The 53,435-nt window shown below is 73.1% G+C and carries 46 protein-coding genes and 1 pseudogene; 37 read left to right on the plus strand and 10 right to left on the minus strand.

Annotated elements, in window-relative coordinates:
* Positions 1-150 precede the first annotated feature (150 nt).
* The 7 genes from ACWEMJ_RS20915 (at position 151) to ACWEMJ_RS20945 (ending at position 9,195) form a co-directional block, all read left to right on the plus strand.
* Positions 151-1,809 carry an ABC-F family ATP-binding cassette domain-containing protein gene (locus tag ACWEMJ_RS20915; protein WP_452138578.1) on the plus strand — a complete coding sequence of 553 codons (1,659 nt, stop codon included), beginning with the start codon at positions 151-153 and terminating at the stop codon, positions 1,807-1,809.
* A 223-nt stretch (positions 1,810-2,032) separates the two neighbouring features.
* Entirely contained in the window at positions 2,033-2,476 is a 444-nt protein-coding gene (rplM, locus tag ACWEMJ_RS20920; RefSeq protein ID WP_035863497.1) for a 50S ribosomal protein L13, read from the plus strand.
* 47 nt (positions 2,477-2,523) lie between these two features.
* Positions 2,524-3,030, plus strand: coding sequence for a 30S ribosomal protein S9 (gene rpsI / locus ACWEMJ_RS20925; RefSeq protein ID WP_452138579.1), 507 nt, complete (start codon positions 2,524-2,526; stop codon positions 3,028-3,030).
* 137 nt (positions 3,031-3,167) lie between these two features.
* The gene (gene glmM, locus ACWEMJ_RS20930) at positions 3,168-4,532 is read left to right on the plus strand and encodes a phosphoglucosamine mutase (protein ID WP_452138580.1); all 1,365 of its coding nucleotides are present in this window, start codon (positions 3,168-3,170) and stop codon (positions 4,530-4,532) included.
* Positions 4,533-4,658: 126 nt separating this feature from the next.
* Positions 4,659-5,762, plus strand: a complete 1,104-nt coding sequence (locus ACWEMJ_RS20935) for a hypothetical protein (RefSeq protein ID WP_452138581.1) — start codon at positions 4,659-4,661, stop codon at positions 5,760-5,762.
* A gap of 19 nt (positions 5,763-5,781) precedes the next feature.
* The gene (locus ACWEMJ_RS20940) at positions 5,782-6,906 is read left to right on the plus strand and encodes a glycoside hydrolase family 26 protein (protein ID WP_452138582.1); all 1,125 of its coding nucleotides are present in this window, start codon (positions 5,782-5,784) and stop codon (positions 6,904-6,906) included.
* A 135-nt stretch (positions 6,907-7,041) separates the two neighbouring features.
* On the plus strand, positions 7,042-9,195 hold the full coding sequence (locus tag ACWEMJ_RS20945) for an acyltransferase family protein (protein WP_452138583.1): 2,154 nt from the start codon (positions 7,042-7,044) through the stop codon (positions 9,193-9,195).
* A gap of 57 nt (positions 9,196-9,252) precedes the next feature.
* Here ACWEMJ_RS20945 and ACWEMJ_RS20950 read toward each other — a convergent pair whose 3' ends face one another.
* From ACWEMJ_RS20950 to coaA, 3 genes are all read right to left on the minus strand, one after another.
* Complete coding sequence (locus tag ACWEMJ_RS20950) at positions 9,253-10,449, minus strand: glycoside hydrolase family 26 protein (RefSeq protein WP_452138584.1); 1,197 nt, start codon at positions 10,447-10,449, stop codon at positions 9,253-9,255.
* Positions 10,442-11,761: a glycosyltransferase family 2 protein gene (locus ACWEMJ_RS20955; RefSeq protein ID WP_452138585.1), complete on the minus strand. Its 1,320-nt coding sequence runs from the start codon at positions 11,759-11,761 to the stop codon at positions 10,442-10,444. The genes ACWEMJ_RS20950 and ACWEMJ_RS20955 overlap by 8 nt, the downstream gene beginning before the upstream one ends.
* Before the next feature lie 188 nt (positions 11,762-11,949).
* Entirely contained in the window at positions 11,950-12,942 is a 993-nt protein-coding gene (gene coaA / locus ACWEMJ_RS20960) for a type I pantothenate kinase (RefSeq protein WP_452138586.1), read from the minus strand.
* A gap of 99 nt (positions 12,943-13,041) precedes the next feature.
* Between coaA and glmS the strand changes: the two genes are divergently transcribed.
* From glmS to ACWEMJ_RS20995, 7 genes are all read left to right on the plus strand, one after another.
* The gene (glmS, locus tag ACWEMJ_RS20965; RefSeq protein WP_452138587.1) at positions 13,042-14,898 is read left to right on the plus strand and encodes a glutamine--fructose-6-phosphate transaminase (isomerizing); all 1,857 of its coding nucleotides are present in this window, start codon (positions 13,042-13,044) and stop codon (positions 14,896-14,898) included.
* Between the two features lie 58 nt (positions 14,899-14,956).
* Positions 14,957-15,325, plus strand: coding sequence for a holo-ACP synthase (locus ACWEMJ_RS20970; RefSeq protein ID WP_452138588.1), 369 nt, complete (start codon positions 14,957-14,959; stop codon positions 15,323-15,325).
* Between the two features lie 150 nt (positions 15,326-15,475).
* Positions 15,476-16,915, plus strand: a complete 1,440-nt coding sequence (locus tag ACWEMJ_RS20975; protein WP_452138589.1) for an NAD(P)H-hydrate dehydratase — start codon at positions 15,476-15,478, stop codon at positions 16,913-16,915.
* A 142-nt stretch (positions 16,916-17,057) separates the two neighbouring features.
* The gene (alr, locus tag ACWEMJ_RS20980; RefSeq protein ID WP_452138590.1) at positions 17,058-18,248 is read left to right on the plus strand and encodes an alanine racemase; all 1,191 of its coding nucleotides are present in this window, start codon (positions 17,058-17,060) and stop codon (positions 18,246-18,248) included.
* Positions 18,241-19,383, plus strand: a complete 1,143-nt coding sequence (locus ACWEMJ_RS20985) for an alpha/beta fold hydrolase (protein ID WP_452138591.1) — start codon at positions 18,241-18,243, stop codon at positions 19,381-19,383. The genes alr and ACWEMJ_RS20985 overlap by 8 nt, the downstream gene beginning before the upstream one ends.
* A 61-nt stretch (positions 19,384-19,444) precedes the next feature.
* Positions 19,445-19,954, plus strand: coding sequence for a tRNA (adenosine(37)-N6)-threonylcarbamoyltransferase complex ATPase subunit type 1 TsaE (gene tsaE, locus ACWEMJ_RS20990; protein ID WP_452138592.1), 510 nt, complete (start codon positions 19,445-19,447; stop codon positions 19,952-19,954).
* 102 nt (positions 19,955-20,056) lie between these two features.
* Positions 20,057-20,233, plus strand: a complete 177-nt coding sequence (locus ACWEMJ_RS20995; protein WP_452138593.1) for a hypothetical protein — start codon at positions 20,057-20,059, stop codon at positions 20,231-20,233.
* 14 nt (positions 20,234-20,247) lie between these two features.
* Here ACWEMJ_RS20995 and ACWEMJ_RS21000 read toward each other — a convergent pair whose 3' ends face one another.
* Positions 20,248-20,820, minus strand: a complete 573-nt coding sequence (locus tag ACWEMJ_RS21000; RefSeq protein ID WP_452138594.1) for a hypothetical protein — start codon at positions 20,818-20,820, stop codon at positions 20,248-20,250.
* Positions 20,821-20,952: 132 nt separating this feature from the next.
* Here ACWEMJ_RS21000 and tsaB point away from each other — a divergent pair, with 132 nt between their 5' ends.
* From tsaB to ACWEMJ_RS21025, 5 genes are all read left to right on the plus strand, one after another.
* Entirely contained in the window at positions 20,953-21,600 is a 648-nt protein-coding gene (tsaB, locus tag ACWEMJ_RS21005) for a tRNA (adenosine(37)-N6)-threonylcarbamoyltransferase complex dimerization subunit type 1 TsaB (RefSeq protein WP_452138595.1), read from the plus strand.
* 21 nt (positions 21,601-21,621) lie between these two features.
* Positions 21,622-22,125, plus strand: a complete 504-nt coding sequence (gene rimI / locus ACWEMJ_RS21010; RefSeq protein WP_452138596.1) for a ribosomal protein S18-alanine N-acetyltransferase — start codon at positions 21,622-21,624, stop codon at positions 22,123-22,125.
* On the plus strand, positions 22,118-23,197 hold the full coding sequence (gene tsaD / locus ACWEMJ_RS21015) for a tRNA (adenosine(37)-N6)-threonylcarbamoyltransferase complex transferase subunit TsaD (RefSeq protein ID WP_452138597.1): 1,080 nt from the start codon (positions 22,118-22,120) through the stop codon (positions 23,195-23,197). Before rimI ends, tsaD begins: the two co-directional genes overlap by 8 nt.
* Before the next feature lie 11 nt (positions 23,198-23,208).
* Complete coding sequence (locus ACWEMJ_RS21020) at positions 23,209-23,454, plus strand: hypothetical protein (RefSeq protein ID WP_452138598.1); 246 nt, start codon at positions 23,209-23,211, stop codon at positions 23,452-23,454.
* 71 nt (positions 23,455-23,525) lie between these two features.
* Entirely contained in the window at positions 23,526-24,413 is an 888-nt protein-coding gene (locus ACWEMJ_RS21025) for a polysaccharide deacetylase family protein (RefSeq protein ID WP_452138599.1), read from the plus strand.
* Here the strand turns inward: ACWEMJ_RS21025 and ACWEMJ_RS21030 are convergent.
* Positions 24,389-25,567: a class I SAM-dependent methyltransferase gene (locus ACWEMJ_RS21030; RefSeq protein WP_452138600.1), complete on the minus strand. Its 1,179-nt coding sequence runs from the start codon at positions 25,565-25,567 to the stop codon at positions 24,389-24,391. The genes ACWEMJ_RS21025 and ACWEMJ_RS21030 overlap by 25 nt on opposite strands.
* Before the next feature lie 21 nt (positions 25,568-25,588).
* On the minus strand, positions 25,589-25,966 hold the full coding sequence (locus ACWEMJ_RS21035; protein ID WP_452138601.1) for a DUF6234 family protein: 378 nt from the start codon (positions 25,964-25,966) through the stop codon (positions 25,589-25,591).
* A 436-nt stretch (positions 25,967-26,402) separates the two neighbouring features.
* Here ACWEMJ_RS21035 and groES point away from each other — a divergent pair, with 436 nt between their 5' ends.
* From groES to ACWEMJ_RS21050, 3 genes are all read left to right on the plus strand, one after another.
* The gene (gene groES / locus ACWEMJ_RS21040; RefSeq protein WP_014136232.1) at positions 26,403-26,708 is read left to right on the plus strand and encodes a co-chaperone GroES; all 306 of its coding nucleotides are present in this window, start codon (positions 26,403-26,405) and stop codon (positions 26,706-26,708) included.
* A 100-nt stretch (positions 26,709-26,808) separates the two neighbouring features.
* Positions 26,809-28,443, plus strand: a complete 1,635-nt coding sequence (gene groL, locus ACWEMJ_RS21045) for a chaperonin GroEL (RefSeq protein WP_452138602.1) — start codon at positions 26,809-26,811, stop codon at positions 28,441-28,443.
* A 260-nt stretch (positions 28,444-28,703) separates the two neighbouring features.
* Positions 28,704-29,705: a LysR family transcriptional regulator gene (locus tag ACWEMJ_RS21050; RefSeq protein ID WP_452138603.1), complete on the plus strand. Its 1,002-nt coding sequence runs from the start codon at positions 28,704-28,706 to the stop codon at positions 29,703-29,705.
* A 64-nt stretch (positions 29,706-29,769) separates the two neighbouring features.
* On the opposite strand, the gene ACWEMJ_RS21055 is transcribed toward ACWEMJ_RS21050, so the two are convergent.
* A complete protein-coding gene (locus ACWEMJ_RS21055) occupies positions 29,770-30,096 on the minus strand; it encodes a WhiB family transcriptional regulator (RefSeq protein ID WP_452138604.1) in 327 nt (108 codons plus the stop codon).
* A 541-nt stretch (positions 30,097-30,637) separates the two neighbouring features.
* Between ACWEMJ_RS21055 and ACWEMJ_RS21060 the strand changes: the two genes are divergently transcribed.
* The 4 genes from ACWEMJ_RS21060 to ACWEMJ_RS21075 all read left to right on the plus strand — a co-directional run bounded on the left by ACWEMJ_RS21060 (position 30,638) and on the right by ACWEMJ_RS21075 (position 35,185).
* Positions 30,638-31,249: a response regulator transcription factor gene (locus ACWEMJ_RS21060; protein ID WP_014136228.1), complete on the plus strand. Its 612-nt coding sequence runs from the start codon at positions 30,638-30,640 to the stop codon at positions 31,247-31,249.
* Positions 31,250-31,447: 198 nt separating this feature from the next.
* On the plus strand, positions 31,448-32,167 hold the full coding sequence (gene shbA, locus ACWEMJ_RS21065) for an RNA polymerase sigma factor ShbA (protein ID WP_452138605.1): 720 nt from the start codon (positions 31,448-31,450) through the stop codon (positions 32,165-32,167).
* A 234-nt stretch (positions 32,168-32,401) separates the two neighbouring features.
* Positions 32,402-33,904, plus strand: coding sequence for an IMP dehydrogenase (guaB, locus tag ACWEMJ_RS21070; RefSeq protein ID WP_452138606.1), 1,503 nt, complete (start codon positions 32,402-32,404; stop codon positions 33,902-33,904).
* A gap of 162 nt (positions 33,905-34,066) precedes the next feature.
* Entirely contained in the window at positions 34,067-35,185 is a 1,119-nt protein-coding gene (locus ACWEMJ_RS21075; RefSeq protein ID WP_452138607.1) for a GuaB3 family IMP dehydrogenase-related protein, read from the plus strand.
* 59 nt (positions 35,186-35,244) lie between these two features.
* Here the strand turns inward: ACWEMJ_RS21075 and ACWEMJ_RS21080 are convergent, their stop codons facing one another.
* Positions 35,245-35,880, minus strand: a complete 636-nt coding sequence (locus ACWEMJ_RS21080) for a hypothetical protein (protein ID WP_452138608.1) — start codon at positions 35,878-35,880, stop codon at positions 35,245-35,247.
* 323 nt (positions 35,881-36,203) lie between these two features.
* Between ACWEMJ_RS21080 and ACWEMJ_RS21085 the strand changes: the two genes are divergently transcribed.
* The 9 genes and pseudogenes from ACWEMJ_RS21085 to ACWEMJ_RS21125 all read left to right on the plus strand — a co-directional run bounded on the left by ACWEMJ_RS21085 (position 36,204) and on the right by ACWEMJ_RS21125 (position 49,448).
* Positions 36,204-37,871: a serine/threonine-protein kinase gene (locus ACWEMJ_RS21085; protein ID WP_452138609.1), complete on the plus strand. Its 1,668-nt coding sequence runs from the start codon at positions 36,204-36,206 to the stop codon at positions 37,869-37,871.
* A 114-nt stretch (positions 37,872-37,985) separates the two neighbouring features.
* Entirely contained in the window at positions 37,986-39,080 is a 1,095-nt protein-coding gene (locus ACWEMJ_RS21090) for a protein kinase (protein ID WP_452138610.1), read from the plus strand.
* A 157-nt stretch (positions 39,081-39,237) separates the two neighbouring features.
* Positions 39,238-40,857 (plus strand): serine/threonine-protein kinase, encoded by a 1,620-nt coding sequence (locus ACWEMJ_RS21095; protein ID WP_452138611.1) that lies wholly within the window; start codon positions 39,238-39,240, stop codon positions 40,855-40,857.
* Positions 40,858-41,012: 155 nt separating this feature from the next.
* Positions 41,013-42,620: a succinic semialdehyde dehydrogenase gene (locus ACWEMJ_RS21100; RefSeq protein ID WP_452138612.1), complete on the plus strand. Its 1,608-nt coding sequence runs from the start codon at positions 41,013-41,015 to the stop codon at positions 42,618-42,620.
* Positions 42,621-42,645: 25 nt separating this feature from the next.
* The gene (locus ACWEMJ_RS21105; protein ID WP_452138613.1) at positions 42,646-44,397 is read left to right on the plus strand and encodes a GMC oxidoreductase; all 1,752 of its coding nucleotides are present in this window, start codon (positions 42,646-42,648) and stop codon (positions 44,395-44,397) included.
* 85 nt (positions 44,398-44,482) lie between these two features.
* Positions 44,483-45,970, plus strand: coding sequence for a hypothetical protein (locus tag ACWEMJ_RS21110; protein ID WP_452138614.1), 1,488 nt, complete (start codon positions 44,483-44,485; stop codon positions 45,968-45,970).
* A gap of 738 nt (positions 45,971-46,708) precedes the next feature.
* A complete protein-coding gene (guaA, locus tag ACWEMJ_RS21115; protein WP_452138615.1) occupies positions 46,709-48,295 on the plus strand; it encodes a glutamine-hydrolyzing GMP synthase in 1,587 nt (528 codons plus the stop codon).
* A gap of 139 nt (positions 48,296-48,434) precedes the next feature.
* Positions 48,435-48,962 (plus strand): annotated as a pseudogene (locus tag ACWEMJ_RS21120) (DoxX family membrane protein); the annotation flags it as partial.
* Positions 48,963-48,983: 21 nt separating this feature from the next.
* On the plus strand, positions 48,984-49,448 hold the full coding sequence (locus tag ACWEMJ_RS21125) for a QcrA and Rieske domain-containing protein (protein ID WP_452138620.1): 465 nt from the start codon (positions 48,984-48,986) through the stop codon (positions 49,446-49,448).
* Here ACWEMJ_RS21125 and ACWEMJ_RS21130 read toward each other — a convergent pair whose 3' ends face one another.
* Complete coding sequence (locus ACWEMJ_RS21130; protein ID WP_452138616.1) at positions 49,449-49,676, minus strand: hypothetical protein; 228 nt, start codon at positions 49,674-49,676, stop codon at positions 49,449-49,451.
* Positions 49,676-51,211, minus strand: a complete 1,536-nt coding sequence (locus ACWEMJ_RS21135) for a PspC domain-containing protein (RefSeq protein WP_452138617.1) — start codon at positions 51,209-51,211, stop codon at positions 49,676-49,678. The genes ACWEMJ_RS21130 and ACWEMJ_RS21135 overlap by 1 nt, the downstream gene beginning before the upstream one ends.
* 134 nt (positions 51,212-51,345) lie before the next feature.
* Here ACWEMJ_RS21135 and ACWEMJ_RS21140 point away from each other — a divergent pair, with 134 nt between their 5' ends.
* On the plus strand, positions 51,346-52,740 hold the full coding sequence (locus ACWEMJ_RS21140) for a PspC domain-containing protein (RefSeq protein ID WP_452138618.1): 1,395 nt from the start codon (positions 51,346-51,348) through the stop codon (positions 52,738-52,740).
* A complete protein-coding gene (locus ACWEMJ_RS21145) occupies positions 52,733-53,401 on the plus strand; it encodes a LuxR C-terminal-related transcriptional regulator (protein ID WP_452138619.1) in 669 nt (222 codons plus the stop codon). The genes ACWEMJ_RS21140 and ACWEMJ_RS21145 overlap by 8 nt, the downstream gene beginning before the upstream one ends.
* Positions 53,402-53,435 lie beyond the last annotated feature (34 nt).

The raw sequence follows: 53,435 nt of genomic DNA on the forward strand, positions 1-53,435 counted from the left end.
AGTTCCCCGCGCCCCTGCGGGGCGCGGGGGCGCGGGGAACTGCAGGCCGGGGCGCGGGGCGGCTTTGCTGTGGGGGTGCTCGGGTGGGTGGGCGGGGCGGGCGGGTAATCCGTTTTGTCGCCCGGCGGGGGCTTGGCACAATCCACAGGCATGGGACATGTCGAAATCTCGCACCTGGAGTACTACCTGCCGGACGGGCGGGTGCTGTTCGACGACGCGTCCTTCCGCGTCGGTGAGGGCGCGGCGGTCGCGCTGGTCGGCGCGAACGGCGCGGGGAAGACCACGCTGCTGCGCATGATCGCGGGGGACGTGCAGCCGCACGGCGGTTCGGTGACGGTGAGCGGCGGGCTGGGCGTGATGCGCCAGTTCGTCGGCACCACCGGCCGGGAGGACGCGAAGGACGTCCCCGGCGCGCTGGCCCCGGACGCCTCGGTGCGGGACCTGCTGGTCTCGGTGGCCCCGAAGCGGATCGCCGACGCCGCCCGCACGGTGGACGCCGCCGAGCTGGCGATGATCGCGCAGGACGACGAGAAGTCGCAGATGGCGTACGCCCAGGCGCTCTCCGACTGGTCGGACGCCGGCGGCTACGAGTACGAGGCGGACTGGGACGTCTGCACCATGGCGGCGCTCGGCATGCCGTTCGAGCGCGCGCAGTGGCGCGGCCTGAACACGCTGTCCGGCGGCGAGCAGAAGCGCCTGGTGCTGGAGGCGCTGCTGCGCGGCCCGGACGAGGTGCTGCTGCTGGACGAGCCGGACAACTACCTGGACGTCCCGGGCAAGCGCTGGCTGGAGGAGGCGATCCGGGCCACCAGCAAGACGGTGCTGTACATCTCGCACGACCGGGAGCTGCTGTCCCGCACCGCCGAGAAGATCGTCGCGGTGGAGTCCGGCGCGTCCGGCTCCAGCGTGTGGGTGCACGGCGGCGGCTTCGACACCTTCCACGAGGCCCGCAAGGCCCGCTTCGAGCGCTTCGAGGAGCTGCGCCGCCGCTGGGACGAGGAGCACGCCAAGCTGAAGAAGCTGGTGGTCACGCTGCGGCAGGCGGCGGCGGTCAGCCACGAGATGGCGTCCCGGTACGCGGCCGCGCAGACCAGGCTGAAGAAGTTCGAGGACGCCGGCCCGCCGGAGGCCCCGCCGCGCGAGCAGTCGATCAGCATGCGGCTCAAGGGCGGCCGGACGGGCGTGCGGGCGTTCACCATGCAGGGCCTGGAGCTCACCGGCCTGATGAAGCCGTTCGACCTGGAGGTCTTCTACGGCGAGCGGGTCGGGGTGCTGGGCTCGAACGGCTCCGGCAAGTCGCACTTCCTGCGGCTGCTGGCCGGCGACGAGACGGTGAAGCACGGCGGCACCTGGAAGCTCGGCGCCCGGGTGGTGCCCGGGCACTTCCGGCAGACGCACGCCCACCCGGAGCTGCTGGGCCGCACGGTGCGCTCGATCGTCGAGGAGGAGCACGCGCTGTCCCGGGGCGCGGCGATGTCCGCGCTGCGCCGCTACGAGCTGGACCGGCAGGAGGAGCAGAAGTTCGAGTCGCTGTCCGGCGGGCAGCAGGCCCGGCTGATGATCCTCAAGCTGGAGCTGTCCGGTGTGACGGCGCTGCTGCTGGACGAGCCGACCGACAACCTGGACCTGGAGAGCGCGGAGGCGCTCCAGCAGGGCCTGGAGGCGTTCGACGGCACGGTGCTGTGCGTCACCCACGACCGCTGGTTCGCGCGGACCTTCGACCGCTTCCTGGTGTTCGGCTCGGACGGCCGGGTCTACGAGTCGCCGGAGCCGGTCTGGGACGAGTCCCGGGTGGTCCGCGACCGCTGACCTCGCCGGGCCGGTTTGGAGTCAGCGCCCCGGGCCCGGTATTGTTGGCTGCTGTTGTGCGTATTGGCTCGCTCTATCTCACGTGAGAGGTCGGTACGCCGGAGACACCACAGGCCGAACTCCAGCGGCCAACGCCCGAATTGCGTCCGGGACGGTCGGCTGGAGGCCCCGGGTCTGTGTGCTCCTGTCAGGACCCACTCACTGAAAAGCGAAGGCTACGACCGTGCGTACGTACAGCCCCAAGCCCGGCGACGTCCAGCGTCAGTGGCACGTCATCGACGCGACCGACGTCGTGCTCGGCCGCCTGGCCTCCCAGGCCGCCAACCTCCTGCGGGGCAAGCACAAGGCGATCTACGCGCCGCACGTTGACACTGGTGACTTCGTCATCATCATCAACGCCGACAAGGTGCACCTCTCGGGCAACAAGAAGACCCAGAAGCTCGCCTACCGTCACAGCGGCTTCCCGGGCGGTCTCCGCTCGGTCCGTTACGACGACCTGCTGGCGAACAACCCGGAGAAGGCCGTCGAGAAGGCCATCAAGGGCATGGTTCCGAAGAACAGCCTCGGCCGTCAGATGCTCTCGAAGCTGAAGGTCTACTCGGGCGACCAGCACCCGCACGCTGCGCAGCAGCCGGTGCCGTTCGAGATCTCCCAGGTCGCGCAGTAATTCCGGCCACCCACACCCCAACTGACGTAGAAGAGCTGAGGAACACCGTGGCCGAGACTGCCATCGAGAGCACCCTCGAGGTCGACTTCGACGACGAGAACGTCGACGAGTACACCTCCGAGTCCGAGTACACCACCGAGTCGCTGGCCGGCCGCTTCGGCGAGGCCGTCCCCGGCGCCGGCCTCGGCCGCCGCAAGGAGGCGATCGCCCGCGTGCGCATCGTCCCCGGCACCGGCGTGTGGAAGATCAACGGTCGCACCCTGGAGAACTACTTCCCCAACAAGGTGCACCAGCAGACCGTGAACGAGCCCTTCAAGCTCCTTGAGCTGGACGGCCGTTACGACGTCATCGCCCGCATCGCGGGTGGCGGCGTCTCCGGTCAGGCCTACGCGCTGCGCCTCGGCGTGGCCCGTGCGCTGAACGAGGCGGACGTGGACAACAACCGCGGCCCGCTGAAGAAGGCCGGCTTCCTGACCCGTGACGCCCGCGCCGTCGAGCGCAAGAAGGCCGGTCTGAAGAAGGCCCGCAAGGCGCCGCAGTACAGCAAGCGCTAATCGCACCCCGCATGCGATCCTCGCCCCGGAGCACACTTCGTGCTCCGGGGCGTTGTGCCTCCCGGACTCGTGCGGGGTCCGCGGGGGCTGGTACCAACCGAGCCGACAGGCGCTGACAGGACGGGACGAACGCGAACATGGCACGACTCTTCGGTACGGACGGGGTGCGCGGCGTGGCCAATGTGGGCCTCACCGCGGAACTGGCGCTGGGCCTGTCAGTGGCCGCCGCCCATGTGCTCGGCGACGCGAACGCGTTCGAGGGGCACCGGCCGGTCGCCGTGGTCGGCCGCGACCCCCGGGCGTCCGGAGAGTTCCTGGAGGCCGCCGTGATCGCCGGCCTGGCCAGCGCCGGCGTCGACGTGCTGCGGGTCGGCGTGCTGCCCACCCCGGCGGTGGCGTACCTGACCGGCGCGCTCGGCGCGGACTTCGGCGTGATGCTGTCCGCCAGCCACAACGCGATGCCCGACAACGGCATCAAGTTCCTCGCCCGCGGCGGCCACAAGCTGGACGACGCCATCGAGGACGCGATCGAGGCGCACTACCGCCGCTACGGCGTCGGCGACGAGACCTGGCAGCGCCCGACCGGCGCCGCGGTGGGCCGGGTCCGCAGCTACAACGAGGGCTTCGACCGGTACGTGGCGCACCTGGTCGCCGTGCTGCCGAACCGCCTGGACGGCGTGAAGGTCGTCATCGACGGCGCGCACGGCGCGGCCGCCCGGGTCGCCCCGGAGGCGTTCGCCCGGGCCGGTGCCGAGGTGGTGTACACCCTGGGCACCGAGCCGACCGGCCTGAACATCAACGACGGCGTCGGCTCCACCCACCTGGACAAGCTCCGCGTCGCGATGAAGGAGCACAAGGCCGACCTGGGCATCGCGCTGGACGGCGACGCCGACCGCTGCCTGGCTGCCGACGCCGAGGGCAACGAGGTCGACGGCGACCAGATCCTCGCGATCCTCGCCGTGGCCATGAAGGAAGCGGGCACCCTGCGCCGCAACACCGCGGTGGCCACCGTGATGTCCAACCTGGGCTTCAAGCTGGCGATGGAGCGCGAGGGCATCGAGCTGGTGCAGACCGCGGTCGGCGACCGGTACGTGCTGGAGGAGATGAAGCAGCACGGCTACGCGCTCGGCGGCGAGCAGTCCGGCCACGTGATCCTGCTCGACCACGCCACCACCGGCGACGGCACCCTGACCGGCCTGATGCTGGGCGCCCGGCTGGCCGCCACCAAGCAGCCGCTGGCCGACCTGGCCACCGTGATGACCCGCCTGCCGCAGGTGCTGATCAACGTCAAGGGCGTCGACAAGGACCGGGTCGAGTCCTGCCTGGAACTGCAGGCCGCGGTCGCCGAGGCGGTGGCCGAACTCGGCACCACCGGACGGGTGTTGCTGCGCAAGTCGGGCACCGAACCGCTGGTCAGGGTGATGGTGGAGGCGGTCGGCCACGAGCAGGCCCAGGAGGTCTGCGAGCGCCTTGCCGAATCGGTTCGCCTGCACCTGGGGTGACGGTTCGTCGGCCCCGGCCTTGATGACGGATCAGCAACGCTTTACCGGGCCTCCGGACAGGCTGTCGAGGCACGGAGCACTACCGATAGCATGCGGGACTGTGATCGAAGCGTGGAGGGGGCGTTGATGTCCGAGGATCAGCAGCAGCCGCAGCCGCCGGCATCGGGGCCGGGGGTCCCGCCGCAGCAGGCGGGCGTGCCGGGCATGCCGGGAGCACCGGGCGGGCCCGGCGCGCCGCAGCCCGCGTACGGCTACCCGCAGCAGGCGCCGCCGCCCGGCTACCCGCAGCCGCAGCAGCCGGGGCCGGCGTTCCCGCCGCAGCAGGGCGGCTACGCCTACCCGCCGCCGTCGCCGCAGGCGTACGGCCAGGGCTACCAGCCGCCGGGCCAGCCGCAGTTCGAGGGCCGCTACGGCGCCTCGACGTTCCAGGGCGACGCGGAGTCGCCCGACTGGTCGGCGATGGCCAGTCAGCACGAGGACGAGCGCCGCAAGCGCAAGCGCAACATGGTGGTGCTCAGCGCGCTGGGCGGTCTGCTGCTGGTCGGCGGCATCGTCACCGGCGCGGTGATGCTCACCTCGAAGGACAAGACGGACGACCCGATCGTGGCGAGCCCGACGTCGAGCTCCTCGGCGTCCACGTCCGCCTCGCCGTCGGCCGGGGCGTCGAGCTCCTCGTCGGCCGGCGCGAAGCCGACCACCGCCGAGGGCGCGCTGAGCCGGGGCTCCACCGACAAGGCGCCGATCTCGGTGGACTCGCTGTTCCCGAACGCGACCCTGACCGTCGACGGTCAGACGCTGAACAAGGTGGCGACGGAGCACGGCGACCAGTGCGCCTCGGGCACCGTCAACGGCCTGGGCGGCGTGCTGGAGAAGGAGAACTGCAAGGACATCTACCTCGCGACCTACCTCTCCGACAAGGCGGCGGTGACGGTCGGCGTGGTGCTGTTCGACTCCAAGCAGCAGGTCGACCGGGCGCAGCCCAAGGTCGTCGGCAACATCAAGCCGCTGCGCAGCGACAAGACCCCGCGGTTCTGCCCGGACCTGGCGCAGTGCACGTTCTCGAACAGCGGCTTCGGCCGGTACATGGTGTTCACCACGGCGGGCAACGCCGACACCACCCCGGTGACCGGCTCGACGCCGGCGCCCAAGGCGGCCGCGGCGGGCATCGCCAAGCAGGTGCTGGACGACCTGAAGGCCCGTGGCCAGGCCGCCCTGTCGAATGCCGGGTAACGGTCCAGGGAGTTTCCGTGTGCTGTCGCGCCGGTTCCGGCCGGCGCGGCTGCACGCGTTCCTGATAGCCCGGCTGTGGCGGAACTTCCCGCCGCTGGGCCGGGCGGTGCTGGCGGTGGTGCTGGTGCTGGGCTGCACCGCGCTGCTGCTGAACGACGGCTCGCCGGACCGGGCGTCCGCCTCGACCGGATCGCCCACCGCGGCCGCCCCGGCCGGCGCGGGCCCCGCCGAGGCCTCCGACGAGCCCGGCACCCCCGCCCGGCTGGACCAGCTGACCAGCCCGCCGGGGACGCTGTTCGGCGTAGCGACGCCGAGCGCGCCGGACGCCGGGGACGCCGCCGAGCTGGAGCGGACGGTCGGCGCGCGGCCGACCGTCCAGGAGTACTTCCTGAAGTGGAACCAGGAGTTCGACCAGGAGGCGTTCGACGAGTCCTACCGGCTGGGCGGGGTGCCGCTGCTCACCTGGGAGCCGTGGGCGGGCGGCGACAAGGCGGTCGACCAGCCGCAGTACGCGCTGTCGAAGATCGCCTCGGGGGCGCACGACGAGTACATCAAGCGCTTCGCGAAGGCCGTGAAGAAGGCCGGCCGGCCCGTGGTGCTGCGTTTCGCGCACGAGATGAACGAGCCCTGGTACACCTGGTCGGAGTCCCGCAACGGCAACCGGCGGGGTGACTACATCGCGGCCTGGCGGCACGTCCACGACGTGTTCGAGTGGCAGGACGTGACCAACGTGATCTGGTTCTGGTGCCCGGACCTGCAGAGCCCGGACAAGGCCCCGCTGTCCCGGTACTTCCCCGGGGACGAGTACGTGGACTGGATCGGCACGGAGGCGTACAGCAACGCCGGGGAGACCACCGCCGAGCAGCTGCTGGGCGCGACCTACCGCGAGCTGACCGCGCTGTCGGACAAGCCGATCTTCATAGGGGAGGCCGGAGTTCGGCCGTCGGACATCAAACCGGCGATGATCCGGGACTTCTTCGCCTGGCTGTCGAAGCACCCGCGGGTGGTCGGCTTCGTCTGGTTCCAGTTCTCCGACGCCGACGGCTCCCGCTACGACTGGCGGTTCACCACCTCGCCGGAGGCGGAGCGGGCGTTCCGCGAAGGTCTGTCCTCGCTGCTGCTGGTGCCGGGCCCGATGCGCTGACGGGCAACCGGGCGGCCGGCCTGCGCATCGTGCACGTCGCACCCATATGATCTGGACCCAATCGGTCGTCAGTGGAGAACTTTCGGCGGCTCGGCGAACTGCTTCGTTCGAGAACCGGGGGGAGAAAGAGGGTTCATGAGCAGTCATCACCAGCCCGCCCGGGGCCACGTCGCCACGGCGCCGCGGTCCGGGCCCGGGGCGCCGGCCCCCGAGCCGTCCCCCGGCGGCCGAAGAGGCAGCCGGCGCAGGGAGGGCGGCAAGAGCGCGTTCCGCCCGGACATCGAGGGCCTGCGCGCCGTCGCGGTCCTGCTGGTGCTCGTCTTCCATGCCGCGCCGACCCTGCTGCCCGGCGGTTTCGTCGGAGTCGACGTCTTCTTCGTCATCTCCGGATTCCTCATCACCTCGCTGCTGGTGCACGAGATAAGCAGGTCGGGCCGGATCTCGCTGGGGGCCTTCTACGCCCGCCGCGCGAAGCGGCTGCTGCCCGCCGCCTGTCTCACGCTGCTCGCCGCGGCGGCGCTCACCTACGTCTTCCTGCCGATCACCCAGCGCTCCACCTTCGGCGGCGACATCCTGGCCGCGGCGCTCTACTTCGTGAACTGGCGGCTCGCCGACCGCTCCGTGGACTACCTGGCCGCGGACGTCATGCCCTCGCCCGTGCAGCACTTCTGGTCGCTGGCGGTGGAGGAGCAGTTCTACCTGATCTGGCCGGTGCTCATCGTGCTGGCGCTGTGGATCGCGCCGAAGATCAAGGTGCAGCTGCCCCGGCTGCTGGCCGTCGCGATCTCGCTGGTGGCCGCCGTGTCGCTGGCCTGGTCGGTGGTGGCCACCACCAACTCCCCGGAGGCGGCGTTCTTCGTCACCCCGACCCGCCTGTGGGAGCTGGGCGTCGGTGCGATCATGGCGCTGGCCGCGCCGCACCTGGACGTGTTCACCCGGGGCACCCGCGCGGTGGTCACCACGCTCGGCCTGCTGATGGTCCTGGGCGGCGGCTACTTCCTGGACGGCACCTTCGCCTGGCCCGGCTACTGGGCGCTGGTGCCCACGCTGGGCGCGGCCGCCGTGCTGGCCGGCGGGATCGGCGGCCCGGCCGGCGCCGGGCAGCTGCTCGCCCTCAAGCCGCTGGTGTGGATCGGCGGCATCAGCTACTCGCTGTACCTGTGGCACTGGCCGCTGCTGGTCGCCGCGCAGGCCGAGTGGGGCACCGGGACGAAGGTCGGCGTGGCCGCGGTGGCGGTGTCCGTCGTCCCGGCGTGGCTGTCGCACAAGCTGGTGGAGAACCCGATCCGGTTCTCCGCCGCGTTCGCCCGCCCGCTCAAGGCGGCCTGGGCGGTCGGCCTGCCGTTCACCGCGATCGCCGTCGCCTGCGGCGTGCTGCTCGCCACCATCGCCACCGGCAGCGACGAGAAGGGCGGCCCGGTGGCCGGCGCCGCCATGCTGAGCGGGATGAGCGACCAGCAGCAGGGCGACCTGTGGAAGGTCAACCGGTACCCGAGCGTCCAGCCGGACCCGCTGAAGGCGCTCGCGGACATCCCGGAGGCCTATCCGAAGAAGTGCCAGGCCAACCAGGACACCCCCAACGTGGCCAGCTGCGACTTCGGCGACACCTCGGCCCCGACGGTGGTCGTGATGGCGGGCGACTCGAAGATCCTGCAGTGGGAGCCGGCCCTCGACGCCATCGGCAAGGAACACGGCATCCACATCGTCACCGTGACCAAGTCCAGCTGCGCGTTCTCCGACACCGTCGCGGTGCTGAACGACCGCGCCTACAAGAGCTGCGTGGACTGGAACAAGAAGGCGATGGCCAAGATCCTGGAGCTGCACCCGGCGCTGGTGCTGACCTCGCAGAACTCGGCCCGGGCGCTGAGCGACGCGGCCGGGACGGGCCTGGGCGAGATCCCGCCGATGCGGGACGGCATGGAGCGGCACTGGACCACGCTGCAGAAGGCCGGCATCCCGGTGACGGTGGTGCTGAACAACGTCAACGGCGTGCCCTCGCCGGTCTACGAGTGCGTGGCGAAGAACAAGTCCAAACTGTCCAAGTGCGCGTTCGACTCGAACTACGAGACCGCGGACCTGCAGACCGAGCTGGCCAAGAAGCTCAACGTCGGCGTCATCGACCTCAACCCGATGATCTGCCCGGGCGGCAAGTGCCCGGCGGTGATCGGCTCGGCCCTGGTCTACCGCGACGGCTCGCACGTCACCGCGACCTACGTGAAGACCCTGGTGCCGGCCCTCCAGGACCAGCTGAAGCGGGAGTTCGAGCGCAACAAGCTCACCTGGAAGTAGCGGTACGCGAACGGGCCCGGAGGGGATGTCCCTCCGGGCCCGTTCGGCGTTCCGGCGTCAGTGCGGCAGTCCGTCGGCGAGTTTGACGGTGGCGATGCCCTGGGAGAACGCGCGCAGCGTGTCGGCGTTCTCCTGGAAGCGCCAGTCCGTCTGCGCGCCGTGGTCGGTGTCGCGTTCGAACCAGATGAAGCCGATCACGTCGGCCTGCTGGTTGAGCCAGTTGAAGAAGTCGGTGGTCCACTTCTCCTTGAGCCCGGCCTCGTTGGGCGCTCGGCCGGTCTCGGTGATCAGGATCGGCTTCTTGGTCATCCTGCGGAGGATGTCGAGGGTCGGCCCGAAGGTGTCGGTGGCGGTGGCCTCCTTCTGGGTGCCGTAGCCGGTCAGGCCGATCCAGTCCACGTAGTCGTCGCCCGGGTAGAGCGGGGGCAGCTCGACCTTCGGCACCGGGCGGACGATGTTGGCGCTCCATATCCAGATCGCGTTGTCCGCCCCGGCCTCCTTGAAGAGGTCGTGGATGTGCTTCCAGGCCTGGACGTACTCGCCCTTCTGGTTGCCGTTCTCGGCCTCCGACCAGGGGTACCAGACGCCGTTCATCTCGTGCGCGAAGCGGATCGCCACCGGCCACTTCTGGGCGGCGACGCCCTCGGCGAAGCGCCGGATGTAGTCGTCGTGGGCGCCGGAGATGATGGTCGACAGGGCGAACGTCGGCTGGTCGGTGTGCCCGGCCTCCTCGCCGTCCCAGGGCTCCCAGGACAGCACCGGGAGGGTGCCGTGGGCGTACGCGCGGGCGACCGCCTTGGGGTCGAACTCGGCGGTCCAGCGCACGAAGTACTCGGTCATGGTGGGGCGGACGCCGGTCTTGTCGGCGATCGAGTCGAGCTCGCCGGAGGACCAGGGCGCCTCGGGGGTCGCCACGCCGAAGTACTTGCCGTTCGGCTCGCCGAAGACCGACTTGTCGGGCACCGGCGGCGGCGCCGGGTTGATCAGCTGCTTTATCCCCGGCGCGCCGACCGGGTGGCCGAGCCCGGCGTACCGGGGGCCCATGCTGTCCAGGTTCAGCGCGGCCATGACGCCCCAGCACAGGACGCCCAGCAGCACCACGTTGACGGTCATCCAGACCCGCAGCCGGATGCCGCTGCCGCGCGACCACCAGTGCATCTTCTTGCGGCGGCGCGCGGCCTTCGGCTCGCCCTCGGCGGAACCGGCCTGCCTGGGTACCGACTTGGCCCGCGTCTCGGACGCTGTCTCAGACACTCATCATCACCGACCCGATCAACATGGCGCTGCCCAGCAGATAGGGAATGACCACCTTGACGCTGCGGGCCTTCTCGCCCGCGAAACTGTCCTTGCGGGTGCCCCACGAGGCGTTGTGGCCCATCCGGAAGAAGCCCAGCAGCCGGACCGGCAACAGGATGAAGGTGTTGATCACCATGAACACCGGCAGGAACACCAAGTCCTGTGCCCGGTAGGCGAAGTGGCGACCGAACCGGACTGCCAGCGACAGTACCGACATCACCGCGGCCAGCACCAGGATCGTGCCGATGGCCTTCCAGTGGACGGCCGGCAACGGCAGCTCCATGTACAGGCTGGGGCCGGTGTGCTGCCACAGCGCCCGGCCCCAGGAGGCGAAGGACCCGAGCAGGACGAACGGCACCAGGATGTCCACCAGGTAGAACAGCGCCAGCATCTTCGCCCGGCGCAGCATCCACGGCAGCATCCGCAGCGTGTTGTACTGCGAGCCGCGGGCCCAGCGGTACTGCTGCTTGGTGAGCTTGCCGAGCTTCAGCGGGGCGTCCGTGTAGACCAGCGAGGTGGACTGGTAGACCGTCCGGTAGCCCTGCTTGAGGGTGTAGTTGGTCAGCGTGCGGTCGTCGCTGACCTCCAGGAAGACCCCGAGGAACTTCTCCGACAGGAAGTCGTCCATGCACTCCAGCAGGATCTTCCGGCGGAAGGCGATGGTCCGGCCCGGCAGGCAGCCGACGGTGCCGAGGACGCTCATCGCGGGCAGCGAGTACTGGCAGCGGACGCTCTCCAGCCAGTCCGCCCAGCGGGTGAGCACCGAACGGCCGGGCTCCAGGATCCGCTGACGGGTGGTCACCCCACCGACCTTCTCGTCGCGGAACGGCTTGACCAGCTCGGACAGCGTGGTGGGCGTCCACACGGTGTCGGAGTCGACCAGCACCGCGATGTCGCCGGTGCAGGCGTCCAGGCCGACCTTGAGGGCGTTGCGCTTGCCGGGGGTCTCGGTCCACAGCCAGTAGACGCCGAGCTGGTCGCAGACCTGCTCCAGCGTCTCGTTGCGCTTGCCGTTGATCACCACCACCATCTCGGTGGGCTGCTGGTCGATGATCCGGTCCAGCACGGAGTGGAAGAGGTCGGCGGGCTCGTCCACCACCGGGATGATCACGGAGGTGGTGCCGCTGTACGGCCGCTTCCACGGGCGGTAGCGGCGGGCCAGGGCGAGTCGGACGAACCACAGGATCCACACGCCGCTCATGAAGACCGCGAACGGGTAGACGGCGCCGACAGTCCACCACTGGCGGAGCTGGAGCAGGAAAGCGAGCATGGCCCCCGAAACCGTCTCGTGTCACGTGCTTGCGGACTCGTCAAGTGAGCACACTTGAACCAGGCCGTCCTGATGATAGACGGCCCGGCAAGGTGTTATTCACGCCGAAAACGGGCACACCGGTCGCGGCTGAGACGGGCGTCACTCCAATCGCAACCGACTCGTGACGACCCATGACGCCGAACGGGTCAGAGTTTGCGCAGCAGTGCCCGGCGGACCTTGTGGTCCGAGCCCTTCTGCAGGATCAGGGTGGCCCGGCCCCGGGTGGGCAGGACGTTCTCCAGCAGATTCGGCCGGTTGATGGTGCGCCAGACCTGCCGGCCGTAGTCCATCGCCTCCTCCTCGGGCACCTCGGTGAAGCGCCGGAAGTAGGAGTTCGGGTCCTGGAAGGCGGTCTCGCGCAGCTTGCGGAAGCGGTCCAGGTACCAGGCCTCGATGTCGTCGGTGCGGGCGTCGACGTAGATCGAGAAGTCGAAGTAGTCGGCGACCGCCATCCGGGTCCGCCCGTCGGTGCCGGGCAGCGCCGGCTGCAGCACGTTCAGGCCCTCGACGATCAGGATGTCGGGGCGCTCCACCACCAGCTGCTCGCCCTGGACGATGTCGTACACCAGGTGCGAGTAGACGGGGGCGGTGACGCGCTCCTTGCCGGCCTTCACGTCCGCGACGAAGCGCATCAGCGCCCGCCGGTCGTACGACTCCGGGAAGCCCTTGCGGGCCATCAGGCCGCGCCGGCGCAGTTCCGCGTTGGGCAGCAGGAAGCCGTCGGTGGTGACCAGTTCGACCCGGGGGTGCTCGGGCCAGCGGGCCAGCAGCGCCTGCAGCAGGCGGGCCGTGGTGGACTTGCCGACCGCCACCGAGCCGGCCACGCCGATGATGAACGGGGTCCGCACCCGCTCGGTGTCCGGGGTGTCCAGGAACGTGCCGAGCGCGCCGCGCAGTTCGTGCGTGGCGTGGATGTAGAGGTTCAGCAGGCGCGACAGCGGCAGGTAGACGTCGCGGACCTCGTCCAGGTCCAGCGCGGTGCCGAGGCCGCGCAGGCGCTCGACCTCGTCGGCGGTGAGCGGCAGCGGGGTGCGTTCGCGCAGCGCGCTCCACTCGGCGCGGTCCAGATCCACGTACGGGGAGGGGGTGGGCGCGGCGGGCGCGCCCCTCGTACAGAGTTCGGTCAGCACAGCATCCATTGTGGGCCGTGTCCGGGCCGCCGGGTGTTGTGGTGTCGGTCACCCGGTGTGGTCATCCGACCGAACATGGCTCGAACACCGGCACATATGCTGGCGCATATGTGCGGAATTGTTGGATATACGGGCCCGCAAGCGGCCCTCGACGTAGTGATCGCAGGTCTGCGGAGGCTGGAGTACCGGGGCTACGACTCGGCCGGCGTCGCGGTGCAGACCGAAGGAGCCGACGGGCAGCGGCTCCTGGCGACCGACAAGCGGGCCGGAAAGCTCGTCAACCTGGAGAAGTCGCTGGCCGAAACCCCTCTGCCGGCCGGCACCACGGGCATCGGCCACACCCGGTGGGCCACCCACGGCGCACCCAACGACGCCAACGCCCACCCCCATCTGGACGACCACCGCAAGGTCGCCGTCGTCCACAACGGCATCATCGAGAACTTCGCCGCGCTGCGCGCCGAACTCGCCGACCGCGGCCACACCCTGCGCTCCGAGACCGACACCGAGGTGGTCGCCCACCTGCTGTCCGAGGCCTGGGCCGGCGACCTCGCCGAGGCCATGCGCACCGTCTGCCGCCGCCTCGACGGCGCGTTCACCCTGGTCGCCGTGCACGCCGACGCCCCCGACGTGGTGGTCGGCGCCCGCCGCAACTCGCCGCTGGTGGTCGGCGTCGGCGACGGCGAGAACTTCCTCGCCTCCGACGTCGCCGCGTTCATCGCGCACACCCGCGAGGCGATCGAGCTCGGCCAGGACCAGGTCGTCGAACTGCGCCGCGACGGCGTCACCGTCACCAACTTCGACGGCACCCCCGCCGACGTCCGCGAGTACCACGTCGACTGGGACGCCTCCGCCGCCGAGAAGGGCGGCTACGACTACTTCATGCTCAAGGAGATCGCCGAGCAGCCGAAGGCCGTCGCCGACACCCTGCTCGGCCGGATCGGCACCGACGGCCGGCTCACCCTCGACGAACTGCGCATCCCCGACCAGGTGCTGCGCGAGGTCGACAAGGTGGTCGTGGTCGCCTGCGGCACCGCCTTCCACGCCGGCATGATCGCCAAGTACGCGATCGAGCACTGGACCCGCATCCCCTGCGAGGTCGAGGTCGCCAGCGAGTTCCGCTACCGCGACCCGATCATGGACGACCGCACCCTGGTCATCGCCATCTCCCAGTCCGGCGAGACCATGGACACCCTGATGGCGCTGCGCCACGCCCGCGAGCAGGGCGCGAAGGTGCTGGCGATCTGCAACACCAACGGCTCGACCATCCCGCGCGAGTCCGACGCCGTGCTCTACACCCACGCCGGCCCCGAGGTCGCCGTCGCCTCCACCAAGGCCTTCCTCACCCAGCTGGTCGCCTGCTACCTGGTCGCCCTCTACCTGGGCCAGGTGCGCGGCACCAAGTGGGGCGACGAGATCTCCTCCGTCATCCGCGAACTCGGCGACGCCCCCCGCCAGGTCGAGCAGGTCCTCGGCACCATGGAGCCCGTCCGGGCGCTGGCCCGCTCGCTCGCCGACGCCCCCGCCGTGCTCTTCCTCGGCCGGCACGTCGGCCACCCGGTGGCCCTCGAAGGCGCGCTCAAGCTCAAGGAACTCGCCTACATGCACGCCGAGGGCTTCGCCGCCGGCGAGCTCAAGCACGGCCCGATCGCCCTCATCGAAGAAGGCCTGCCGGTGGTCGTCGTGGTGCCCTCGCCGCGCGGCCGCTCCGTCCTGCACGACAAGATCGTCTCCAACATCCAGGAGATCCGGGCCCGCGGCGCCAGGACCATCGTGATCGCCGAGGAGGGCGACGAGGCCGTCGTCCCCTACGCCGACCACCTGATCCGCATCCCCGCCACCCCGACCCTCCTGCAGCCCCTGGTCTCCACCGTCCCGCTCCAGGTCTTCGCCTGCGAGCTGGCCACCGCCAAGGGCCACGAGGTCGACCAGCCGCGCAACCTGGCCAAGTCCGTGACCGTCGAGTAGCCCGCGTATCGTCCATGCCTGCGTAGTGCTCGCGCAGGCATGGACGAGGGAGTCGGACGTGATCATCGGGGTCGGCATCGACGTGGCGGACATCGCCCGGTTCGGGGAATCCCTCCAACGCACCCCCGGACTCGCCGAACGCCTCTTCACCCCGGGCGAGTTGACCCTCCCCTCTGGCCAGCGCCGGGGCACCGCCTCGCTCGCCGCCCGGTTCGCCGCGAAGGAGGCGCTCGCCAAGGCCCTCGGCGCGCCCCCCGGCCTCCGCTGGGAGGACGCCGAAGTCCGCGTCGAGGACTCCGGCCGCCCGATCCTCCACGTCACCGGCACCGTCGAGGCCCGCGCCTCCGCGCTCGGCGTGACCGGCTGGCACGTCTCCCTCAGCCACGACGCGGGCGTCGCCTCGGCGGTGGTGATCGCGGAGGGCTGAGTGCCCAGGACGCGAAGGCGGAAGGGCGCGAAGGCGGAAGGGCGCGAAAGCAGGGGCGCGGGGACCTGCGCGAGGCGGAAGGCGCGCATCCGTGAGATCGCGGCACCGAGAATGACTTGCACGTGCTCGCGCCCTCCGGAGGAGATCCACATGCGCCACGCCCACCGCGTAGAGCAAGTCCGCGCCGCCGAAGCCACCTTGATGGCCGCCCTCCCCGAAGGCACCCTGATGCAGCGCGCCGCCGCCGGCCTCGCCGCGACCTGCGCCGGACTGCTGCCCCGGGTCTACGGCAGCCGCATCCTCGTGCTGGCCGGCTCCGGCGACAACGGCGGCGACGCGCTCTTCGCCGCCGCACGCCTCGCCCGTCGCGGGGCCCGCGCCGAGGCGCTGCTGCTCGACCCCGCCAAGGCCCACGCCGAGGGCCTCGCCGCGCTGCTGGCCGCCGGCGGCCGGACCACCGACGACGTCGGCGCGTTCGCCCGCGCCGACCTGGTGCTGGACGGCATCGTCGGCATCGGCGGCCGCGGCCCGCTGCGCCCCGCCGCCGCGCCCTTCGCCACCATGGAGCGCCGCGGCCCCGTCGTCGCCGTCGACGTGCCGTCCGGCGTCGACCCCGACACCGGCGAGGTGGCCGGCCCCGCGCTGCGCGCCGACGTCACGGTCTGCTTCGGCACCCACAAGCCCGGCCTGCTGGTCGACCCGGGCGCGACGTACGCGGGCGTGGTGACCCTGGTGGAGATCGGGCTCGACCTGCCGCCCGCCCCCGTCCAGGCGCTCCAGCACGCCGACGTGGCCGCGCTGCTGCCCGTCCCGGCCACCGAGAGCGACAAGTACCGGCGGGGCGTGGTCGGTGTCGCCGCCGGCTCCGCCCGCTACCCGGGCGCGGCGCTGCTCGCCGTCGCGGGGGCGCTGCGCGGCGGCGCGGGCGCGGTGCGGTACACCGGGCACGCGGCCGAGGAGGTGGTGCGGCGGCACCCGGAGGCGCTGGTCACCGACGCCGGCCCGGCCCACGCGGGACGGGTCCAGGCCTGGGTGGTCGGCCCGGGCGGCGGCGACGGCGCCGAACGGTCCCTGCGCGAGGCCCTCGACACCGAGGTGCCGGTGCTGGCCGACGCCGACGCGCTCACCGAACTCGCCCGCCTCGGCCCCGACCTGCTGGCCGGCCGGCCCGCCCCCACCCTGCTCACCCCGCACGCCGGCGAGGCCGCGCGCCTGCTGGCCGGCGTCGGCGAGCACACCGACGCGGACACCGTCGCCGCCCGCCGCCTCCGGTCCGCCCGGCTGCTCGCCGCCCGCTACGGCGCGACCGTCCTGCTCAAGGGCTCCACCACCGTCGTCGCCGACCCCGACGGCACCGCCCGGGTCAACGCCACCGGCACCGCCTGGCTCGGCACCGCCGGCAGCGGCGACGTCCTCTCCGGCCTGACCGGCTCCCTCCTCGCCGCCGGCCTCACCCCCCTCGACGCCGCCTCCGCCGCCGCCTACCTGCACGGCCTGGCCGGCCGCCACGCCAGCGGCACGGGCGCCCCGATCACGGCCCTGGACATCGCCGACGCGCTGCACCCGGCCTGGCGCTCGCTGACCGACTGACGCCCGCCCGCGCGGGGCCCTGGAACCGGAATGCGCTCCGCCGCGTGGACACAGGCGGGGCGTCCGGCGGGACAGGTGGCAGGACCCGGTCGGCCGCGCCCCTGATGGGGGGACCGGCGGGGGTCTGGGAGACTGATACGCGATGACGACTGCGAACACCACCGGGACACCCGCGCTGACCGAGGGGGTCCGCGCCGAGGCGACGATCGATCTGGCCGCCCTGCGCGACAACCTGGCCGCGCTGCGCGCCCGCACCGACGGCCCCGAGTTGATGGCCGTGGTCAAGGCCGACGCCTACGGCCACGGCGCGCTGCAGTGCGCCCGGGAGGCGATCGCCGCCGGCGCCGGCTGGCTCGGCACCGCCACCCCGCAGGAGGCGCTCGCCCTGCGCGCCGCCGGCATCGGCCCCGAGCAGGCCCGCATCCTGTGCTGGCTGTGGACGCCCGGCGGCCCGTGGGAGCAGGCGCTGCGCGAGTCCGTGGACATCTCGATCGGCGGCCAGTGGGCGCTGGACGAGCTGCTCGCCGCCGTCCGCGCCACCGGCATCCCGGCCCGGGTCCACCTCAAGGCCGACACCGGCCTCGGCCGCAACGGCTGCCAGCCGCACGACTGGCCCGACCTGGTCGACAACGCCGCGAAGGCGCAGGCCGACGGGCTGCTGCGGGTGGTCGGCGTGTGGTCGCACTTCGCCGCCGCCGACGAGCCCGGACACCCGTCCATCCAGACCCAGTTGGACTCCTTCGCGCAGGCCCTGGCGTTCGCCGAGCGCTCCGGCCTCGACCCCGAGGTGCGGCACCTGGCCAACTCCCCGGCCACCCTGCTGCTCCCGCAGTCGCACTACGACCTGGTCCGGCCCGGCCTCGCCATGTACGGCCTGTCGCCGGTGCCCGACTTCGGGACGCCCGCCGACTTCGGCCTGCGGCCCGTCATGTCGCTGGCCGCCCGGCTCGCCCTGGTCAAGCGCGTCCCCGGCGGCCACGGCGTCTCCTACGGCCACCACTACCTGACGCCCGGGCCGACCACCCTCGGCCTGATCCCGATCGGCTACGCGGACGGCATCCCGCGCCACGCGAGCAACACCGGGCCGGTGCAGATCGGCTCCGGCCGCTACCGGGTGGCCGGGCGGGTCGCCATGGACCAGTTCGTGGTGGACCTGGGCGGGGACCTGCCCGAGGTCGGCGAGGAAGCCGTGCTGTTCGGCCCGGGCGACCGGGGCGAGCCGACGGCGGAGGACTGGGCGCGGGCCTGCGGGACGTTGTCGTACGAGATCATCACCCGGATCGGGGGGCGGGTGCCTCGGCGGTACGTGGGCGGGGCACTGCCGAATGGCTGAGTCGTCAGGGGTCTCCAGGGCCGGGCTGATCGGGATATCGCTCGGGGTGCTGGCCGCCGGGGCCGCCGCCGGCGTCGCGGTGGAGCGGTTGACGGTGGGGCGGGCGATGCGGCGGCGGGCGCGGGAGGAGCTGGACGCGGCGGCGCCGTTCGGGTCGCTGCGGGGGGCGCCGCAGCGGGTGCGGGCGGACGACGGCACCGAGCTGTACGTGGAGGTGGACGCCGCCGACGGGCCGGGTCCGACGGTGGTGTTCTGCCACGGGTACTGCCTGAACCAGGACAGCTGGCACTTCCAGCGGGCGGCGCTGCGGGGCGTGCTGCCCGGCGTCTTCTGGGACCAGCGCAGCCACGGGCGTTCGGAGCGCTCCCGGTCGTACCTGAAGGGCGAGCCGGCCTCGATCGACCAGCTCGGCGCGGACCTGCGGGCGGTGCTGGACGCGGTGGTGCCCGAGGGCCCGGTCGTCCTGGTGGGGCATTCGATGGGCGGCATGACGGTGCTGGCGCTGGCCGCCCAGCACCCCGAGCTGTTCGGCCCGGACGGCCGGGTGGCGGGCGTGGCGCTGATCGGCACGCTCGCGGGCGGCTGGGACTCGGTGACGCTGGGGTTGCCCGCCGCGGGGGCGAAGGTGATGAAGCGGGTCGCGCCCGGCGTGGTGCGGCTGCTGGGTCGCCAGGTCGAGCTGGTGGAGGCGACCCGGCGGTGGGGGTCGGAGCTGGCGGCGGTGTTCTACCGGCGGTTCTCGTTCGGCGGGCAGGACGTGGACCCGGGAGTGGCGCGGTTCGCCGAGCAGCTGCTGGACGCGACGCGGATCGACGTGGTCGCCGAGTTCTACCCGGCGTTCGCGCTGCACGACAAGCAGGCGGCGCTGGCCGCGCTGGACGGCGTGCCCACCCTGGTGCTGGCCGGCACGAAGGACCTGCTCACCCCGCCCGAGTACTCCGAGGCGATCGCGGCGGCGCTGCCCGGCTCCCGGCTGGTGCTGGTGGAGAACGCCGGGCACCTGGTGATGCTGGAGCGCGCCGAGCCGGTCGACCGGGAGCTGCTCGCCCTGCTGGAGCGGGCCGCCGAGCGGGCCGGCACCGGTCCGCTGCCGCAGGCGCCGGAGGGGTCGGACGGGCAGCGGCCCCAGGCCTGAGCGGGCGCCCGCGCGCGGTGTGGCACCGTAGGGGTGGCCGCAACGAACGAAGAAGGACGCCATGGGTTCGCAGACCACTCTGACCGTCGCCACCGCGGAGCGGATGACCGGCCTCGGCCGGCAGCTCGCCGCCCTGCTGCGCCCCGGCGACCTGGTGCTGCTGTCGGGGGAGCTGGGCGCGGGCAAGACCACGCTGACCCGCGGCCTGGGGGAGGGCCTGGGGGTGCGCGGCGCGGTCACCTCGCCGACCTTCGTGATCGCCCGGGTGCACCCGTCGCTGACCGGCGGCCCGGCACTGGTGCACGTGGACGCGTACCGGCTGGGCGGCGGCCTGGACGAGATGGAGGACCTCGACCTGGACGTCTCGCTGCCGGAGTCGGTGATCGTGGTCGAGTGGGGCGAGGGCAAGGTCGAGCAGCTGTCCGAGGACCGGCTGGAGGTCCGGATCGACCGGACCCTGGGCGGCGCGGAGGCGGACGTCACCGAGGAGGCGGACGGGCGCCGGGTCACCGTGACCGGGCTCGGCGGTCGCTGGGACGACGTGGACCTCACCGTATTGGGTGACAACTGAGCGGGGTTTCCGACAGCGCGTCGGGAAACTGTTGCGGCCCGGCCGGTGGGCGTGATGGGATGGCGGCAGCAGGTTAGGTGTGCCTAACTAGGGAGGCGCCCCATGGCGAGCACCACCCCCCGTCCCGAGCCGGCCGACGCCCCCGTCGAGGCGGCCCGCCCCGACCCGGAGCAGCCGCGCAAGGACGCCGAGGCCCCGCCGGTGCCGATGCGGGCGCTGCTGGCGTCCTGCCGGGCCGCCGAGGCGGTCTCCACCCCGCCGGAGCGCCACGCCGCGTAGCGCCCGGCCCGGGGTCAGGCGACGACGACCACCCGGGTGCCGTTCGGCGCGAAGTCCCACAGCACCTGGCCGTCGGCGCGGGACGCCCGGATGCCGCCCAGCTTGGTCTTCGGGTCCAGCGAGGGCGCGGGCGCGTTCTCGTCCACCAGTGCGCTGAAACCGAACACCGTGCCCTGTTGCTGGGCGAACCGCACCACGTGCTCGATCTGCCGGCCGTCGGTGCCGGTGCCCGCCGCGGTGCGGCTGTAGACGGTGTACGCGCCCGGGTTCGGCAGCGCGTTGCTCGGCGTCACCCGGAACGAGGCGACCACCTGCTCCGGCTTCTTCGGATCGACCAGCCACACCTGGCGGTCCTTCAACGAGAACACCACCCGCAGGCCCGCCCCGGAGTCCGCCGGCAGCGGGGGAGCGGTCGGCTTCTCGCTCGCCGACGGCGAGGCCGCCGCGGAGGGGGCGCTCGCCGAGGCCGGGGTGCTCGCCACCGCGCGGGACGCGGCGCCGTTCGCCTGGAACGCCAGCAGCCCGATCACCGCCACGGCGCCCAGGGTCAGTCCGCCGACCACCACACCAGGGCCCAGCTTCGCCACGTCCGCTCCTCAACGCTCCGCGCCACACGTCCGAGCCCATCGTGCCAGGTCCGCGCCGCCGCTTCGGCCTCTTCCGATCGTGTGTTCCCGGCCGGTGCGGGCACCCGCGCCGGACCCTCTAACCTTGAACCCGTGCTCCTCCTCGCCTTCGACACCGCCACCCCCGCCGTCACGGCCGCCGTCCACGACGGCGAGCGCGTGCTCGCCGAGTCCTACGAGGTCGACGCCCGTCGGCACGGCGAACTGCTGCTGCCCACCATCGACGCCGTGCTGCGCACCGCCGGCGTGGACAAGCGGCAGCTCACCGACCTGGCGGTCGGCGTCGGCCCCGGCCCGTACACCGGCCTGCGGGTCGGCCTGGTGACCGCCGCCGCGCTCGGCGACGCGCTCGGCCTGCCCGTGCACGGCGTCTGCACCCTCGACGCGATCGCCCACCAGGCCCGCACCGAGGGTCTGGACGGCGCCTTCTCGGTCGCCACCGACGCCCGCCGCAAGGAGGTCTACTGGGCCTCCTACGACGCGTCCGGCGCCCGTGTCTCGGGCCCGGCGGTGGACCGCCCGGCGGAGATCGAGCCCGGCGCGCGGACGGTCGGCGCGGGCGCGCTGCTGTACGGCCTGCCGGCGGCGAGCGGCCCCGAGCACGTCTCGGCCGGCGCGCTCGCCGACTTCGCCGTCCGCGAGCTGGCCGCCGGCCGCGCACTGCTGCCGAACGCCCCGCTGTACCTGCGCCGCCCGGACGCCCAGGTGCCCGCCGGCTACAAGGCGGTGCTTCCGGCGTGACGCGCACGGGAGTCGGCGACCGTGGCTAGGTTCGCGCTGCGCCCCATGCGCTGGTGGGACATCGAGCCCGTGATGGCGTTGGAGCACCTGCTGTTCCCCGAGGACGCCTGGTCGCGCGGGATGTACTGGTCCGAGCTGGCCGAGACCCACCCGGGCGGCAGCCGGCACTACGTGGTCGCGGTGGACGAGGACGACCGGGTCGTCGGGTACGCCGGGCTGATGGCCGTCGGCGCGGACGGCGACGTGCAGACCATCGCGGTGGAGTCCGGGCACCAGGGCGCGGGCCTCGGCGCGATGCTGCTGACCGACCTGGTCGAGGAGTCGGTCCGGCGCGGCTGCGCCGAGCTGCTGCTGGAGGTGCGGGTGGACAACCTGCGCGCGCAGCGGCTGTACGAGCGGTTCGGGTTCGAGCCGGTCGGCATCCGGCGGGGCTACTACCAGCCCGCCAACGTGGACGCACTGGTGATGCGTCTGGACCACCTGGCAAGCGATGCAAGCGATCTGAAGGATCATCACAATGGCTGACGAACCGCTCGTCCTCGGAATCGAGACCTCCTGCGACGAGACCGGCGTCGGCATCGTCCGCGGCACCACGCTGCTCGCCGACGCGGTCGCCTCCTCGGTCAACGACCACGCCCGGTTCGGCGGCGTCGTCCCGGAGATCGCCAGCCGGGCGCACCTGGAGGCGATGGTCCCCACCATCCAGCGGGCGCTGGACACCGCCGGCGTCAAGGCGAGCGACCTGGACGGCATCGCCGTCACCGCGGGCCCCGGCCTGGCCGGCGCGCTGCTGGTCGGCGTGAGCGCCGCCAAGGCGTACGCGTGGGCGCTGGACAAGCCGCTGTACGGCGTCAACCACCTGGCCTCGCACATCTGCGTCGACCAGCTGGAGCACGGCCGGCTGCCCGAGCCGACCATGGCGCTGCTGGTCTCCGGCGGGCACTCCTCGCTGCTGCTGTCCGGCGACATCACCACCGACGTGCGGCCGCTCGGCGCGACCATCGACGACGCGGCCGGCGAGGCCTTCGACAAGGTCGCGCGGGTGCTCGGCCTGGGCTTCCCCGGCGGGCCGGTGGTGGACCGGATGGCCCGCGAGGGCGACGGCCGGGCGATCGCCTTCCCACGCGGCCTGAGCAGCGCGAGCGACCCGGCCTACGACTTCTCCTTCTCCGGCCTGAAGACCGCCGTGGCGCGCTGGGTCGAGGCCAGGCGCCGGGCCGGCGAGAACGTGCCGGTGGCGGACGTCGCCGCGTCCTTCCAGGAGGCGGTCACCGACGTGCTCACCCGCAAGGCCGTCCGGGCCTGCAAGGACAACGACGTCGACCACCTGATGATCGGCGGCGGCGTCGCCGCGAACTCCCGGCTGCGCGAGATGGCCCAGCAGCGCTGCGACAAGGCGGGCATCGTGCTGCGGGTGCCGCGCCCGGGCCTGTGCACCGACAACGGCGCGATGGTGGCGGCGCTCGGCGCGGAGATGGTCTGGCGCAACCGCACCCCCTCTTCCTTCGACCTGTCGGCGGACTCCTCGCTGCCGGTGACCGAGACCCACGTCCCGCACACCGACTTCCACGCGCACGCCCACGAGGCGCTGAAGTGACCCTGGCGGCGATGTGGGAGGCCCGGGCGACGGCCGGCCGGGGCGGTGAACTGCACGCCTGGGCGCGGGAGTTCGCGCTCCCGGCGGTGCGCGGGGCGGACGGCCTGGAACGGGTCGAGCTGTTCACCGCGCCCGGCGAGCGGGTGCTGCTGATCGCGCTCTGGGCCGGCGAGCCGCAGCCGGTGCCGGAGCCCCCGGCCGAGCTGCTGGCGCGCCCGGTGCACCACTGGACGTTCACCCGTACGGACGTCGGTTAGGCAACCGCGGAGCCGGTAGCGTTCGTCCAGAACATCGACACGTCTGTAGAGCTGAAGAGCGGGGGACACCGGTGACGAACAGCGCCCGGATCGGGTACGCGGCGGGGGCGCTCGCCGTGCTGCTGGCGGCCAGTGGGTGCGGCAGTTCCGCGCCCGCCGCGAAGTCGGCGGCCCCCGCCCAGCCGGCCGCCGCGTCCTCTGCCGCCTCCTCCGCGCCGTCGGGCGCCGCCTCGGCCCCCGCGCAGGACGCGGTCGGCGACGCCGCCTGGGCCAAGTGGGGCCTCAAGCCGCTGCCGAAGGCGCCCGCGCCGCCCGCCGACAAGCCGATCAAGCTGACGAAGACCGGTCCGGTGCCGGTGTTCAGCGAAGTCCCCACCCAGGACAAGGTCGTCTTCATCACCATCGACGACGGGGCCGAGAAGGACCCGAAGTTCGTCCAGATGCTCACCGACCTGAAGGTGCCGATCACGATGTTCCTGACCAGGGACATCGTCAAGAACGACTACGCCTACTTCAAGCAGCTCCAGGCGCTCGGCAACACCGTCCAGAACCACACCGTCAACCACCCGGTGATGAGCAAGCTCTCCGGCGCCCAGCAGAAGAGCCAGATCTGCGACGACCAGACCGCCCTCGCCGAGCAGTACGGCACCGCCCCGTACCTGTTCCGCCCGCCCTACGGCGACGGCGCCCACACCCCGACGCTGAACACCTCCGTGCAGGAGTGCGGGCCGCGCGCCATCGTGCTGTGGCGTGAATCCATGCAGATCCACGACATGCAGTACCAGGCCGCGGACAAGAAGCTGAAGAGCGGCGACATCATCCTGGCCCACTTCCGCGGCCCGTCCGACCTCAAGGGCGAGACGATGACCCAGATGTTCGGCGAGATGCTCTCCCGCATCCAGGAGCAGGGCTTCACCGTCGCCCGGCTCGACGACTACATCGCCAGGCCCACCGGCTGACCCAGCATCATCACCGGGCCGGCCGCGGTACGGGCCACGATCACCGTCACCGCGTTCGGCCCGGACGGCTTCAACTGCCGCCGCAGCTCCTCAGGGACCACCGACGCCCCGCGCTTCTTGATCACCACGGTGCCGATCCGGCGCTCCTTCACCAGCGCCTTCAACTTCTTCACGTTGTACGGCAGTACGTCCGTCAGCTCGTAGGCATGCGCGTACGGCGTCGGGTGCAGCTCGTCCGAGGTGACGTACGCGATCATCGGGTCGAGCAGCCGCCCGTTCGTCGACGCCACCACCTCCGCGACCATCCGGCCCCGGATCACCGCGCCGTCCGGCTCGTACAGGTATCGCCCCACCGGGCCCACCGGCGGATCCGGCAGCGCGCCGCCGGCCAGCGAGTGCGGGCCGGGCAGGAGCGTCGCGCGGTACGGCTCGGCGGACGCCGTGCCGAACCACAGCACCGCCTCCTTCACCTCGCCCCGGTCCGACACCCACTCCGCCTCGGCGCCCTCCGGCACCAGCTCGTGCGGAATCCCCGGCGCCACCTTCAACGCCCCGAACGGGGTGCGCCGGGCCGCCTCCACCGCCCAGGACAGCGGCGGCGAGTACGCCTCCGGGTCGAACACCCGGCCCCGCGAGGTGCGCCGCGCCGGGTCGGTGAACACCGCGTCGAACCCGTCCGTGTCGACGTCCGCGACGTCCGCGCAGCGCACCTCCACCAGCTCCGCCACGCCCAGCGCCGCCGCGTTCGCCCGCGCCACCTCGCAGGTCAGCTCGTCGCGGTCGACCGCCAGCACCGCGATCCCGGCCCGCGCCAGCGCGATCGCGTCCCCGCCGATCCCGCAGCACAGGTCCGCCAGCCGCTTCACCCCGAGCGCCGCGAACCGCCCCGCCCGCCACTCGGCCACACTGCGCCGGGTCGCCTGCTCCACCCCGTTCTGGGTGAAGTACATCGACCGCGCGTCCGCCCCGAACTTCGCCTCCGCCCGCTGCCGCAGCCGCGCCTGCTCGAACGCCGCCCGCACCAGCTCGGCCGGATACTCCCGCCGCAACCGGGTCGCCAGCGCGAGCTCCTGCTCCGCCGTGAACTCCCGCAACTCGGCCAGCAGCGCCTGCCCCTGCTCGGTCAGCAGCGCCCGGAACGATTCGATCTCCACCCCCTCATTCTCGCCGCCCGCTCACCCGCCGGTCGCCGAGCAGTCCGAGCCGCTGTAGCAGGGGTGGTAGTCGCTCGGCAGCGGCGCCGGCCGGCGCTCCCCGTCCTGCCGGTGCTCGTACGCGTACCCGGCGAGGGCCAACCCCAGCACCGCGAGCGCCAGCACCACGTGCACCACGGCGGTCACCCAGTACCGCCGCCACCCGGCCAGCGCGGCGATCACCGTCGGCAGCGCGGCGCAGAGGAACAGCACCAGGACCGTGTCGGGCGCCTCCTCGCCGTCCGAGGCCATGGTGGAGAACCCGAGGTACAGGAACGCCCAGGCCCCGACGACCGCGTTCAGGCACAGCAGCCCGAGCATGGCCGGGACGTCGATGACCAACTTCTGAGCACGAGACATGGCCGCCAGTCTCGGGCCGCACGGCCGGGGCGCGCCTGAGTATCCGCACTCAGCCTGCCCGCCCGGTCATCCGCGGAGCGCCGAGAGCGTCACCGCCGCCAGCAGCGGGGCCTCCAGTGCCGTCAACCGGAGCGCATGGAACACATCCCGCCGGACCGAGGGCCTTGTCCTCGTCATGTGCCGATCCTGGCGCGGGAGTCGGCGCCGATTCCTGAGTACCGGCCCTCAGCTCCGGGGGTGCCGTACCCAAATCCGACACGACGTCGTTGGCACTCTGGTTGACTGAGTGCTAACGGCGTCCTAAGGTCGTTCCTGGCACTCTCCCCAGGGGGAGTGCTAACGCGACGATGCGTGTCTGACCCCCGCGACGGCAGTTGCGCACCATCGCCCACCTACCTGTTAGACAACCCCGTAATCTCCGAAGGGGAGCTCGGACGTGACCACCAGCAGCAAGGTTGCCATCAAGCCGCTCGAGGACCGCATTGTGGTCCAGCCGCTCGACGCCGAGACCACCACCGCCTCCGGCCTGGTGATCCCGGACACCGCCAAGGAGAAGCCCCAGGAGGGCGTCGTCCTGGCCGTCGGCCCGGGCCGCTTCGAGGACGGCCAGCGTCTGCCGCTCGACGTCGCCGTCGGTGACATCGTCCTGTACTCGAAGTACGGCGGCACCGAGGTGAAGTACCAGGGCGAGGAGTACCTCGTCCTCTCGGCTCGCGACGTTCTCGCCATCATCGAGAAGTAAGACGTCCCCAGCCCGCCCCGGATCCGTGTCGACACTGACAGGGGCCCGGGGCGCGGTTGTTGCTCCACGTACGCAGACCACACCCTGAGGAAACGGGATCATGGCGAAGACCCTGCAGTTCGACGAGGACGCCCGCCGCTCGCTGGAGCGCGGTGTCAACAAGCTGGCCGACACCGTCAAGGTGACCATCGGCCCCAAGGGCCGCAACGTCGTCATCGACAAGAAGTTCGGCGCCCCCACCATCACCAACGACGGTGTGACCATCGCCCGCGAGGTCGAGCTCGACGACCCGTACGAGAACCTCGGCGCGCAGCTGGTCAAGGAGGTCGCCACCAAGACCAACGACGTCGCGGGCGACGGCACCACCACCGCCACCGTGCTGGCCCAGGCCCTGGTCAACGAGGGTCTGCGCAACGTCGCCGCCGGCGCCGGCCCGGCCGCCCTGAAGAAGGGCATCGACAAGGCCGTCGCCGCCGTCTCCGAGCACCTGCTGTCGGTCGCCCGCGAGATCGAGGGCAAGGACGACATCGCCGCCGTCGCCTCGCTGTCCGCCCAGGACACCCAGGTCGGCGAGCTGATCGCCGAGGCGATCGACAAGGTCGGCAAGGACGGTGTCATCACCGTCGAGGAGTCCAACACCTTCGGCGTCGAGCTCGAGTTCACCGAGGGCATGCAGTTCGACAAGGGCTACCTGTCGCCGTACTTCGTCACCGACGCGGAGCGCCAGGAAGCCGTCCTGGAGGACCCGTACATCCTGATCAACCAGGGCAAGATCTCCTCCATCCAGGAGCTCCTGCCGCTGCTGGAGAAGGTCCTGCAGGCCGGCGGCTCCCGCCCGCTGCTGATCATCGCCGAGGACGTCGACGGCGAGGCCCTGTCCACCCTGGTGGTCAACAAGATCCGCGGCACCTTCAACGCGGTCGCGGTCAAGGCCCCCGGCTTCGGTGACCGCCGCAAGGCCATCCTCGGCGACATCGCCACCCTGACCGGCGGCCAGGTCATCTCCGAGGAGGTCGGCCTCAAGCTCGACCAGGTCGGCCTGGACGTGCTGGGCTCCGCCCGCCGCATCACCGTCACCAAGGACGAGACCATCGTCGTCGACGGCGCCGGCGCCTCCGACGCGGTCGCCGGCCGGGTCGCCCAGATCAAGGCCGAGATCGCCAACACCGACTCCGACTGGGACCGCGAGAAGCTCCAGGAGCGCCTCGCCAAGCTGGCCGGCGGCGTCTGCGTGATCAAGGTCGGCGCGGCCACCGAGGTCGAGCTCAAGGAGCGCAAGCACCGCCTGGAGGACGCCATCTCCGCGACCCGCGCCGCGGTCGAGGAGGGCATCGTCGCCGGCGGCGGCGCCTCCCTGGTGCACGCCGCGAAGGTCCTGGAGGACGGCCTCGGCCTGTCCGGCGACGAGGCCACCGGTGTCGCCGTGGTCCGCCGCGCGCTGGTCGAGCCGCTGCGCTGGATCGCCCAGAACGCCGGCCTGGAGGGCTACGTCATCACCTCCAAGGTCTCCGAGCTGGAGGCCGGCCAGGGCTACAACGCCGCCACCGGCGAGTACGGCGACCTGGTCAAGGCCGGCGTCATCGACCCGGTCAAGGTCACCCGCTCCGCCCTGGAGAACGCCGCGTCCATCGCCTCGCTGCTCCTCACCACCGAGACCCTCGTGGTCGAGAAGAAGGAAGAGGAAGAGGCCGCGGGCCACGGCCACTCGCACGGCGGGCACGGCCACAGCCACTGAAGCACTAGCCGTTAGGCACTGAAGGGGCGCGAGGAACTGCGCGACCGGCCATGCACTCCCGTAGTGCGAGGCCGGAGCGTGCAGGGCCTCGCGCCCTTTCGCGTGGGCGCAGGTGGGTGGGGCCGGGGAGGGAGAGGGTCGAGTGCGGACGGTTGCCTGGCTGGTCGCGCAGTTCCCCGCGCCCCTGGTGGTGCTCTCCCTGGTGGTGCTCTCCCCGGTGGTGCTCTCCCCTGTTTCGCGGCTCCCCTAAGGTTGATGGCGTGATCGAAGCCCGCCACCTCCGCGTTCTGCACGCCGTCGCCCGGACCGGGTCCTTCTCCGCCGCGGCGCGGGAGCTGGGGTGCACGCAGCCTGCGGTGAGTCAGCAGATGAAGGCGCTGGAGAAGGCCGTGGACACCCCGCTGGTGGTGCGGTCGGGGCGGGAGATGCAGCTGAGCGAGGCCGGGCGGGTGCTGTTGAAGCACGCGAACGGGATCCTCGCGGGGCTGTCGGCCGCGGAGGAGGAGGTCGCGGCGATCGCGGGGCTGCGGGCGGGCCGGGTGCGGCTGGTCTCGTTCCCGACGGCGAGTTCGACGCTGGTGCCGCGGTCGGTGGCGCAGGTGCGGGCGGCGCATCCGGGGGTGCGGGTGTCGTTGGTGGAGGCGGAGCCGGCGCAGGCGCTGGCGATGCTGCGTGGCGGGGAGTGCGAGGTGGCGCTGGCGTTCCGGTACCCGGATTCGCAGGGCGGGCTGAGCCTGCCGTCCCCGCACGCGACGCTGCGCGAGGCCCGCGCGGAGGCGACGTTGGAGGCGGCGGCGACGGCCGCGGCGAACGACTGGTCGGAGCTGGTGGTGCGGCCGCTGCTGGACGATCCGCTGGTGGGCCTGGTGCCGGCGGGGCACCCGCTGGCGGGCCGGGGCGAGGGCGAGCCGGTGGATCTCGCGGAGCTGGCGGCGGAGCAGTGGATCGCCGGCTGCCCGCAGTGCCGGGGGCACCTGGTGGAACTGTGCACGGACGCGGGCTTCGCGCCGGCGATCGAGTTCGCCACCGACGACTATCCGGCGGTGGTGGGCCTGGTGGGCGCGGGTCTCGGGGTGGCGGTGCTGCCGGGCCTGGCGCTGGAGTCGGTGCGGCACCCGGGGGTGGTGGCGGTGCCGGTGCGGGTGGCGTCGGGGGAGCCCGCGCGACGCGAGGTGGTGGCGTTGACCCTGCCGGACCTGGCGGGGGTTCCGGCGGTGGAGCTGATGCTGGACCAGCTCGCGGCGGCGGCTGCCGCCCGGTGAGGGGTCCGCACCGACCGGTGGGCGGGCGGCGCAGTACGTGCAGAGAAACGTTTTTCCTGTTGGTTCACTGGCGAACGGTCTGCGGCATGGCCAGCGGGACCTGGACCAGCCGGTTCCGCGAGCGGCCGAGCAGTTCTTCGCGTTCGTCCTCCGTCATGCCGCCCCAGACTCCGTAGGGCTCGCGGACGGCCAGGGCGTGGGCCGCGCACTGGGCGCGTACCGGGCAGCGCATGCAGACCTCCTTGGCGCTCGCCTCGCGGGAGGTCCGGGCCGCGCCGCGCTCGCCCTCGGGGTGGAAGAACAGCGAGCTGTCGACGCCGCGGCAGGCGGCGGAGAGCTGCCAGTCCCAGAGGTCTGCGTTGGGGCCGGGGAGGCGGGAGAAATCTGCCATGGCTCATTCCCTTCGAGGGCGCGGGACCTGGCGGCTCGGACGGGGTTGCTCCGGCGAGGCTGCGCGGGACCGATACGGACACCTGGAAATATGACTTACACCCAACTACACGGACAAGTCACCCACAGACCGACACAACAGTCAATGACCTGACGGAAGCTATAAAAACGGACAAACGGTGCAATAGGTTTTAAGTTGCACCGTTCCCCATTCGGGTGGCAGGCGGGGCGTGGACCGCGTCCGGAAGGCGTGCGCGGCGCGGGCACCGCGCGCGAGCTGCACAAAAGTGCGGCGTGTGCACCGCGAGGTGGCTCTTGCGTGATGGGTTGGCCACGTACAGTGGTGGAGATGGACCTGAGCCGTAACTCATTCGAGTGACGGTCGTTGGATGTACGGAGGCGGTCAGCGGGCGCAGGGCATCGGGATCGGTCGCGGAGCGAGGCGATCGGAACGGAGTCCGTCCCCCAGCGGCCGTGTCGGAGAGGTTCGTACCAGCCAGGAGGCTCAACGTGACGCGGATCAGCTGCGGAGGACGACGGTCATGACATCCGTACTCGTCTGCGACGATTCCCCGCTCGCCCGGGAGGCGCTGCGCCGTGCGGTGGCGACCGTGCCCGGCGTGGACCGGGTGACCACTGCGACGAACGGTGAGGAGGTCCTCCGCCGCTGGGTGGCCGACCGTTCCGATCTCGTTCTGATGGACGTCCGGATGCCCGGACTGGGCGGGGTGGAGACGGTCCGCCGGCTGCTCTCGGCCGACCCGGGCGCCCGGATCATCATGCTCACCGTGGCCGAGGACCTGGACGGCGTGGCCCTCGCGGTCGCCGCCGGGGCCCGCGGCTACCTGCACAAGGACGCCTCGCGCGCCGAGCTGCGGGCCACCGTCACCCAGGCGCTGGCCGACCCGACCTGGCGGCTGGCGCCGCGCCGGCTGCGCAGCCCGGACATGGGCGCCGCGCCGACGCTGACGGCCCGTGAGATCCAGGTGCTGGAGGGGATGAGCCACGGCCGCAGCAACGCGGAGATCGGCCGCGAGCTGTTCCTGTCCGAGGACACCGTGAAGACGCACGCCAGGCGGCTGTTCAAGAAGCTCGGGGCCTCGGACCGCGCGCACGCGGTGGCGCTGGGATTCCGCTGGGGCCTGGTCCGCTGAGCGGGTGCGGCGACAACTGCGCTCGCTCGGACGTGTGACGTTGTGGTCCCGAGGCTGCACCATGGAGTAGTGGAGCACCTCGGGGACCAGCGGACAGGCAGGGGAGGCGGCACGGTGCACCCGGCGACGCATAACGTTCCGATGCACAAGTCCGGACGCGGTGCCGCGTTTTCCGGTCCGACCAGGCACCATGGACCGATGCGTGACGACGAGGAGGCGGCCGGGACCGATCCGGCGCAGCCCGCCCCCGGGGGCGCGGCTGCCGGTTCGTCGTCGGCGCCGGAGGGCCGGTCGGCGGAATCCGACGGCGCGTCGGACGCGGAGGGCCGCCCGCAGTCCACGGGTGCGACCTCGCCCGAGGAGTCCGCGCTGGTCGCGGCAGCGGTGCGCGGGGACGGCCCGGCGATCGAGGCACTGCTCGGCTACGTGCTGCCGCTGGCGCTGCGGTACTGCCGCGGCCGGCTGCTGCGACTGCCCGGCGGGGCCCGGCACCACGTGGACGACGTGGCGCAGGAGGTGTGCGTCGCGGTGCTGTGCGCGCTGCCCCGCTACCGGGACACCGGCCGCCCGTTCGAGGCCTTCGTGTACGGGATCGCCGCGCACAAGATCGCCGACCTGCAGCGGGCCGCGATGCGCGGGCCCGGTTCGACGGTGATCCCGCCGGACGACCTGCCGGAGACGCCGGACGACTCGCTCGGCCCGGAGGAGCGGGCGCTGCTGTCCAGCGACGCCGCGTGGATCAAGGAGCTGCTGTCCAACCTGCCGGCCCGGCAGCGCGAACTGGTGCTGCTGCGGGTGGCGGACGGGCTGTCGGCGGAGGAGACCGGCGAGGTGCTCGGCATGTCGCCGGGCGCGGTGCGGGTGGCCCAGCACCGGGCGCTGTCGCGGCTGCGGGCGCTGGCGGAGGAGTCCGGCTGACCGATCGGGCCCCGGCCGGAAGAACCCAGGGGCCCGGCGCGTTGTCAAGAGGGCGCGACGACATACCCCGCGTCACCAGTACCATGGGGTATCGGCGCCTGGTCGGGTCGCCAAAGTTTCTCCGGTGTGCGCGGTCCTCCGTTGGAGGATCCTCCGAACGCCGGGCGTCTTGGCGGCCGGTAGAGACCCCGGGCGCCCGTGCGCAGAACGACGGCCCGCCACGGAAGGTTCCCCATGTCTTACAACGCCGCCGGCGTACCCGAGAAGTTCGCGATGCTCGGACTCACGTACGACGACGTCCTGCTGCTGCCCGGGGCTTCCGAGGTGCTGCCCAACCAGGTCGACACCTCCTCGCGGATCTCCCGGAACGTGCGGGTCAACATCCCGCTGCTGTCGGCCGCGATGGACAAGGTCACCGAGTCGCGGATGGCGATCGCGATGGCCCGGCAGGGCGGCGTCGGCGTCCTGCACCGCAACCTGTCGATCGAGGACCAGGTCAACCAGGTCGACCTGGTGAAGCGCTCCGAGTCCGGCATGGTGACCGACCCGATCACCGTCGGCCCGGAGGCCACCCTGGCCGAGGCCGACGCGCTGTGCGCCCGGTTCCGGATCTCCGGTGTGCCGGTCGCCAACCCGGACGGCAAGCTGCTGGGCATCGTCACCAACCGCGACATGGCCTTCGAGACCGACCGCAGCCGCAAGGTCGCCGAGATCATGACGCCGATGCCGCTGATCACCGGCAAGGTCGGCATCTCCGGCGAGGACGCGATCGCGCTGCTGCGCCGCCACAAGATCGAGAAGCTGCCGCTGGTCGACGACGAGGGCCGGATCAAGGGCCTGATCACCGTCAAGGACTTCGTCAAGGCGGAGAAGTACCCGAACGCCGCGAAGGACGCCGAGGGCCGGCTGCTGGTCGGCGCCGCCGTCGGCGCCTCCGCCGAGGCCTTCGACCGCGCCCAGGCGCTGGTCGGCGCGGGCGTGGACTTCCTGGTGGTGGACACCTCGCACGGCCACTCGCACAACGCGCTGGCCTGGATCTCGAAGATCAAGTCCGCCGTGTCGGTCGACGTGGTCGGCGGCAACGTCGCCACCCGGGACGGCGCGCAGGCGCTGATCGACGCGGGCGTGGACGGCGTGAAGGTCGGCGTCGGCCCCGGCTCGATCTGCACCACCCGCGTGGTCGCCGGCGTCGGCGTCCCGCAGGTCACCGCGATCTACGAGGCCGCCCAGGCCTGCCAGGACGCGGGCGTCCCGATCATCGGCGACGGCGGCCTGCAGTACTCCGGCGACATCGGCAAGGCGCTGTGCGCCGGCGCCGACACCGTGATGCTGGGCTCGCTGCTGGCCGGCTGCGAGGAGTCGCCGGGCGAGCTGCTGTTCATCAACGGCAAGCAGTTCAAGTCCTACCGCGGCATGGGCTCGCTGGGCGCGATGCAGACCCGCGGCCAGGCGAAGTCCTTCTCCAAGGACCGCTACTTCCAGGCCGAGGTCTCCTCGGACGAGAAGCTGATCGCCGAGGGCATCGAGGGCCAGGTGCCCTACCGCGGCCCGCTGTCCGCCGTGCTGTTCCAGCTGGTCGGCGGCCTGCGCCAGACCATGGGCTACGTCGGCGCCGGGTCGGTCGAGGAGATGCAGACCAAGGGCCGGTTCGTCCGGATCACCTCGGCGGGCCTCAAGGAGAGCCACCCGCACGACATCCAGATGACCGTCGAGGCGCCGAACTACAACGCGCGCTGACCCGCTCGGCACCGGAGCCGCCCGGACCGCAGTTCGACTGCGGACCGGGCGGCTCCCGCCGTTCGGTGCGCCCCTGTCGGGGCGCAAAGGGGCAGTACGGGATACTTGGGTGCGGCCGGGGTGACCCGGTCGCCAGATGGAAAGCAGCTAGAAGGGCTCGAAGTGACTGAGATCGAGATCGGGCGAGGCAAGCGCGGCCGCCGGGCGTACTCCTTCGACGACATCGCCGTCGTCCCCAGCCGCCGTACGCGTGACCCGAAGGAGGTCTCGATCGCCTGGCAGATCGACGCCTACCGGTTCGAGCTGCCGTTCCTCGCGGCGCCGATGGACAGCGTGGTGTCGCCGCAGCAGGCGATCGCGATCGGGCAGCTGGGCGGCCTGGGCGTGCTGAACCTGGAAGGCCTGTGGACGCGGTACGAGGACCCGCGGCCGCTGCTGGAGGAGATCGCCTCGATCGCCGACGAGGCGGACGCGACCCGGCGCCTGCAGGAGGTCTACGCCGAGCCGATCAAGGCCGAGCTGATCAAGGAGCGGATCAAGGAGGTCCGTGACTCGGGTGTGGTCACCGCCGCCGCGCTCTCGCCGCAGCGCACCGCCGAGTTCTCCAAGGCCGTGGTCGACGCCGGCGTCGACGTGTTCGTGATCCGCGGCACCACGGTCTCCGCCGAGCACGTCTCGGGCGCCGCCGAGCCGCTGAACCTGAAGCAGTTCATCTACGAGCTGGACGTCCCGGTGATCGTCGGCGGCTGCGCCACCTACACCGCCGCGCTGCACCTGATGCGCACCGGCGCGGCCGGCGTGCTGGTCGGCTTCGGCGGCGGCGCCGCGCACACCACCCGGGGCGTGCTGGGCATCCAGGTGCCGATGGCGACCGCGGTGGCGGACGTCGCGGCCGCCCGCCGCGACTACATGGACGAGTCCGGCGGCCGCTACGTGCACGTGATCGCGGACGGCGGCGTCGGCTACAGCGGCGACATCCCCAAGGCCGTGGCCTGCGGCGCGGACGCGGTGATGATCGGCGCCGCGCTGGCCCGCGCCACCGACGCGCCCGGCCAGGGCTACCACTGGGGCATGGAGGCCGTCCACGAGGAGCTGCCGCGCGGCAAGCGGGTGCACCTGGGCACCGTCGGCTCGACCGAGCAGATCCTGACCGGCCCGTCGCACACCCCGGACGGCACCATGAACCTGTTCGGCGCGCTGCGCCGGGCGATGGCCACCACCGGCTACACGGAGCTCAAGGAGTTCCAGCGGGTCGAGGTCACGGTCAACTCCGCGCGCTGATCCCGGCGTTCGAACGAAGGGCCCCTGCCGCACGCGGCAGGGGCCCTTTCGGCGCTCGGTCAGGAGTTGTTGCCGAACTTCGCGGTGAGGCTGAAGCCCATGAAGAGGCCGATCGCGATGAACAGCACGGACATCACGTCGAAGGTCGCCTTCCAGGCGTCCATCAGCAGGTTGAAGCGCTCGGTGAAGACGGCCGTGATCTCGACCCCGGCCACCTCGTGGACGATCAGCGCGATGCCGAACAGCTCGCCGAAGAACAGGCCGAACACCGAGAACAGCGCGCCGGCCACCGGCAGGACCGGGTGCTTGCCGCCGATCTTGCCGACGGTGACGCCGACGGCGGCGGCGATGCCGATCACCAGCCAGGAGAACTCGTGCTCGATGGCCTTGACGACGAAGCCGTACAGCAGGCCGGCGACCAGCGCGACGCCGAGGCCGGCGATGATCGCGCCCGGCACGTTCTTCGGGCCGGCGTTGGCGCCGGCCAGCGGGACGCCCGGCACCAGGCCGGGAGCGCCGGCGCCCCAGCCGGGGGCCTGCGGTGCGGCGCCCGCGTACGGGGGCTGGCCCGTCGGGGGCTGGCCGACCGGGGGCTGGGCGCCCGGGTACGGGGGCTGGCCGGCCGGGTAGGGAGCCGGGCCGCTCGGGTACTGCGGCGGGGCGGCGTAGGGGTTGTTCGGGTCGGGCGTGGTCATCGTGGAGTCCCCCGAAGTGATGATGTGAAGAGCGCGCAGAGGTTAGCAGGGCGTAAGGACGCTTGGACAGCGTCGACGCGGCGGGTGGACGGGCCGTCGACCGGAGTCGGTCCGCACCGGTCGTTTTCGGTCGCCGGGGCGGTGCGGACGGGACACAAGGGGCGCGCGGGGCGCGGACCCGATGGGGGTGGGTGGCCGGGCAGGGCGACGGCAGGGGATGATGGTGCCCCGGCGTGCGACCGCCGACCGCGGTGGTCCGACATGCCGTCAGGTCCCGTCCGGGCGCCCGGCGAGGGCCGCAACACGATGGGGAGACCGCACCGATGACGCAGCCGCAGGAACCGACCGGCCGACTGCTGGCGGACCGCTACCGGCTGGGCGAGGTGCTCGGCCGCGGCGGCATGGGCACCGTGTGGCGGGCCGAGGACGAGATGCTCGGCCGGATCGTCGCGGTGAAGGAGCTCCGGATGACCGGGGCCGTCGACGAGGCCGAGAAGCACCGGCTGATCGTCCGCACCCTGCGCGAGGCCAAGGCCACCGCCCGGATCCGGCACACCGCCGCCGTCACCGTCTTCGACGTGGTCGAGGAGGACGGCCGGCCGTGGATCGTGATGGAGCTCGTCGACGGCCGCTCGCTGGCCGACGTGGTCCGCGAGGACGGCGCGCTGACGCCGGAGCGGGCCGCCGCGATCGGGCTGGACCTGCTCGGCGTGCTCGGCGCCGCGCACAGCCAGGGCGTGCTGCACCGGGACGTGAAGCCGTCCAACGTGCTGATCGGCGAGGACGGGCGCACCGTGCTCACCGACTTCGGCATCGCCAGCGTCGAGGGCGACACCTCGATCACCTCCACCGGCATGCTGGTCGGCGCGCCCTCGTACATCGCGCCCGAGCGGGCCCGCGGGCAGCGGCCCGGACCGCCGTCCGACCTGTGGTCGCTGGGCGGCACGCTGTACGCGATGGTGGAGGGCGTCCCGCCGTACGACCGGGGCTCGGCGCTGGCCACGCTGACCGCCGTGATGACCGAGGAGCTGCCGCCGCCCGCCCACGCCGGGCCGCTGCTGCCCGTCATCCAGGGGCTGCTGGAGAAGGACCCCGCGAAGCGGATGGACGCCGACACCGCGCGGGAGCTGCTGCGGCGGATCGTCGACGGCAAGCCGCTGCCCGAGCCGAAGCGCCCCGCCGCCGTGGCGCCGCCCGCGCCGCCGGCCGCCGAGACCGCGACCCGGGCGCTGCCCGCCGACCCCGCCGCCGGCGCGGACACCGCCGTGGTGCAGCGCGCCGGCGCGTCCCGGCGGCGCGCCCTGCTGACCGTCGCGGCGGTCGCCGCCGTGCTGGCGCTGGTCGCCGCGCTGGTGGTGCTGTGGCCCGGCGAGAAGGGCGGCGGGGCGAACGCGGCGGACGGGCGCGGCACCCCCGCGACGGCCGGGGAGCCGACCACCAGCCCCTCGCCGTCCCCGAGCACCGGCCCGAGCGCGAGCCCGAGCGGCACCGCCTCGGCGGGGCCCTCGGAGCAGGCCGGCCCGTCGATGACGCCCGGTCAGGTGCCCGACGGGTACCGGGTGTACAAGGACCCGTCCGGTTTCAGCATCACGCTGCCCGAGTGGATGACCGACCAGGGCCCGGACTACCGCTCCACCAGCCGGCGCTTCGAGGGCAACGGGCTGCGGCTGGTGGTCGACTGGCAGTCGCCCGCCGGGGACAGCGCGCTCAAGGACTGGCAGGCGGCCGACCGCTCCGCGAAGATGACCGACTACCGCCGGATCCGGGTCGAGACGGTGGCCTACCGGGACTGGAGCAACGCCGCCGACTGGGAGTGGACGTACACCGGCAAGAGCGGCACCCTGCTGCACTCGCTGAACCGCGGCTTCGTCACCGGCGGCGGCAAGTACGGCTACGCCATCTACTGGACCATGCCGGAGGCCGTCTGGTCCGCGCCGGACGGCTCGCTGGCCCGGCGGATCTCCTTCGAAAGCTTCCAGCCCGCGCCGTAGCGGCCGTTCGGGCCGTTCCGCCGGGAGGGGCAAGCGAGTTGAAAGGCCGCACCGGGAGGTGGCGGGCGCGCCCCGGGGCCGTAGGCTGGCGGGACGACGGCGTGAGGAACAGGCATGCGAACGGCCCCGGGGCAGGTGGTGGCCGGGCGGTACCGGGTGACGGACCGTCCGGAGGACGAAGTCGGCGTGCCCGCGGTGGACGGGCACAGCGGCGCCCGGGTGCGGCTGTTCGCCCTGGAGCTGCCCGAACTGCTGAGCCCCGGTCGGCCCGTCGACGGGCCCGGCCCCGGGTACGGGCCGCGGCTGACCGCCCGGGTGGCGCAGGTCGCCGCCGCCGCGCCCGCCCATCCGCGGCTGCTGCGTGGCCTCGCCGCCGGGCCCGAGGGCGAACTGCTGTGGGTGGCCGAGGAGTCGGTCGCCGGGGCGCCGCTGGAGCAGCTGCTCGCCGAGGGCCCGCTGCCGCCGTACCGGGTCGCCGAGATCGGCGCCGACCTGGCCGGGGCGCTGCGGGCCGCGCACGAGGCCGGGCTCACCCACGGCAACGTCACCGCCCGCACCGTGCTGATCTGCGAGGACGGTGCGGCGATGCTCGGCGGCCTGCTGCTGGGCGCCGCCGAGGAGGAACTGTGCGCGGCGCTCGGCGGCGAGGTGCCGCGCCGGGTGTACGAGACGCGCGCGCTCATGCTCGGACCGCTCGCCGAGCGCTGGGCGATCGATCCGGGCGCGCCCGCCGACACCTGGGCCCTCGGCGTCCTGCTGTACCGCCTGCTCACCGGCCACGGCCCGTACCCGGAGCACGACCTGCCGACGCTGCTCGCCGCCGTCCGCGACGGCCGCCACCACTCCGCCGAGCGGTGCGGCCCGCTGCGGCCCCTGGTGGAGCGGCTGCTGCGCCCGGACGCCGCGGCCCGGCCCGACGCGGCGACCGTCCAGCGGGAGTTGCGCGAGCTGCTGGTGTTCGCGCCCGAGCCGCACCCGGACGGCCGACCGGAGACGCCACTGCCGGTGGTCCGGGTCGAGGCCCCGCCGCCGGCGCTGCGGCCGCGCGGCGCCCGGCCGCGGAAGCGTCCGCCGACGGACCGTCAGGGCGGCGCGCAGGCCGGGAAGCCGTCCCGGATCCCGGCACGCCTGCTCGGGCCGCTGGTGCTGGTGGCGGTGCTGGTGCTGATGGTCGCGGCGATCGTCGGGATCGTCGTGGTCGCAGGCTGAAAGCGGCCGATCACGGTGCGATTCGCCACCCGGGGTGCGATTCCCGAGCGGCCCCGCGCAGCCTAGGCTTGCCTTCGAACCGCCGGTGCGAGCAGGCACGCGGTGTGCCACGACCTCGTCCGACCGGCGGTGGGGGGTCATTGAAGGGGGGACGGTCATGGGCGCACAGGACCAGTCGACCGGCCGTCTGCTGGCCGGGCGGTACGCGCTCGGCGAGCGACTGGGACGCGGCGGGATGGGGACCGTCTGGCGGGCCAGGGACGAGATGCTGGACCGGGAGGTCGCCGTCAAGGAGTTGACGGTCAGCCACCTCTCGGAGGAGGACCTGGAGATACTCCAGTCCCGGATGAAGCGCGAGGCCCGGGCCGCCGCCCGGATCAAGCACCCGGGCGTCATCACCATCCACGACGTGCTCGAACAGGACGGCCGGCCGTGGATCGTGATGGAGCTCGTCGACGGGCGCGCGCTGTCCGACGTGATCAGCCAGGACGGCACCCTGACGCCCCGTGAGGCCGCCGACGTCGGCCTCCAGGTGCTCGCCGCCCTGCACCGCGGCCACCAGCTCGGCGTGCTGCACCGGGACGTCAAGCCCGCCAACGTGCTGCTCGAACACGGCAGCGGGCGGGTCGTGCTGCTCGACTTCGGCATCGCCAAGTTCGAGGGCGCGATGGACATCACCCGCCCCGGCGACCTGGTCGGCTCGCCCGACTACCTGGCCCCCGAACGCGCCCAGGGCCAGCGGCCCGGGCCCGCGTCCGACCTGTGGGCGCTCGGCGCGACGCTGTTCCACGCCGTCGAGGGCCAGTCGCCGTTCCGCCGCGACAGCCCGCTCGGCACCCTCGCCGCGGTGGTCGACGAGCCGCTGCCGGAGTCCCGCCGGGCGGCCGGACTCGGGCCGGTGCTCGCCGCGCTGATGGCCAAGGACCCGGCGGAGCGGCCCAGCGCCGACGAGGCCGCGAAGATGCTCCGCGAGGTCGCCTCCGGACACACCGTCAGCATGCGCGTCCCGCAGCAGGCCGGCGAGGCCCGGCTGCCCACCCAGGTGGTGCCGGTGGTGGACCGGGTCGAACCCGAAGCCGAACCCGAGCCCGAGGCGGAGGAGTCGGCGACACCGCCCCAGGTGCCGCAGCAGCGCGGCGCCGACGGGACGGCGGCCCCGGCGGCCCCCGTCCGGCGCGGGCGCAAGCGGCGGGTGCTGACGGTGCTGGCGGCCGTCCTGGTGCTGGTCGCGGCCGGCGGCGGCGGGTACTACCTGAGCCACCGGCACAAGGCCCGGGCGGTCGACCCGGGCCCCGACCCCGCCCCCGGTCCGGTCAACGGGCAGGGGCCCGCGCCGGCCGGCTACATCTGGCAGGACGACCCGGCGGGCTTCCGCTTCCTGCTGCCCACCGACGGCACCTGGGTGCGCAGCGAGACCAACGCGCAGATCTACTACTCGCCCGACGACCGCGACCACTACCTGCAGTTCGCGGTGACGGTCGGTCAGCCGCTCGCCCCGCAGGAGCACCTGCTGCAGATGGAGGCCTCGCTCAGCAAGAGCCTCAAGGACTTCCGGACCACCACGCTGGCCGCCGCGAAGATCAACGACCAGGAGGGCGCGGTCTGGGAGTTCAGCTTCACCGGGACGACGGGGGGCCGGCGGCACGCGAAGGAGGTCGAGTTCCGGCGCAGTGACGGGACGTCGTTCGCGGTGTACGTGTCGGGGCCGGAGAAGGACTGGACGCAGAGCCTGCGGCGCTTCACGACGGTGCTGAACAACTTCGTGCCGACGAAATGAGCCGACAGCGCAGGGTCGCGGCCACGTGCAAGTGATTGCTCGTGGCGCGATCTTGCCGACAGGTGCCTTCCGCTTCGCGCAGTTCCTCGCGCCCCTGGGCGCAAATGTGTTACCGGCGGGTACACAAGCGCGGGCCGAGCGCCTAGGCTGCCCGCATGACGGAGAGCACGGGCCAGATGCGGCGCAATCCTGCGGCCAAGGGTGGGGCGCGTACGGTCGCTTCGGCGGTTCCGGGGGCGGTGGTGGCGCGGTTGGCGAAGGGCGTCACGGCGTCCGGCGACGAGATCGCCGAGACCGTCGCGCCGCTGACCGGGGAGGTGCTGGCGACGCTGCCGGTGTCCGGGACGGCGGACGTGGAGCGGGCGTTCACCGAGGCGCGGCGGGCGCAGTCGGCCTGGGCGGCACTGTCGGTGCGGCAGCGGGCGGGCGTGCTGCTGCGCTTCCACGACCTGCTGCTGCGGCGGCAGGACGAGGTGCTGGACCTCATCCAGGCGGAGACCGGCAAGGCCCGGCTGCACGCGTTCGAGGAGGTCATGGCGGTCGCCTCGGCGGCCCGGCACTACGGCCGGACGGCGCCCGCGTACCTGCGCGACCGCCGCCGGGGCGGGGCGCTGCCGGTGCTGACCAGCGCCGTGGAGGCGCGCCGGCCCAAGGGCGTGGTCGGGCAGATCTCGCCGTGGAACTACCCGCTGGAGCTGTCGGTCGGCGACGCGCTGCCGGCGCTGGTCGCGGGCAACGCGGTGGTGAACAAGCCGGACACCCAGACCGCGCTGACCGCCCTGTGGGCGCGCGAGCTGTTCGTCGAGGCGGGGCTGCCGCCGCAGGTGTGGCAGATCGTGCTGGGCGACGGCCCGGTGGTGGGCCCCCAGGTGGTGGAGCGCGCCGACTACGTGGCGTTCACCGGCTCCACCCGCACCGGCCGGGACGTGGCCCGACGGGCCGCCGAGCGGCTGGTCGGGGCGTCGCTGGAACTGGGCGGCAAGAACGCCATGCTGGTGCTGTCCGACGCCGACCTGGACAAGGCGGCGGCGGGCGCGGTGCGGGCGTGCTTCTCCTCCGCCGGGCAGCTGTGCATCTCGATCGAGCGGCTGTACGTGCACCGGTCGGTGGCGGACGCGTTCCTGGCGAAGTTCGCCGAGAGGACCTCCGCGCTGCGCCTGGGCGGCGGCCTGGCGTACGGCGCGGACATGGGCTCGCTGGTGTCGGCCCGTCAGCTGGAGACGGTGACCCGGCACGTCGAGGAGGCGGTGAAGGCCGGGGCGACGGTGGTGGCCGGCGGGCAGGCCCGCCCGGACCTCGGGCCGCTGTTCTTCGAGCCGACCATCCTGGACGGCGTCACCCCCGAGATGGCGGTGTGCGCGGAGGAGACCTTCGGGCCGGTGGTGTCGGTCTACCGCTTCGACACCGAGGACGAGGCGGTCGCCGCCGCCAACGCCACCCCGTACGGCCTGAACTCCAGCGTGTGGACCAAGGACACCGGCCGGGGCCGCAAGGTCGCGGCCCGGCTGCGCACCGGCACCGTCAACGTGAACGAGGCGTACGCCGCCGCGTACGGGTCGGTGGCCTCGCCGATGGGCGGCATGGGCGACTCGGGGCTCGGCCGGCGGCACGGCGCGGAGGGCATCCTGCGCTACACCGAGGCGCAGACCATCGCGGTGCAGCGGCTGCTGCCGATCGGCCCGTCGATGGGCATGGACGACCGGAAGTTCGCCGAGTTCTTCACCACCGGCCTGAAGGTCATGAAGGCGTTCCGCCTGAAGTAGCAGGGCCGTTGATCGAGGAGGGGCAGTGTCGTTCGACTACGACGTCGTGGTGGTCGGTTCGGGCTTCGGCGGCTCGGTCGCCGCGCTGCGGCTGACCGAGAAGGGCTACCGGGTCGCCGTCCTGGAGGCCGGGCGCAGGTTCGGCCGGGACGAGCTGCCCCGCACGTCCTGGGCCACCCGCGACTACCTGTGGGCGCCGGCCGCCGGCCTGTACGGCATCCAGCGCATCCACCTGCTGCGCAACGTGCTGATCCTGGCCGGGGCGGGCGTCGGCGGCGGCTCGCTGAACTACGCCAACACCCTGTACGTGCCGCCGAAGCCGTTCTTCGAGGACCGGCAGTGGCGGCACATCACCGACTGGCAGGCCGAACTGGCCCCGTTCTACGACCAGGCGCAGCGGATGCTCGGGGTGCGGCTCAACCCGACCATGACGCCCTCCGACGTGCACCTGAAGGCCGCCGCCGAGGCGATGGGCTGCGGCGACACCTTCCACCTGGCGCCCGTCGGGGTGTTCTTCGGCGACGGCCGGGACGGCGCCGGCGAGGCCAAGGCCGCGCCCGGCGACGAGGTCGACGACCCGTACTTCGGCGGGGCCGGCCCGAAGCGCAGGGCGTGCACCGAGTGCGGCGAGTGCATGACGGGCTGCCGGCACGGCGCGAAGAACATGCTCACCGAGAACTACCTGTACCTGGCGGAGCGGGCCGGCGCGGAGATCCTGCCGCTGACCACCGTGAAGCGGCTGCGCCCGCACGGCGACGGCTACGCGGTGGACGTGCTGCCCACCGACGCCCGCACCCGGCGGGCCAAGAAGGCCGGGGCCCGCACCGTCACCGCCGAGCGGGTGGTGGTCGCGGCCGGCACCTACGGCACCCAGACGCTGCTGCACCGGATGCGCGAGGGCGGGCTGCTGCCCCGGATCTCCGCCAAGCTGGGCCACCTCACCCGCACCAACTCCGAGGCGCTGGTGGGCGCGCAGACCTCCGACCGGCGCTACGGGGAGCGGGTCGACTTCACCCGGGGCGTGGCCATCACCTCGTCCGTGCACCCCGACGAGAACACCCACATCGAGCCGGTCCGCTACGGCCGCGGCTCGAACGCGATGGGCGCGCTGTCGATCCAGCAGGTCAGCGGTGCCGGGCGGGGGCCGCGCTGGCTGCGCTACCTGGGGACGGCGGCCCGGCACCCGTGGATCTTCGCGCAGTCGATGAACCAGCACCGGTGGTCGGAGAAGACGATCATCGGCCTGGTCATGCAGTCGCTGGACAACTCGCTGACGGTCTCGCTGAAGAACGGGAAGCTGACCTCCCGGCAGGGCCACGGCGCGCCCAACCCGAACTTCATCCCGGCGGCGGAGGAGGGCGCGCGGGCGCTCGCCGCGTCCATCAACGGCTTCCCCGGCTCCACCGTCGGCGAGATCTTCGACATCCCGCTGACCGCGCACTTCCTCGGCGGCTGCCCGATCGGCGACAGCGCCGAGGCCGGCGTCGTCGACCCCTACCACCGGCTGTACGGCTACCCGGGGATCAGCGTGGTCGACGGCTCCGCGGTCTCCGCCAACCTCGGCGTCAACCCGTCGCTGACGATCACCGCGCAGGCCGAGCGCGCCATGTCGATGTGGCCCAACCGCGGCGAGGCCGACCCGCGCCCCGCGCAGGGCGAGGCGTACCGGCCGGTCCGGGCGGTGCGGCCGCACCGGCCCGCCGTGCCCGAGGGGGCGTTCGGGGCGCTGCGACTGCCGCTGCTGGCCGTGCCGAAGGTGCCGCGCAAGGCCGACTGAGGCCGGTCGAGGCCGATTGACATCCCGCGACGGCCGGTGGGATAAACGGGCACCCGATGCACGAACCATCCCCGGGGGGACCGTCATGCCCATCTGCCCGTCCTGCGGCGCCGCCGTCGCCGGCGCCGTGGCGACCTGCGCGAACTGCGGGCGACCGCTCGGAGCACCGCCGTCCGCGATCGGCGAGGTGGTGGCCGACGACACCGCCGGCCCCTCCCCGTGGGGCGCCGGGCGGGTCCACCAGGACCGGCAGTGGCCGACGCCGTCCCGGGGCTGGCTGACCGCCGGCCGGGTGCTGCTCGCGCCGACCGCGCTGCTGGTGGTGCTGGCCGTGCTCGGCAGCACCGTCGGCGGCCGCGACGTCGGCGGCGTGCAGGACGACCCGGCGGTGAACTGGACCACCCACACCTTCCAGATGTGGCTCCAGCTCACCCTCACCGCCTTCGGCGCGCCCTGGAGGAGCACCAGCACCAGCACCTACGGCACCGCCACCGCGACCATCCACGTGCTGCCGTACGCGGTGGCCCTCGGCTGGCTGGCGCTGCTCTGGCTCGGCCAGCGGCTCGCCGCCCGGGCCCGCGCCGCCGCCGGCGCCGCCGAGCCGACCGGGCTCGCCGCCGGCGCGCAGGCGCTGCGCACCGGCGCGCTGTCGGCCGCGGCGGCGCTCGTGCTGGGCTGGATCTCCTCCGGCAGCTCGCACAAGGACCTGGAGGCGCTCGAACTCAGCACCGACGTCACCACCGGCCCGGCGATGGTGCCGCTCGGAGTGTCCGCGTTCCTGGCCGCCGCCGCGGTGGTGCTGGCCGTGGACGGGCAGGGCGCGCTGCGCGCGGAGGCCGCGCGCCGCCGCCTGCTGGGCGGCTGGCTGCTGGCCTGGCAGCACGCGGCGCGGGTGGTCGGCGGCCTGCTGGCGCTGCTCACCGTGGTGTCGGTGGTGATGCAGGTGGTGGCGGACCGGCCGTTCGCGCTGTCCGACTTCCGGGCGCTGGCGGTCAACAACGGCGTGCAGCTGTTCGGCATCGGCACCGGCGCCCGGGGCCGCCTGGACCTCCTGACCGGCACCCGCCAGGACTCCTTCGCGCTGTACGACCTCGGCGGGCACGGCGGCCAGTGGTGGCTGGCGGTGCTGCCGGTGCTGCTGGCGGCGCTGGCGCTCGGCTGGTCCGCGCACCGCGGCCGGCTCACCCAGCTGGACCGGGCCCGACTGGCGGTGCTGTACGCCGCGCTGACCGCCGCGCTGGTGCTCGGCACCTCGACCTGGCTGAGCGACCACAGCGCCATCAAGGGCGAGGTGCACGACGGCCGGACCGACGTGGTCGGCTGGTCGCTGGCCACGGTGCTGCCGGCCGCCGCGGCCTGGGCGGTGTTCGGCGCGCTGCTGGTGCCCGCCGTGCTCGACGCGGTGCGCCGCACCCCCGTCCCGCTGTCCGCGCCGCTGCCCGCGCAGGCGACGGGCGAGCCGGAAGGCGCGTCCGGGCTGGTCGAACTGGTCGTCGAGGAGCACCGGCCGACGGTCGGCCGCATCGACGTGCTGGACTCGCACGCCGCCTACCGGCGGCCCGACGCGGGCTGAGCCCGGAACGGGCAAAGGGCCCCGCGGGGGAACGGGGCCCTTTGTCGGTCAGCACACGGCGTCAGGGCCGCGCCGGTGCTGAGTGACGGCGCCGGGGGAGGAGCGCCGTCGGGGAGAGATGGTCGAGAGCACGCCGGAAGCCGGGTGGGCCTCACGGAGCGTGAGAGACGGGCCGTTCGCGCGGCGGCCCGAGAGCGGGGCGGGTGTGTGGTGGCCCCCCGTCCCAGCAGTCATCGTCCTGGACGAGTGCCGTGCCGTGCAACCGATTCGACGCAAATTCGACCGAGGCCGGAACAGGACACGGCGCCGGGCGGCGCCGCGGCCGCCCGGCCGGGGCGGTCACTGACGGTGATAGTGGCTTGCGAGGCGTACCGGGGCGTACGCCGGAGCGGGCGGTCGGCCGATGTGTGGCGGCCGGCACCGGTACCGGCCGCCACACCCCGGGTCCGCCCGGTCGCGGACGGGGTCGCTGTCCCCTGCTGACCCGACCGCGGCACCGGGGCGCGGTCCCACGGCGGGCCCGTGCCCGCCACGCGCACCCGGTGGACCGGAGAAGATCCACGCGTGGTCGCCGCACGCCCCGCCCGCACCTGGAGGATGCCGGCGTCTCGTACGGCCGCCCGGTGCAACGATTCGCCACCCGGCGCGGTCACGGGCAGCGCGGCGGGCAGTCGGGTGAAACGCTCCCGGTAGACTCGATGGCGACACCCCTTTTGTACCGCCGCCGGAAGGCCGTTCGTGTCCTCTGTACCCCCCGTCCAGTCCCCGCCGGAGAACGACACCGTCCTGGTCGTCGACTTCGGCGCCCAGTACGCCCAGCTCATCGCCCGTCGGGTGCGTGAGGCGCGGGTCTACAGCGAGATCGTGCCGAGCTCCATGCCGGTCGACGAGATGCTCGCCAAGAACCCCAGGGCGATCATCCTCTCCGGCGGTCCGTCGTCGGTGTACGAGGAGGGCGCACCGCAGCTCGACCGTGCGATCTTCGAGGCCGGCGTGCCGGTGTTCGGCATGTGCTACGGCTTCCAGCTGATGGCCACCGCCCTCGGCGGCACCGTCGACAACAGCGGCGCCCGCGAGTACGGCCGCACCCCGCTGACCGTCACCCGCTCCGGCTCCACCCTGTTCGAGGGCACCCCGGACAAGCACTCGGTGTGGATGTCGCACGGCGACGCCTGCTCGGCCGCGCCCGAGGGCTTCACCGTCACCGCCTCCACCGACGTGGTGCCGGTCGCCGCGTTCGAGAACGACGAGCGCAAGCTGTACGGCGTGCAGTACCACCCCGAGGTGATGCACTCCGAGCACGGCCAGCAGGTCCTGGAGCACTTCCTGTACCGCGGCGCCGGCATCGCCCCGAACTGGACCACCACCAACGTGGTCGAGGAGCAGGTCGCGCTGATCCGCGAGCAGGTCGGCGACAAGCGCGCCATCTGCGGCCTGTCCGGCGGCGTGGACTCCGCCGTCGCCGCCGCCCTGGTGCAGCGCGCCATCGGCGACCGGCTGACCTGCGTCTACGTCGACCACGGCCTGATGCGCAAGGGCGAGACCGAGCAGGTCGAGAAGGACTTCGTCGCGGCCACCGGCGTCAAGCTGGTCGTGGTCGACGCCGAGGAGCGCTTCCTGACCGCGCTGAAGGGCGTCTCCGACCCCGAGACCAAGCGCAAGATCATCGGCCGCGAGTTCATCCGGGTCTTCGAGCAGGCCCAGGCCGACATCATCGCCGACGAGGGCCCCGCCGTGGAGTTCCTGGTCCAGGGCACCCTGTACCCGGACGTGGTGGAGTCCGGCGGCGGCACCGGCACCGCCAACATCAAGTCCCACCACAACGTCGGCGGCCTGCCCGAGGACCTCGAGTTCCAGCTGGTCGAGCCGCTGCGCAAGCTGTTCAAGGACGAGGTCCGGATGGTCGGCCAGGAGCTCGGCCTGCCCGCCGAGATCGTCCAGCGCCAGCCGTTCCCCGGCCCGGGCCTCGGCATCCGGATCGTCGGCGAGGTCACCAAGGAGCGCCTGGACCTGCTCCGCGAGGCCGACGCCATCGCCCGCGAGGAACTGACCCTGGCCGGCCTGGACAGCGAGATCTGGCAGTGCCCCGTGGTGCTGCTGGCCGACGTCCGCTCGGTCGGCGTGCAGGGCGACGGCCGCACCTACGGTCACCCGATCGTGCTGCGCCCGGTCTCCTCCGAGGACGCCATGACCGCCGACTGGTCGCGCCTGCCCTACGAGGTGCTGGCGAAGATCTCCACCCGGATCACCAACGAGGTCAAGGACGTCAACCGCGTCGTGCTGGACGTCACCTCCAAGCCGCCGGGCACCATCGAGTGGGAGTAGTCCCACCGGCGACCGAACGACGGCGCCGCCGCTCCCTGCAGGCAGGTGAGTGGCGGCGCCGCCATGTACGGGCGGCACCCGGCACAATCGGATCCGGTCCTGCCGGCGGTCGGCGGGCGCCAGGGAGAGGGCGGCAGTGATGGCGACAGGGACGGGCACCGGGCTGCACGAGGGCCGGGACGCGGCGACACGGATCGCCCACTGGAAGGCGACGGCCTCGCGGCTCGCGCTGCTGCCGCTGCGGCTCTTCCTCGGCGCGACCTTCGTCTACGCCGCCTTCGACAAGCTCTCCGACGCGCACTACCTGGCCGGCGCCGGCGACGCCGCGTCCTTCTACGCGCAGACCCAGGCCGCCAAGCCCGGCAGCCCGATCGGCTGGGCGCTCGCCCCCGCCCTGGACGCCCCCACCTTCTTCGGCCTGCTGATCGCCTTCGGCGAGCTCGCCGTCGGCCTCGGCACCCTGCTCGGCCTGTGGGGCCGGCTCGCCGCCCTCGGCGGCGCGCTGCTCAGCGCCACCCTCTGGCTGACCGTCAGCTTCCACACCACCCCGTACTACCTGGGCAACGACCTGGCCTACCTGCTGGCCTGGACGCCGCTGCTGCTGGCCGGCACCCCGTACCTGTCGGTGGACGGCTACCTCGCCGCCCGCGCCGCCCGGGACCGCGCCCGCGGTCTCGACGAGGACGCGGTGCGCCGCCGCGCCCTGCTGGACGGCGGCATCGCGGCGGTCGCGCTGGGCGGCGCCGGCCTGCTGTCCGGCTCGCTCACCGCCGGCTTCGGCCGCGAGGACCTCACGGCCACCGCCGCGCCCGCCGCCCCCGCCCCGCAGCCGGCCGGCCCCGCGCCGAGCGTCCCCGCCGCGCAGGTCCCGGTCGGCGGCTCCGCCACCGTCAAGGACCCGGCCAGCGGCGACGCCGTGTACATCGTCCAGCCGACCGCCGGGAAGTACGCCGGCCTGTCCTCGGTCTGCACCCACTCCGGCTGCGCGGTCAACCCGCCCAAGGACGGCCGGCTGTACTGCCCCTGCCACGGCTCCACGTTCGACGCCGCCACCGGCGCGGTGATCAACGGCCCGGCCGTCAAGCCGCTGCCCGGCTACGCCGTCACCCGGAACGGCGAGCAGCTCGAACTCGGCCCGCAGCAGCAGGCCTAGCTACTCCAGCGTGTGATCGTCGTCGCGGGCCCCGCCCCGGCCGCGCCTGGAGACCGCCACCAGCGCGCCGCCGAGGCCGCCCGCGCCGAGCACGATGAACGCCAGCGGCAGCACGAACCGGCTGTTGACCTCCTGGTCGTTCACCGACGCCACCAGGTACAGCACCGCCAGCGCCGTGAACAGGCCGCCCGCGACCAGCGCGTACAGATCGAACTGATGCTTCCTCATCACCGCTCCACCCTGATGTCACCGATGCCCATCGTCACCGTCAGGTCCAGCACGCCCTTGGACGGCTGCCCCGCCGGGACCAGGATCACCACGTCCTCGTTGACCGCCGGACCGCTGTAGTCCTGGCCGTCCGGCAGGCTCACCGAGCCCACCCCGTCGCGCAGCTTCAGCCGCAGCTCCACCCCGCTCGGCACCCGCACCACCGCGTTGCCGACGCCGACCCGCAGCTCGGTGCCGACGGTGCCGCCCGCCGGGTCCAGCGCCGACAGGTCGAGCCGGGCGTCGCCGATGCCCGCCGTGTACCGCTCGTGCAGGCTGCCCGGGGCGGCCGTCCAGTTCCGGTCGCCGACCGAGTCCGCGACCGTCGCCGAGCTGCCGCCCGTGAACACCAGGCCGGCCGTCACCAGCAGCGCCAGGAAGGTCAGCCCGCGGGTGCGGCCCCAGCGGGCGCTGAGCACCATCGCCAGGCCCAGCGGCAGCAGCGCCACCGCCAGCACCGTCGACCAGCGGCGGTCCCCGTGCGCGCTCACCGCCACCCACCAGGACGCGCCGATCGCCACCAGCACCGCCCACGCGCCCAGCGTCGAACGCCCGCGCTGCCGGCGGCGCTCGGCCTTCCACTCGCGGTGGCGCCGCACGCTCTCCCGGTGCCGCTCCATCGCCTCGCGGTGCGCCTGCCGGCGCTCCTCGGCGCCCGCCCGGTACTGCGCCATGTTCCGTTCCATCCGCGCCCGGTAGTCCTCGGGTTCGGCCTGCTCCTTGCGCAGCGGGTCGCCCTCCGGCAGGTCGGTGCGCTGCCACCACGGCTGGGCGGGCGCGCCGGGCGGCGGCGTCGCGCCGTACGGGTTGCGCTCCGGGTGCCGCGGGTCCCACAGGTAGCCGGACGGGCCGGTGGGGGGCGTGTCCGCCGGGCGCTCCTCGTGCCGGGCCGCGATCCGCTCCTGCAGGTCGGCGGCGCGGGCCTGCCACTCGCCGCGCAGGTCGCGGCTCATCGCCTCGCCCCAGGTCTTCCAGTCCGCGAAGGTGCCGGACGCGTCGAGCCGGTCGTACGGGCCGCCGAAGCGCTTCGGCGCCGGCCCGTCGTCGTCGCCGCCGAAGCGCCGCCGGCGCTCCGGGTCGTAGCGCAGCGCCAGGAACACCAGCGCGGCCAGCAGCAGCAGTGGGAACAGTTGGTCGCCGTCGTTCATCGAGGAGAAGAACACGCCGGTGCCGATCACCGTCAGCAGCACCGCGCCGACCGACTGGCCGTCCACCCGGCCGGTCAGCACCCGCTGGAGCTCGGTGCGGCCGCCCTCGCCGTCGGTGGCCTCGCGCGGCACCACCAGCCAGGCCAGGCCGTACAGGAACAACCCGAGCCCGCCGGTCAGGCCGAGCACCGCGATCACCACCCGGAACACCACCGGGTCGATGTCCAGGTAGCGGCCGAGCCCGCCGCACACGCCCGCCACCACCCGGTGCCGGGAGGAACGGGTCAGCGCCGGGCGCGGTTCGGCGGGGGCGTCCGGTGCTTCTCCCGGGATCTGGTCGTCCGTCATGGACACCATCCTTCCGGGCCGCGGGGCCCCGCCCAACCGTCCGGAGCCCGGGAGCAACCCTGAACCGACCCTGAGGGCGGGTGGGGGCCGGACCCTGATGCGCCGCGCACCGGGCACCTGCGACCATCGGTGCCGTGGCCGCACCCGAGACCCGAAGCACCGAGACCGCCCCGACCGTCGCCCCGGCCGGGGCGCCGCCCTACCGCCGGCTCTACCGCAGCCCGCACGGCCGGATCCTCGGCGGCGTCTGCCAGGGCCTGTCGGTGCACCTCGGCGTGCCCGTCACCTGGGTGCGGCTGGCGTTCATCGTGCTGTTCTTCTCGCAGGGCATCGGCACCCTGCTGTACGCCGCGTTCTGGGTCGTGGTGCCGCTCGGCATCGGCGAGGCCGCCCCCGGCGCCGCGGCCCGGCCCGGCCCGGCCGCTGCCGCCGGCGGCCGGTTCGGGCGGCTGCGCGAACTGCTGGAGCGCACCTTCCACGGCGAGGACGGCGCCCCCGGTGCGCTCCCCGCGGACCCCGCCGCCGCCGGCCCCGCCGCTCCGGCCGCCGGGCAGCGCGGCGGCAGCCTCGGCCAGCTGTTCGCGCTGATCGGCCTGGTCATCGGCGTGATGGCGCTGCTGTCCGCGCTCGGCATCCAGACCGCCAAGCCGTACGTGTGGCCGCTGCTCGCGGTCGGCGTCGGCGTCGCGCTGGTGTGGCGGCAGGCCGACGACTCGCGCTGGCAGAACTGGTTCGGCCTGGTGCCGGGCAGCCGCAAGGGCGCCTACCTGCGGGTCGCCGCCGGGGTGCTGCTGGTGGTGGCCGGCATCATCGGCTACTTCGTCACCCAGGGCGTCGCCTCGCCGATCGCGCTGGTGATCGAGTCCTCGCTGGCCGTGGTGGCGGGTGTGCTGGTGCTGGCCGGCCCGTCCATGCTGCGGATGTGGCAGGACCTCGGCGCCGAGCGCACCGCCCGCATCCGCGCCCAGGAACGCGCCGAGATCGCCGCCCACGTCCACGACTCGGTGCTGCACACCCTGACCCTGATCCAGCGGCGCGCGGAGGACCCCAAGGAGGTGCTGCGGCTGGCGCGCGCCCAGGAACGCGAACTGCGCCTGTGGCTGTACCGCCCCGAGGCGGCCGCCGAGGCCGCGCCCGACACCCTCGCCGAGCACCTGCGGGCGATCGTCGCCGAGGTCGAGGACCGGCACGGCGTCCACCTGGAACTGGTCTGCGTCGGCGACTGCCCGATGGACGAGAAGATCGCCTCGCAGATGCAGGCGGCCAGGGAAGCCATGGTGAACGCCGCCAAGTACGGTGGCGGGGGACCGGTCCAGGTCTACGCGGAGGTGGAGGGGAGGACGGTGTCGGTGTTCGTCCGCGACCACGGCCCCGGCTTCGACCCCGACGACCTCCCCGAGGACCGCATGGGCGTACGCGAATCGATCATCGGCCGGATGCGGCGCAACGGCGGCACCGCGCGGGTGCGGCCCGCGCCGGACGGCGGGACCGAGGTCGAGCTGGAGATGGAGAGGGCGGCAGATGACTGACGCAGCGGCACCCGAGAGGCGTGCCCGGGTGGTCCTGGTGGACGACCACCGGATGTTCCGTACCGGCGTGCGCGCCGAGATCGGGCGCACCGAGGAGACCGGCATCGACGTGGTCGGCGAGGCCGACGACGTGGAGTCCGCGGTCCGGGTGGTCGCCGAGACCCGGCCCGACGTGGTGCTGCTCGACGTCCACCTGCCCGGCGGCGGCGGCGTCGAGGTGCTGCGCCGCTCGGCGGGCGTGGAGGGCGTGCGCTTCCTCGCGCTGTCGGTCTCCGACGCCGCCGAGGACGTCATCGGCGTGATCCGCGGCGGCGCCCGGGGCTACGTCACCAAGACCATCACCGGCACCGACCTGGTCAACGCGATCTTCCGGATCTCCGACGGCGACGCGGTGTTCTCGCCCCGGCTGGCCGGCTTCGTGCTGGACGCGTTCGCCGCCACCGACACCCCGCCGGTGGACGAGGACCTCGACCGGCTCACCCAGCGCGAGCGCGAGGTGCTGCGGCTGATCGCCCGCGGCTACGCCTACAAGGAGATCGCCAAGCAGCTGTTCATCTCGGTGAAGACGGTGGAGAGCCACGTCTCCGCGGTGCTGCGCAAGCTCCAGCTGTCCAACCGGCACGAGCTGACCCGCTGGGCCACCGCCCGCCGGCTGGTCTGAGCCGGCGGGCGCACGCGACCGGGCCCGGCACCCT

This window comes from Kitasatospora sp. NPDC004531 (assembly GCF_053602195.1).

Excerpts from the sequence above, each read along its gene's own strand:
- ACWEMJ_RS20915 (WP_452138578.1), top strand. The coding sequence starts at position 151 with ATGGGACATGTCGAAATCTCGCACCTGGAGTACTACCTGCCGGACGGG.
- glmM (WP_452138580.1), top strand. The coding sequence starts at position 3,168 with ATGGCACGACTCTTCGGTACGGACGGGGTGCGCGGCGTGGCCAATGTG.
- ACWEMJ_RS20935 (WP_452138581.1), top strand. The coding sequence starts at position 4,659 with ATGTCCGAGGATCAGCAGCAGCCGCAGCCGCCGGCATCGGGGCCGGGG.
- ACWEMJ_RS20945 (WP_452138583.1), top strand. The coding sequence starts at position 7,042 with ATGAGCAGTCATCACCAGCCCGCCCGGGGCCACGTCGCCACGGCGCCG.
- ACWEMJ_RS20955 (WP_452138585.1), bottom strand. The coding sequence starts at position 11,761 with ATGCTCGCTTTCCTGCTCCAGCTCCGCCAGTGGTGGACTGTCGGCGCC.
- coaA (WP_452138586.1), bottom strand. The coding sequence starts at position 12,942 with ATGGATGCTGTGCTGACCGAACTCTGTACGAGGGGCGCGCCCGCCGCG.
- glmS (WP_452138587.1), top strand. The coding sequence starts at position 13,042 with ATGTGCGGAATTGTTGGATATACGGGCCCGCAAGCGGCCCTCGACGTA.
- ACWEMJ_RS20975 (WP_452138589.1), top strand. The coding sequence starts at position 15,476 with ATGCGCCACGCCCACCGCGTAGAGCAAGTCCGCGCCGCCGAAGCCACC.
- alr (WP_452138590.1), top strand. The coding sequence starts at position 17,058 with ATGACGACTGCGAACACCACCGGGACACCCGCGCTGACCGAGGGGGTC.
- ACWEMJ_RS20985 (WP_452138591.1), top strand. The coding sequence starts at position 18,241 with ATGGCTGAGTCGTCAGGGGTCTCCAGGGCCGGGCTGATCGGGATATCG.
- tsaE (WP_452138592.1), top strand. The coding sequence starts at position 19,445 with ATGGGTTCGCAGACCACTCTGACCGTCGCCACCGCGGAGCGGATGACC.
- ACWEMJ_RS20995 (WP_452138593.1), top strand. The coding sequence starts at position 20,057 with ATGGCGAGCACCACCCCCCGTCCCGAGCCGGCCGACGCCCCCGTCGAG.
- tsaD (WP_452138597.1), top strand. The coding sequence starts at position 22,118 with ATGGCTGACGAACCGCTCGTCCTCGGAATCGAGACCTCCTGCGACGAG.
- ACWEMJ_RS21020 (WP_452138598.1), top strand. The coding sequence starts at position 23,209 with ATGTGGGAGGCCCGGGCGACGGCCGGCCGGGGCGGTGAACTGCACGCC.
- ACWEMJ_RS21035 (WP_452138601.1), bottom strand. The coding sequence starts at position 25,966 with ATGTCTCGTGCTCAGAAGTTGGTCATCGACGTCCCGGCCATGCTCGGG.
- groL (WP_452138602.1), top strand. The coding sequence starts at position 26,809 with ATGGCGAAGACCCTGCAGTTCGACGAGGACGCCCGCCGCTCGCTGGAG.
- ACWEMJ_RS21055 (WP_452138604.1), bottom strand. The coding sequence starts at position 30,096 with ATGGCAGATTTCTCCCGCCTCCCCGGCCCCAACGCAGACCTCTGGGAC.
- ACWEMJ_RS21060 (WP_014136228.1), top strand. The coding sequence starts at position 30,638 with ATGACATCCGTACTCGTCTGCGACGATTCCCCGCTCGCCCGGGAGGCG.
- shbA (WP_452138605.1), top strand. The coding sequence starts at position 31,448 with ATGCGTGACGACGAGGAGGCGGCCGGGACCGATCCGGCGCAGCCCGCC.
- guaB (WP_452138606.1), top strand. The coding sequence starts at position 32,402 with ATGTCTTACAACGCCGCCGGCGTACCCGAGAAGTTCGCGATGCTCGGA.
- ACWEMJ_RS21080 (WP_452138608.1), bottom strand. The coding sequence starts at position 35,880 with ATGACCACGCCCGACCCGAACAACCCCTACGCCGCCCCGCCGCAGTAC.
- ACWEMJ_RS21085 (WP_452138609.1), top strand. The coding sequence starts at position 36,204 with ATGACGCAGCCGCAGGAACCGACCGGCCGACTGCTGGCGGACCGCTAC.
- ACWEMJ_RS21090 (WP_452138610.1), top strand. The coding sequence starts at position 37,986 with ATGCGAACGGCCCCGGGGCAGGTGGTGGCCGGGCGGTACCGGGTGACG.
- ACWEMJ_RS21095 (WP_452138611.1), top strand. The coding sequence starts at position 39,238 with ATGGGCGCACAGGACCAGTCGACCGGCCGTCTGCTGGCCGGGCGGTAC.
- ACWEMJ_RS21100 (WP_452138612.1), top strand. The coding sequence starts at position 41,013 with ATGACGGAGAGCACGGGCCAGATGCGGCGCAATCCTGCGGCCAAGGGT.
- ACWEMJ_RS21110 (WP_452138614.1), top strand. The coding sequence starts at position 44,483 with ATGCCCATCTGCCCGTCCTGCGGCGCCGCCGTCGCCGGCGCCGTGGCG.
- ACWEMJ_RS21130 (WP_452138616.1), bottom strand. The coding sequence starts at position 49,676 with ATGAGGAAGCATCAGTTCGATCTGTACGCGCTGGTCGCGGGCGGCCTG.
- ACWEMJ_RS21135 (WP_452138617.1), bottom strand. The coding sequence starts at position 51,211 with ATGACGGACGACCAGATCCCGGGAGAAGCACCGGACGCCCCCGCCGAA.
- ACWEMJ_RS21145 (WP_452138619.1), top strand. The coding sequence starts at position 52,733 with ATGACTGACGCAGCGGCACCCGAGAGGCGTGCCCGGGTGGTCCTGGTG.